Annotated in this window: 52 protein-coding genes and 1 riboswitch (1 of these 53 cut by a window edge); of the genes, 8 read left to right on the forward strand and 44 right to left on the reverse strand. The window is 40.1% G+C overall.

The annotated features are described in order from the left end of the window. The 6 genes from dltA to E2R31_RS03640 all read right to left on the reverse strand — a co-directional run. On the reverse strand, nucleotides 1-315 hold the beginning of the coding sequence (gene dltA / locus E2R31_RS03615; protein ID WP_132972879.1) for a D-alanine--poly(phosphoribitol) ligase subunit DltA. It extends 1,236 nt beyond the left edge of the window; only the first 315 of its 1,551 coding nucleotides appear in the window; its start codon is at nucleotides 313-315; the stop codon falls past the left edge of the window. Between the two features lie 20 nt (nucleotides 316-335). Then, complete coding sequence (locus E2R31_RS03620; protein ID WP_025168981.1) at nucleotides 336-467, reverse strand: teichoic acid D-Ala incorporation-associated protein DltX; 132 nt, start codon at nucleotides 465-467, stop codon at nucleotides 336-338. A 231-nt stretch (nucleotides 468-698) separates the two neighbouring features. Then, on the reverse strand, nucleotides 699-1,403 hold the full coding sequence (locus E2R31_RS03625) for an MIP/aquaporin family protein (RefSeq protein ID WP_084945051.1): 705 nt from the start codon (nucleotides 1,401-1,403) through the stop codon (nucleotides 699-701). A gap of 70 nt (nucleotides 1,404-1,473) precedes the next feature. Continuing rightward, nucleotides 1,474-3,300 carry a type 1 glycerol-3-phosphate oxidase gene (gene glpO, locus E2R31_RS03630; protein ID WP_061421528.1) on the reverse strand — a complete coding sequence of 609 codons (1,827 nt, stop codon included), beginning with the start codon at nucleotides 3,298-3,300 and terminating at the stop codon, nucleotides 1,474-1,476. Between the two features lie 41 nt (nucleotides 3,301-3,341). Beyond that, nucleotides 3,342-4,850: a glycerol kinase GlpK gene (glpK, locus tag E2R31_RS03635; protein ID WP_076984232.1), complete on the reverse strand. Its 1,509-nt coding sequence runs from the start codon at nucleotides 4,848-4,850 to the stop codon at nucleotides 3,342-3,344. A 156-nt stretch (nucleotides 4,851-5,006) separates the two neighbouring features. After that, entirely contained in the window at nucleotides 5,007-6,434 is a 1,428-nt protein-coding gene (locus tag E2R31_RS03640) for an AcpB/EbpR/MafR family transcriptional regulator (RefSeq protein WP_084945050.1), read from the reverse strand. Nucleotides 6,435-6,598: 164 nt separating this feature from the next. On the opposite strand from E2R31_RS03640, the gene hslO reads away from it, so the two are divergent. Both hslO and dusB read left to right on the forward strand, forming a co-directional pair. After that, nucleotides 6,599-7,471 (forward strand): Hsp33 family molecular chaperone HslO, encoded by an 873-nt coding sequence (gene hslO, locus E2R31_RS03645; protein ID WP_049518848.1) that lies wholly within the window; start codon nucleotides 6,599-6,601, stop codon nucleotides 7,469-7,471. Beyond that, on the forward strand, nucleotides 7,458-8,438 hold the full coding sequence (gene dusB / locus E2R31_RS03650) for a tRNA dihydrouridine synthase DusB (protein ID WP_000183322.1): 981 nt from the start codon (nucleotides 7,458-7,460) through the stop codon (nucleotides 8,436-8,438). Before hslO ends, dusB begins: the two co-directional genes overlap by 14 nt. Before the next feature lie 64 nt (nucleotides 8,439-8,502). On the opposite strand, the gene E2R31_RS03655 is transcribed toward dusB, so the two are convergent. The 23 genes from E2R31_RS03655 to E2R31_RS03770 form a co-directional block, all read right to left on the reverse strand. Beyond that, a complete protein-coding gene (locus E2R31_RS03655) occupies nucleotides 8,503-9,186 on the reverse strand; it encodes a hypothetical protein (RefSeq protein ID WP_132972883.1) in 684 nt (227 codons plus the stop codon). Between the two features lie 273 nt (nucleotides 9,187-9,459). Continuing rightward, nucleotides 9,460-10,233: an NUDIX domain-containing protein gene (locus E2R31_RS03660; protein ID WP_132972885.1), complete on the reverse strand. Its 774-nt coding sequence runs from the start codon at nucleotides 10,231-10,233 to the stop codon at nucleotides 9,460-9,462. Between the two features lies 1 nt (nucleotide 10,234). Next, nucleotides 10,235-11,014 carry a nicotinamide riboside transporter PnuC gene (gene pnuC, locus E2R31_RS03665; protein WP_132972887.1) on the reverse strand — a complete coding sequence of 260 codons (780 nt, stop codon included), beginning with the start codon at nucleotides 11,012-11,014 and terminating at the stop codon, nucleotides 10,235-10,237. Nucleotides 11,015-11,023: 9 nt separating this feature from the next. Then, on the reverse strand, nucleotides 11,024-12,082 hold the full coding sequence (locus E2R31_RS03670) for an AAA family ATPase (RefSeq protein WP_132972889.1): 1,059 nt from the start codon (nucleotides 12,080-12,082) through the stop codon (nucleotides 11,024-11,026). Nucleotides 12,083-12,227: 145 nt separating this feature from the next. Then, the gene (locus E2R31_RS03675; protein ID WP_132972891.1) at nucleotides 12,228-14,660 is read right to left on the reverse strand and encodes an ATP-dependent Clp protease ATP-binding subunit; all 2,433 of its coding nucleotides are present in this window, start codon (nucleotides 14,658-14,660) and stop codon (nucleotides 12,228-12,230) included. A gap of 1 nt (nucleotide 14,661) precedes the next feature. Next, complete coding sequence (locus E2R31_RS03680) at nucleotides 14,662-15,120, reverse strand: CtsR family transcriptional regulator (protein WP_132972893.1); 459 nt, start codon at nucleotides 15,118-15,120, stop codon at nucleotides 14,662-14,664. A gap of 477 nt (nucleotides 15,121-15,597) precedes the next feature. Beyond that, nucleotides 15,598-16,341: a Panacea domain-containing protein gene (locus E2R31_RS03685; RefSeq protein ID WP_084948228.1), complete on the reverse strand. Its 744-nt coding sequence runs from the start codon at nucleotides 16,339-16,341 to the stop codon at nucleotides 15,598-15,600. Between the two features lie 3 nt (nucleotides 16,342-16,344). After that, nucleotides 16,345-16,992 carry a nucleotidyltransferase family protein gene (locus E2R31_RS03690; protein WP_084948227.1) on the reverse strand — a complete coding sequence of 216 codons (648 nt, stop codon included), beginning with the start codon at nucleotides 16,990-16,992 and terminating at the stop codon, nucleotides 16,345-16,347. Nucleotides 16,993-17,674: 682 nt separating this feature from the next. Next, nucleotides 17,675-17,974 carry a hypothetical protein gene (locus E2R31_RS03700; RefSeq protein ID WP_243701286.1) on the reverse strand — a complete coding sequence of 100 codons (300 nt, stop codon included), beginning with the start codon at nucleotides 17,972-17,974 and terminating at the stop codon, nucleotides 17,675-17,677. A 34-nt stretch (nucleotides 17,975-18,008) separates the two neighbouring features. Beyond that, a complete protein-coding gene (locus tag E2R31_RS03705; RefSeq protein ID WP_132972895.1) occupies nucleotides 18,009-18,737 on the reverse strand; it encodes an ABC transporter ATP-binding protein in 729 nt (242 codons plus the stop codon). After that, nucleotides 18,737-19,744 (reverse strand): ABC transporter substrate-binding protein, encoded by a 1,008-nt coding sequence (locus E2R31_RS03710; RefSeq protein WP_132972897.1) that lies wholly within the window; start codon nucleotides 19,742-19,744, stop codon nucleotides 18,737-18,739. The genes E2R31_RS03705 and E2R31_RS03710 overlap by 1 nt, the downstream gene beginning before the upstream one ends. Before the next feature lie 36 nt (nucleotides 19,745-19,780). Then, entirely contained in the window at nucleotides 19,781-20,539 is a 759-nt protein-coding gene (locus tag E2R31_RS03715; protein ID WP_132972899.1) for an ABC transporter permease, read from the reverse strand. Then, nucleotides 20,502-20,792, reverse strand: coding sequence for a thiamine-binding protein (locus tag E2R31_RS03720; protein ID WP_132972901.1), 291 nt, complete (start codon nucleotides 20,790-20,792; stop codon nucleotides 20,502-20,504). The genes E2R31_RS03715 and E2R31_RS03720 overlap by 38 nt, the downstream gene beginning before the upstream one ends. Before the next feature lie 72 nt (nucleotides 20,793-20,864). Further along, a riboswitch (TPP riboswitch) is annotated at nucleotides 20,865-20,967 on the reverse strand. A gap of 103 nt (nucleotides 20,968-21,070) precedes the next feature. After that, entirely contained in the window at nucleotides 21,071-23,704 is a 2,634-nt protein-coding gene (gene polA / locus E2R31_RS03725; RefSeq protein ID WP_132972903.1) for a DNA polymerase I, read from the reverse strand. 84 nt (nucleotides 23,705-23,788) lie between these two features. Beyond that, nucleotides 23,789-24,898 (reverse strand): SH3 domain-containing protein, encoded by a 1,110-nt coding sequence (locus tag E2R31_RS03730; protein WP_084948219.1) that lies wholly within the window; start codon nucleotides 24,896-24,898, stop codon nucleotides 23,789-23,791. 99 nt (nucleotides 24,899-24,997) lie between these two features. Then, on the reverse strand, nucleotides 24,998-25,264 hold the full coding sequence (locus E2R31_RS03735; RefSeq protein WP_001278165.1) for a Veg family protein: 267 nt from the start codon (nucleotides 25,262-25,264) through the stop codon (nucleotides 24,998-25,000). A 1-nt stretch (nucleotide 25,265) separates the two neighbouring features. Continuing rightward, complete coding sequence (gene dnaB, locus E2R31_RS03740; RefSeq protein WP_132972905.1) at nucleotides 25,266-26,630, reverse strand: replicative DNA helicase; 1,365 nt, start codon at nucleotides 26,628-26,630, stop codon at nucleotides 25,266-25,268. A gap of 43 nt (nucleotides 26,631-26,673) precedes the next feature. Beyond that, nucleotides 26,674-27,126 carry a 50S ribosomal protein L9 gene (rplI, locus tag E2R31_RS03745; protein ID WP_000864208.1) on the reverse strand — a complete coding sequence of 151 codons (453 nt, stop codon included), beginning with the start codon at nucleotides 27,124-27,126 and terminating at the stop codon, nucleotides 26,674-26,676. After that, on the reverse strand, nucleotides 27,123-29,096 hold the full coding sequence (locus E2R31_RS03750) for a DHH family phosphoesterase (RefSeq protein WP_132972907.1): 1,974 nt from the start codon (nucleotides 29,094-29,096) through the stop codon (nucleotides 27,123-27,125). The genes rplI and E2R31_RS03750 overlap by 4 nt, the downstream gene beginning before the upstream one ends. A gap of 157 nt (nucleotides 29,097-29,253) precedes the next feature. Then, the gene (locus E2R31_RS03755) at nucleotides 29,254-30,432 is read right to left on the reverse strand and encodes an acetyl-CoA C-acetyltransferase (protein WP_132972958.1); all 1,179 of its coding nucleotides are present in this window, start codon (nucleotides 30,430-30,432) and stop codon (nucleotides 29,254-29,256) included. A gap of 87 nt (nucleotides 30,433-30,519) precedes the next feature. After that, complete coding sequence (hpf, locus tag E2R31_RS03760) at nucleotides 30,520-31,068, reverse strand: ribosome hibernation-promoting factor, HPF/YfiA family (RefSeq protein WP_000599119.1); 549 nt, start codon at nucleotides 31,066-31,068, stop codon at nucleotides 30,520-30,522. Between the two features lie 79 nt (nucleotides 31,069-31,147). Continuing rightward, nucleotides 31,148-31,810, reverse strand: a complete 663-nt coding sequence (locus tag E2R31_RS03765) for a ComF family protein (RefSeq protein WP_132972909.1) — start codon at nucleotides 31,808-31,810, stop codon at nucleotides 31,148-31,150. Then, the gene (locus E2R31_RS03770) at nucleotides 31,807-33,105 is read right to left on the reverse strand and encodes an ATP-dependent helicase ComFA (protein WP_132972911.1); all 1,299 of its coding nucleotides are present in this window, start codon (nucleotides 33,103-33,105) and stop codon (nucleotides 31,807-31,809) included. Before E2R31_RS03770 ends, E2R31_RS03765 begins: the two co-directional genes overlap by 4 nt. A gap of 56 nt (nucleotides 33,106-33,161) precedes the next feature. On the opposite strand from E2R31_RS03770, the gene E2R31_RS03775 reads away from it, so the two are divergent. Further along, complete coding sequence (locus E2R31_RS03775; RefSeq protein WP_132972913.1) at nucleotides 33,162-33,797, forward strand: YigZ family protein; 636 nt, start codon at nucleotides 33,162-33,164, stop codon at nucleotides 33,795-33,797. 155 nt (nucleotides 33,798-33,952) lie between these two features. Beyond that, the gene (cysK, locus tag E2R31_RS03780; protein WP_132972915.1) at nucleotides 33,953-34,879 is read left to right on the forward strand and encodes a cysteine synthase A; all 927 of its coding nucleotides are present in this window, start codon (nucleotides 33,953-33,955) and stop codon (nucleotides 34,877-34,879) included. 114 nt (nucleotides 34,880-34,993) lie between these two features. On the opposite strand, the gene tsf is transcribed toward cysK, so the two are convergent. The 12 genes from tsf to yfmF all read right to left on the reverse strand — a co-directional run bounded on the left by tsf (nucleotide 34,994) and on the right by yfmF (nucleotide 46,167). After that, on the reverse strand, nucleotides 34,994-36,034 hold the full coding sequence (gene tsf / locus E2R31_RS03785; RefSeq protein ID WP_132972917.1) for a translation elongation factor Ts: 1,041 nt from the start codon (nucleotides 36,032-36,034) through the stop codon (nucleotides 34,994-34,996). Nucleotides 36,035-36,112: 78 nt separating this feature from the next. Next, entirely contained in the window at nucleotides 36,113-36,892 is a 780-nt protein-coding gene (gene rpsB, locus E2R31_RS03790) for a 30S ribosomal protein S2 (RefSeq protein WP_000268475.1), read from the reverse strand. Between the two features lie 222 nt (nucleotides 36,893-37,114). Then, nucleotides 37,115-38,320 carry a peptidoglycan hydrolase PcsB gene (gene pcsB, locus E2R31_RS03800; RefSeq protein WP_084948205.1) on the reverse strand — a complete coding sequence of 402 codons (1,206 nt, stop codon included), beginning with the start codon at nucleotides 38,318-38,320 and terminating at the stop codon, nucleotides 37,115-37,117. 93 nt (nucleotides 38,321-38,413) lie between these two features. Next, complete coding sequence (gene mreD, locus E2R31_RS03805) at nucleotides 38,414-38,908, reverse strand: rod shape-determining protein MreD (RefSeq protein ID WP_132972919.1); 495 nt, start codon at nucleotides 38,906-38,908, stop codon at nucleotides 38,414-38,416. A gap of 2 nt (nucleotides 38,909-38,910) precedes the next feature. Then, nucleotides 38,911-39,726 carry a rod shape-determining protein MreC gene (mreC, locus tag E2R31_RS03810; RefSeq protein WP_132972921.1) on the reverse strand — a complete coding sequence of 272 codons (816 nt, stop codon included), beginning with the start codon at nucleotides 39,724-39,726 and terminating at the stop codon, nucleotides 38,911-38,913. A gap of 59 nt (nucleotides 39,727-39,785) precedes the next feature. Then, nucleotides 39,786-40,580: an energy-coupling factor transporter transmembrane component T family protein gene (locus E2R31_RS03815; RefSeq protein ID WP_084948201.1), complete on the reverse strand. Its 795-nt coding sequence runs from the start codon at nucleotides 40,578-40,580 to the stop codon at nucleotides 39,786-39,788. Next, complete coding sequence (locus tag E2R31_RS03820; protein WP_084948199.1) at nucleotides 40,573-41,412, reverse strand: energy-coupling factor transporter ATPase; 840 nt, start codon at nucleotides 41,410-41,412, stop codon at nucleotides 40,573-40,575. The genes E2R31_RS03815 and E2R31_RS03820 overlap by 8 nt, the downstream gene beginning before the upstream one ends. Further along, the gene (locus E2R31_RS03825; RefSeq protein ID WP_084948198.1) at nucleotides 41,397-42,224 is read right to left on the reverse strand and encodes an energy-coupling factor ABC transporter ATP-binding protein; all 828 of its coding nucleotides are present in this window, start codon (nucleotides 42,222-42,224) and stop codon (nucleotides 41,397-41,399) included. Before E2R31_RS03825 ends, E2R31_RS03820 begins: the two co-directional genes overlap by 16 nt. Then, a complete protein-coding gene (gene pgsA, locus E2R31_RS03830) occupies nucleotides 42,221-42,766 on the reverse strand; it encodes a CDP-diacylglycerol--glycerol-3-phosphate 3-phosphatidyltransferase (protein ID WP_132972923.1) in 546 nt (181 codons plus the stop codon). Before pgsA ends, E2R31_RS03825 begins: the two co-directional genes overlap by 4 nt. 10 nt (nucleotides 42,767-42,776) lie before the next feature. Beyond that, a complete protein-coding gene (gene rodZ, locus E2R31_RS03835) occupies nucleotides 42,777-43,601 on the reverse strand; it encodes a cytoskeleton protein RodZ (protein ID WP_162284873.1) in 825 nt (274 codons plus the stop codon). Between the two features lie 35 nt (nucleotides 43,602-43,636). Continuing rightward, complete coding sequence (gene yfmH, locus E2R31_RS03840) at nucleotides 43,637-44,920, reverse strand: EF-P 5-aminopentanol modification-associated protein YfmH (RefSeq protein WP_084948193.1); 1,284 nt, start codon at nucleotides 44,918-44,920, stop codon at nucleotides 43,637-43,639. After that, entirely contained in the window at nucleotides 44,917-46,167 is a 1,251-nt protein-coding gene (gene yfmF / locus E2R31_RS03845) for an EF-P 5-aminopentanol modification-associated protein YfmF (RefSeq protein WP_084948191.1), read from the reverse strand. Before yfmF ends, yfmH begins: the two co-directional genes overlap by 4 nt. Before the next feature lie 160 nt (nucleotides 46,168-46,327). On the opposite strand from yfmF, the gene yaaA reads away from it, so the two are divergent. Next, nucleotides 46,328-46,696, forward strand: coding sequence for a S4 domain-containing protein YaaA (gene yaaA, locus E2R31_RS03850; protein ID WP_084948189.1), 369 nt, complete (start codon nucleotides 46,328-46,330; stop codon nucleotides 46,694-46,696). A 2-nt stretch (nucleotides 46,697-46,698) separates the two neighbouring features. Further along, nucleotides 46,699-47,796: a DNA replication/repair protein RecF gene (recF, locus tag E2R31_RS03855; protein WP_132972925.1), complete on the forward strand. Its 1,098-nt coding sequence runs from the start codon at nucleotides 46,699-46,701 to the stop codon at nucleotides 47,794-47,796. 52 nt (nucleotides 47,797-47,848) lie between these two features. On the opposite strand, the gene guaB is transcribed toward recF, so the two are convergent. Continuing rightward, nucleotides 47,849-49,327, reverse strand: coding sequence for an IMP dehydrogenase (guaB, locus tag E2R31_RS03860; RefSeq protein ID WP_084948186.1), 1,479 nt, complete (start codon nucleotides 49,325-49,327; stop codon nucleotides 47,849-47,851). 162 nt (nucleotides 49,328-49,489) lie between these two features. Continuing rightward, nucleotides 49,490-50,515: a tryptophan--tRNA ligase gene (gene trpS / locus E2R31_RS03865; protein WP_084948184.1), complete on the reverse strand. Its 1,026-nt coding sequence runs from the start codon at nucleotides 50,513-50,515 to the stop codon at nucleotides 49,490-49,492. Nucleotides 50,516-50,710: 195 nt separating this feature from the next. On the opposite strand from trpS, the gene E2R31_RS03870 reads away from it, so the two are divergent. Both E2R31_RS03870 and E2R31_RS03875 read left to right on the forward strand, forming a co-directional pair. After that, nucleotides 50,711-52,333, forward strand: a complete 1,623-nt coding sequence (locus tag E2R31_RS03870) for an ATP-binding cassette domain-containing protein (protein ID WP_084945635.1) — start codon at nucleotides 50,711-50,713, stop codon at nucleotides 52,331-52,333. A 61-nt stretch (nucleotides 52,334-52,394) separates the two neighbouring features. Further along, complete coding sequence (locus tag E2R31_RS03875; protein WP_132972927.1) at nucleotides 52,395-54,947, forward strand: YfhO family protein; 2,553 nt, start codon at nucleotides 52,395-52,397, stop codon at nucleotides 54,945-54,947. 21 nt (nucleotides 54,948-54,968) lie between these two features. Here the strand turns inward: E2R31_RS03875 and E2R31_RS03880 are convergent, their stop codons facing one another. Then, entirely contained in the window at nucleotides 54,969-57,611 is a 2,643-nt protein-coding gene (locus E2R31_RS03880) for a YhgE/Pip domain-containing protein (RefSeq protein WP_132972929.1), read from the reverse strand. Nucleotides 57,612-57,671 lie beyond the last annotated feature (60 nt).

Genomic DNA, 57,671 nt, shown 5'->3' on the forward strand with positions numbered 1-57,671 from the left:
CGGCTCTGCTACTTCAACAATAGCAGCCACCCGTTCTAAGGCTGAATGGCTGTCAATGGGAATATAGGCATGCCCCGACTTAGTCAGCGCTACAAAAGTAGCCAACATCTCATATTCCTGACCACCAAAAACGACGACTGGTGATTTCTCAGGCAAGCCAAGTCTATCAATAGCTGTAGCCAAACTATCTGAATCAACTTTCAGATCACCATAAGTATGCTCTTGACCTAAAACATTGTAGACAGGATATGTTGGCTGTGTTTGAGCAAAGTGCTCAATCGTTTCAATCATATCTTTTATCGGTTTATTAGACACGGTTCATTTTCTCCTTCAAACTAGAACTCATTATAAATAAAGGTCCCTTGACTCTGACCAAGGTAACTGAAAAAATAAAGCAAACCAAGTAAGATTACAAAATATAGGACAGTCTGTCCCAAAAACATATACAATTTTCTGTGTTTTCCCATAGTTAGTGTGTTCAATTTTCTATGATTTTTCAAAAAAGCTATGCAACTATGCATTTACTATCTTATCTTCCTAACATTTTACCATTTTATCAACCTTTTTTTCAACTATTTACCATAATTCAAAAGTTTGTTTTAGCTTATTTTAAGATAAGTTAAAATATTAATGTTTTGGCCATCAAAAAAGAGCCTGAGATTTCCATCTCAAACTCTGTTGCCAATCACTCTTTTATCTTAGAAAAGTGAAAATACGAGAACTGCTAGGGCCGCTCCGAGGATAGGTCCTACAACAGGAATCCAAGCATAAGACCAGTCCCCATCTCCCTTGTTTGGAATTGGCAAGATGCTGTGCATGATACGAGGTCCAAGGTCACGAGCTGGGTTCAAGGCATAACCCGTTGTCCCACCTAGTGAAAGACCGATACCAACAATCAAGGTCCCCACTGCAAAGGTCCCTAATCCTGCCTGAAGGTCATAGAGCCCCAAGGCAAAGATTGTCAAGAGCAAAACAAAGGTTCCAAGGATTTCGCTAACCAAGTTGGATACTGTGTTCTTGATTGCTGGTCCAGTACTAAAGGTCGCTAGGATATTGCCTGCATTTTCTTCTGCCTCATAATGCGGTTTGAATTGCAACCAAACCAAAATCTGAGCCACCATCGCTCCTGCGAATTGGGCTAGGATATAAGGGAAAACAGAAGCCCAAGAGAGCGTTCCTTTTAAGGCCATCGCAAACGTCACAGCTGGATTTAGGTGGGCTGGACTGAGCGTGCCAGATACAAAGGCCGCAACGGCTACAGCAATTCCCCATCCCATAGTAATCACGATCCATCCTGAATTGTTGCTCTTGGTTTTGGGAAGAACCACACCTGCAACAACACCATTTCCTAGGAGGATCAGGATTAAGGTCCCCAAAAATTCTCCAAATAATTCTTTCATCATATCTTTGTCTCCATTTAAATGAAGGGGCTGGCGACAAGGAATGCTGCCCTCCCCTCTCTTCTAGTTTTTCTTAATTTTTTAGTTCTGCCAAATCGTTTTGAGCAAGAGCTGCTTCGACATCCGCACGGTAGGCTGCTTTTTCTTCTTCAGTCCAATCATAGAATCGTCCCATTTCATCCAGAACAGGCTCCACAATGCTATCCAAACTATCACGCATAAAGAGCATGTGGTTGGTACGACGAAGAAGAAAGTCAACTGGGCTAAGAGCCAACTCATTGCGCATTGCATAGTGAAGGGACAAGGTATCTGCCAAGCTGAGTCCTGGCGCTTGTTCCAAGCTGTGAGCAAGTGCAAAGACTTTCGGTGCATTTGAACCGTAAAGATTTGCGAGATACTGGGCTTCCTTGCTATCCAAGCCACGTGAAACTCCAAGTTGAGCAAAGGCTTCAATTTCTGAGTCCACATTTGCTGGGTTCAATTCTCCACCTGAAACAGGGTAAGTCTTCGAGTTGATGAGTTTAAAGCTACGGTCAAATTCGGCTTTGAGGATGTCAACCACACGCTCCATAGCTCCTTCAGCCATCTTACGGTAGTCTGTGATTTTACCACCAGCAAGAGTCAACAGGCCATTGTCATCACGGTCCAAGCTCGAACCACGAGAAACTGCAGATGGGTCCAAATGTTTCTCAGATGTGCTGCTTTCAAGCTTGCTGACAGCAGATTCAACATCTTCACGCGTTTTTTCTTTCGAGAGATAAGCTTCGACAGTCGCAATCAAGCTATTGAAGCTCTCATCACTAATGGTTCCATTATTCCCTCCATTGTAGTCAGAAGCGCTATTGCCTGCAATCAATGGACGAAGACCAGCCCAGCTGCTTTCGATATCATCAATGGTAATATTTGCTTCTGGGAAGCGGTTGTTGACAATGCCAAGTAGATAATCTACATCTTCCTGCGTCACTTTTGGATGTTCCAAATCGCCTGTGTAGTCTGTATCCGTTGTACCAAAGTAAGTCTTGTTTTCACGTGGGAGGACAAAGACCATCCGGCCGTCTCCCAAACCTGTATCAAAGTAAACTGGCTGTGAAACCTTGATCTTGCTTGAATCCACTACCAAGTGAACTCCCTTAGTTGGGCGCATTTGTGAGAATTGGGTTCCCTTATTGGACAAATTACGTACCTTATCGCTCCAAGGTCCAGTTGTGTTAATAACTAGGCGAGCCTTGATTTCAAAGACTTGGTCTGTCAACAAATCACGAGCTACAACACCTGTAATCTTGCCACTTTCATCAAAGAGGAAGCCTTCTGCCTTAACGTGGTTGGCAATGAGGGCACCGTCTTGGTTGGCACGTTTAATGTTTTCAATCACGAGACGCGCATCGTTGTTACGGAAGTCAAGATAAACTCCACCTCCTACCAAGCCTTCTTTCTTCAAGTTTGGCTGGCGTTCCAAGACTTCTTCCTTACTCAAGACCTTGTTAGCAGCTGGCGTGTTGCTAACACCTGCCAAAAGGTCGTACAAGTCCATGGCTACTTTGAGACGGAAAAGGCTAAAGGTCGCTCCATCTTCATCGTAAACTGGCAAGAGCATTGGATCTGGTTTTGGAATGTGTGGAGCGATTTGTTGAACCACCGCACGTTCAGAAACTGTATCTGAGACTACTTCCACGTCAAATTGTTTGAGGTAACGCAGACCTCCGTGGACCAATTTTGTTGAACGGCTAGATGTTCCTTCTGCGAAGTCCTGCATTTCAATCAATCCAGTGTCAAGTCCACTAGCTGCCGCTTGCAAGGCTACCCCAGCACCGGTAATCCCACCACCAATAATCAGGAGGTCCAGGGTGCGTTCCTGCATTTTTTTAATTGATAATTCTCGTGTTTTCTTTGAAAATTCCATATTTACACACTTTCTAACTGAGTCACTTTATTCTTTCAGTATTAGTCATCGATTTCCGCAAAGACTTGCGTTGCTTTCACAGCCTTCTTCCAGCCCTTGTAGAGTTGTTCCTTGCGAGATTCGTTCATCGATGGCTCAAAGAGTTCTCCAGTCTCATTCAAGAGCTTCAACTCATCCAAGTCCTTCCAGTAGCCTACTGACAAACCTGCTAGGAAGGCTGCTCCTAGAGCAGTTGTTTCCAAGTTTTTGGCGCGTGCGATGTCGATTCCCAAGATGTCAGCCTGGAACTGCATCAGGAAGTTGTTCATAGCTGCACCGCCATCTACCTTCAAGACTTGGATAGCTGTCTGAGCATCTACTTGCATGGTGTCGATGATGTCACGTACTTGATAAGCGATAGATTGCAAGGTTGCCTTGATAAAGTCTTCTTTGCTTGTTCCACGAGTTAAGCCAAAGACCGAACCACGAGCATTTTGGTTCCAATATGGAGCACCTAGACCTGTAAAGGCAGGTACTACATAAACTTCGTCATTGTTGTGAGAATTGAGAGCATATTTTTCAGACTCTGGTGAATTTTCAACCATGCGAAGTCCATCACGAAGCCACTGAATGGCACTTCCTGCGATGAAGATAGAACCTTCCAAGGCATAGTAAACCTTGCCGTTGATTCCATAACCAATCGTTGTCAAAAGGTTGTTTTCAGACAACTGCATCTCTTCACCAGTGTTCATAATGATGAAAGAACCTGTTCCATAAGTATTCTTGACCATACCTGGTTCAAAGGCCAACTGACCGAAGAGGGCTGCCTGTTGGTCCCCAGCCATACCTGAAATTGGTACTTCTCCACCGTAGAAATGGAATGGAGCAGTCTTGCCGTAGATTTCAGAGTTAGAACGAACTTCTGGAAGCATAGCCTTAGGAATGTTGAGGATTTCTAAAATCTCATCATCCCATTTGAGTTCTTTAATGTTATAGAGCATGGTACGAGCCGCATTTGAGTAGTCCGTCACATGAGCCGCACCGTCAGTCAATTTCCAAACCAACCAAGTATCAATGGTACCAAAGAGCAATTCTCCTTTTTCAGCTCGCTCTTGAGCACCTTCTACATGGTCCAGAATCCAGCGAACCTTAGTCGCTGAGAAGTAAGCATCGATGATCAAACCAGTCTTTTCATGGAATTTTTCCACATAACCTTGGCTTTTTAGTTGTTCAGCTAAAGGTGCTGTCTGGCGTGATTGCCAAACGATAGCATTGTAGATAGGGAGCCCTGTTTTCTTATCCCAGACGACAGTTGTTTCACGCTGGTTGGTAATCCCGATGGCTTCGATTTGACTTGGTTTCACACCACTTTCGATGAAAGCACCCGCGATAACTGACTGAACAGAGTTCCAAATTTCATTGGCATTGTGCTCAACCCAACCTGCTTGAGGGAAAATCTGAGTGAACTCTTTTTGACTAGAGCTGACCTTTTCTCCTTTTTTGTTAAAAATGATGGCACGAGAACTGGTCGTTCCCTGGTCAATAGCCATGATGTATTTTTCTTGTGACATGTGCTGTCCTCCTGATAAAATCTTGAGGGGGTTCCTCTTTACAGTAACTAGTATACAAAATAAAGCGCTTTCTTGTTTATCAATTTTTTTAAAATTTTAAAAAAATGTGAGGAGATTGTGCGAATTTCACAAAAAAGACCTGAAAATTCAGGCCTTTTAAGCAAAGAGCATCTGACGAATCTTCGCCAAATCCTCCATATCCAAATCATTTTTTAAATAATAGACCGGAGTCTGTTCTTTCTTATGAATGGGGTTGTTGGTAATTAACAAATCATAATGTCGACTGGGGTCATAGGCTTCAATAGTAATGAAACGATTGTATTCCAAATACCGTTTCAAAAGGGCAGCCATCCTAGAAAAGACAAGGAAACCAGATGTCAAATCCAGACCAATCCTCATATGTTGGCCACCATTTTCTGCCATATACTCTATCAACTGAAGCCATTCCCAGAGAATTTTCTTATCCAAATCCGTTCCCTGCTGAAAGGCAGGTATAGCATGAAAAATTCTCTCTGCAGTCCCTCTAAAATCATGTTCCATCAGCAAATAGGGATGGCGATTCTCTGTCTGGTATCTGTACTGATCTTGCAAGATATAGCCCTTGTATAGATAAACTTGACCACAGAGCTGACTGAGTTCATAGGTGACATGGTCCTCTGTGTAGTCCCCCAGCAACTCCTCTTTCTTCATCTCTTGAATCAATTGCGTAAGCAAATCGGCTAATTGCCCTCCAAAACCAAGAATATACTCCATAGTATGAAGAGGAAGAATACGATGGGAAAGGAGAAATGAAAAGAATACCATCATCTCACCATCCTCAGTTCCTAGAGGGATATGTTGCCCAGCAAAAAAGGACGGAGCCTTTCGAAGCAAACGAAGGTAGAAAATATTGTCAAAATACCCCCGCATTTTTTCTTCTATGACTTGAAACTGACAGGCATTGACCCGAAGACGCTGTTGACTGATGTGAGCCCAGAGAACCAAGTCCAATTTCTGACCTGAAGACAAGCTAGCACCGCAGATTTCTTCTAGGGTAGCAATCTCTTGTTTTCTCTCAGCTTTCTGCATGTGACCTTCCCACTCCTGACTGGACCAAATCTTGCGAAAAAGGCAGAAATAGAAATAGCGAATCTGATGCTCTGGACCTCGCCAACGGCCATTTTGGATGGATAAGTCAAACTCTGACAAAATCTGATTTAGACTAGCTAAGTGGCGACCAAGCGTGGCCTCGCTAATCATCAATTCTTGAGCCAGTTGATGGGCTAGGAACTGTTGGTGATAGAGAAGGTAAACCAAAATTTGGTACTTAATGGCATTGTCTAAAAACAAGCTCCGAATCTCTCTTCCCTTGGTATCTGCACTAATCGACAAACGCAGATTTTCATCTTCCAAGTGAATGGTCAGCTCTAGCCCTCTTTCCCAGGCATTTTCGTTAATCAGAGAAATGTACTTGGTTAAGGTCGCCTTTGAAAAACCTGTTTCTTCCATGGCTTTCTTGACTGTTGTCTGCGAATCTTGTAATAGAAAGGAAAGGACTAAAAATTGACCAGATTCTGCTTTTTCCATCAAATCGCCTAAATACATTTGTTACCCCTTTCATTCTCTCCTACAAGCATAGCATAAATCTTTCAAATGCTGAAATAATCTGTTTCTCATTTTATTTTAAGGTTGATTTCCTCGTCATTATTCCACAGAAACAGCAAACACACAACTCCCCCTTTGGGCATTTTTATGCTAAAATAGTAGCTATGGATAAAATTATTAAAACAATATCAGAAAGCGGAGCCTTTCGTGCTTTTGTCCTTGATAGCACTGAAACCGTCCGCACTGCTCAAGAAAAACATCAAACTCAAGCCAGTTCAACTGTCGCACTTGGTCGCACCCTTATCGCTAGCCAAATTCTCGCAGCCAATGAAAAAGGAAATACCAAACTAACAGTTAAAGTTCTTGGAACAAGCTCTCTCGGTGCCATCATCACGGTCGCAGATACCAAGGGAAACGTCAAAGGCTACGTTCAAAATCCAGGTGTTGACATCAAAAAGACTGCAACGGGTGAAGTCCTTGTTGGACCTTTTGTTGGAAACGGTCAATTCCTCGTTATCACAGACTATGGTACTGGAAATCCCTACAACTCCATGACTCCCCTCATCTCTGGGGAAATCGGTGAAGACTTAGCCTACTACCTGACTGAAAGTCAACAAACCCCTTCAGCAGTCGGCCTCAATGTTCTTTTGGATAAAGACGACAAGGTCAAAGTTGCCGGAGGTTTCCTTCTCCAAGTATTGCCAGGAGCCAAGGAAGAAGAGATTGCCCGCTTTGAAAAACGCATCCAAGAAATGCCAGCCATCTCAACCCTTCTAGAAAGCGATGACCATATCGAAGCCCTCCTCAAGGCCATCTATGGTGACGAATCCTACAAACGTCTATCTGAAGAAGAAATCCGTTTCCAATGTGACTGCAGCAAAGACCGTTTTATGAACGCTCTTGCCAGCCTTCCAAATTCAGACCTTGAGGAAATGAAAGAGGAAGACCACGGGGCAGAAATCACTTGTCAATTCTGCCAAACAACTTATAACTTTGATGAAAACGACCTGGAGGAACTCATTCGTGACAAATCTTAATACACCTTTTATGATTGGAAATGTTGAGATTCCCAATCGTACTGTTTTAGCACCCATGGCTGGTGTCACCAACTCAGCCTTTCGTACCATCGCAAAAGAGCTCGGAGCTGGACTCGTTGTGATGGAAATGGTCTCTGACAAGGGCATCCAGTACAACAACGAAAAAACACTGCACATGCTTCATATCGATGAAGGCGAAAATCCCGTTTCTATCCAACTCTTTGGTAGTGATGAAGACAGCCTCGCACGCGCAGCAGAATTCATCCAAAAAAACACCAAGACCGATATCGTCGATATCAACATGGGCTGCCCAGTTAACAAAATCGTGAAAAACGAAGCTGGCGCTATGTGGCTCAAGGACCCAGACAAGATCTACTCTATTATCAACAAGGTCCAATCTGTCCTTGACATCCCCCTCACCGTCAAAATGCGTACTGGATGGTCTGATCCATCCCTAGCCGTGGAGAATGCCCTCGCAGCTGAAGCTGCTGGTGTCTCTGCTCTCGCCATGCATGGCCGTACCCGCGAACAAATGTACACAGGCCACGCAGACCTCGAGACCTTGCACGATGTAGCCCAAGCACTGACTAAGATCCCATTTATCGCCAACGGTGACATCCGTACAGTTCAAGATGCTAAACAACGCATCGAAGAAGTTGGTGCTGACGCAGTTATGATTGGCCGAGCAGCCATGGGAAATCCCTACCTCTTCAATCAAATCAACCACTACTTTGAAACAGGAGAAATCCTTCCTGATTTGACCTTTGAAGATAAGATGAAAATCGCCTACGAACACTTAAAACGCTTAATTAGCCTCAAAGGAGAAAAAATTGCAGTCCGTGAATTCCGTGGTCTCGCTCCTCACTACCTTCGTGGTACATCTGGTGCAGCCAAGCTTCGTGGAGCTATTTCACAAGCTAGCACCCTAGCAGAGATTGAAGCCCTCTTGCAATTAGACAAAGCATAATAGAAAAAACCGTAACTCGCTTGGAGTTTACGGTTTTTTAGATACTAGGAAAACCTAGGTACTATTATTGAATCAAGGCAACACTCGAAACTTTACCATCCGCACCTGTTGTAATTTGGATGATTTTTCCTCCACCGATTTTGGCATTATACTTGCCATCATCAAGAGTGTAAGAGTAGCCTCTGATAGAATAGTTTTCTTTCTTTCCATCTGCAGTTTCTACTGTAAATTGGCCCCCTGATGAAACCGTAATAGTTTCGCCATTCGCTCCCTTCCAGTTGCCTGCAGCTGCTGAGAAATCACCATCGACCATGGTTAAAACACCCTTGTAGCGTTTGTTGTGTTCTGCTTGCTTGTCTTGAAGTTTGCGGTCAGTTGTTGGATCATAGCTTGACTGGTTAGACTGGGCTTGAGAGCCTTGCTGAGTTGATGGAGTCTGAGAAGGGGCTTGTTGACTAGGAGCTGCTTGTTCTTGTCTTGATTCAGGTGCCGGTTTCGCTTGTGACTGATCTGGCGTTGTAGAAGACTGACCAGAAGATGCCTGAGCCTTTTCAGATGAAGCGGAGCTTGAAGATTTTTGAGTCTTGCTTTCTTTGCTAGAAGAAGCCGCTTTAGAACTTGATGATTGACTTGTTTTTGCAGAGCTACTAGTTTGAGTGGTTTCGTTTTTATTTCCACAAGCTCCCAGTAGCAAGGTAGAAGCCAACACAGTCGCTGCCATCAATTTGATATAGATTTTCTTTTTCATTTTTCTACTCCTTTGTAACATTTTTGAAATATTAAGAAATATTTTTGTAATATAATTGTAGCATTAGGCCTTAAATCTGTCAACTTTTTAGAGAAACTATTTTAAAAATTGTTCCTTCTACTATTTCTATTCGTAATCGAAACGAAAAAATAGAAAATTTCTTAGATTAGAGTCCTATTTTTTGCATCGCTCTTGTGTAATTCTAAGAAAGATAGCCATTCATAAAAAATGATAATAAATAAAGAGGTCGGGAACTTTGTCCCGGCCTCATTTTTATTTCAATCGATAGGTTTTTCTTGGTTTCTTTTTAGGTACTCGTTTGAGTCCGACTTCTTCTACATATTCGCCGTATTTTACGAGAAAGTTATTGCTGACGATTGGGCGACCGGGGTTGATGAGATTGACCAGTTCAGTCCCTTCATAGACAGTAAACTCTTCCTCCAGCAGATAAAGGAAGGTCGGGTTCCAGTCGAGACGGCCTTGGATTCGTTTGATGGACTCTTGGATAATGGCATAATGGTCAAAGGCGAAGGCTTGCTCGTCCAGCTCCACTCCCTCTAGGAAACATTTGCCTGTCTGAAAATCGACATCTACGAAAACGACATCCTTGGCATCGTCACCTGCCTGAACGAGATCTAAGGCACGACTAGGTAGGTACACTAAATGGGCAATGGTCACTGTCCAGCCCCGTGGATCACGACCAGGGGTCGATACGGTCATCAATTGCTCGATTTTCTCCAAAGGTAGATCGAGATTGATTTCTTCTCTCACTTCGCGCTGACAGGCATGTGCAGCATCTTCTCCCTTGTCCATAAAGCCTCCAACCAAAGCCAAACAGTTTTGATAAGGGTGAGCCTTACGACGAATCAGCAAGAGCTTGATCTTTCCTTCGACAAAGCAGTAGGCCACCATATCCACTGTCACACTTGGTTTTTCATATTGAGGGAGTTCCTGCTTGTAGTACCAGTCTAAAAACTCCTCCTGACTGGCATGGATTTCATAATATTCTTTTTCCGTCATCCCGGCTGGAATCATCGTATCTGCCATCTTATGCCTCCTTTCGAACTGCCTTAGTCCATTGGTACCAACCCACTAGACTGTTCAGTGTGTAAACCCAGTACATCCCTTGGATGTGGATATTTTCACCCCACCAGAGATAAATACTAAAGAGATTGGTTGCAATCCAGAAAATCCATTGCTCACGGTAGAGACGTGTCATCAAGAGTTGACCAACACCATTGGTCGCATCGGTAACACTATCACGGAAAGGGCGAGCGCTATTGATACTTTGGTAAGCCAAGCCCATACCAATCCAGATAATGGCAGTCAAGGCCAAGTACTTGAGCCAGTCAATCACAGATAATTTCTTAGCTTCAAAGTGGGATTCTTCTGGTTTTCCTTGGTCATTGATACGATTAGACAGCCAAGCATAGAGACCAATCGGCTGCATGACAAAGAAGTAAACGGTCGTCAAGACTTCGCCATAAAAAGTCGCATTCATGGCCAAAATCAAATAGATAGCCGAGTTAATAGCCCCAAAGAGATAATTGCTTGCACGCCCTTCTGCTACCAAAATAACACAGATAATCCCCGTCCAGGATGCAAACAAGCTCAGCAAGTCATGACTTTCTGTATTTTGCGTGAACTCTAAGATCAAGGGAACACTTGACAAGGCGATGAGGTACAACCACTGGAAAAGACTACGGCCGACAAAGAGATCTTTCCAGAGTAAGCGCATGGTTCCTGCAAAACCAATCTTGCGGGCTTCGGCATGGACATTTTTAAAATTTTCGATAAATTGTGTGATTTTTTCAGTTAGCTTTTTCATCATTTTCTCCTAATCTGCTTGGTAAATGGCATCAATAGCCACTTTTGCTGCTTCATAATTGCCTAGATAATCCTCCGCTAGATAAACTAGTGGAATCGTGGTTAAATATCGCTCTCTCATCTGATCCAAATGCTGGGAAAAACTGTAGCGAATGTGGTCTTCTGCCATGGTCATATCTCTAAACCCGTCATTGACATAGGACCCAACAGGTTGCACAAAGAGAATCAAGTCCCATTTTTCCTTGGCCAAGATCGAAACAAAGAGATTGTCAAAGGTTTCTCCTGATAAGTCCCCTTGGTCCTCAGTCTCCATGTAATAATCATAGTAACCCTTGGTTACCAAGGAGTTTGTATCGGCTATCACTAGGCCTCGATTGGCATTACTATCGATTAACTTGGAGGTCTGGTCATACTGTCCCAAAAGGAGATAATAATAATCCTTTGGAGTCAATTCATCGTCACGGACATTGTTTTTGATCTGGTACTCACGTGCGTATTCCAGGCTAACGGGCGCATCGTAATACCTTGCCAAATCCTTGGCCAGAGTGGTCTTCCCATTGCTGGCACTTCCCATAATCAACACTTTCTTAGTAAACTGACGACGGAAGGGTTGAGCGATGTATTTCCAATATTTGCTTGGATTTTCTCGAATCATAGTTGCTGAGATACCAAACTTTCTTTCTTGCAAGACGGTTCCAAATCCACGTCTAGATAGCTCTTGCTGGTATTCTTCTTCTCCCACAAAAAAAGTCAGTTCTTGCTGGTTTTCATCATAGGAAATCTCCGCTAACATCTGGTCCAACCACTCCTGCCAGCCCATAGGGGAACGGGGAAGGTTGGTCTCATCCAGCTTACAGACAGAGGTCAATTCGTCATCACGAAAAGCCTCTCGGATATAGCGAAATCGTTTTTGAAGACTTAAACCTACCTGATCACCTCGGTCTCCCTCGTAGCCTGAAACGACTACCCAGACCTGATCACACTGACGCTTCGCTCGCTGGATCAGATCGATATGCCCCTGATGGAGAGGGGCAAAGGTCCCAAATACCACTGCTGTTTTCTTTTTCATACTCGTTTGCCTTTTTATAATTTTTGATATTTTTGTTTTCTATGTTTTTATTATATACTATATTTTTGTTTTGTCAATAGTTTTTTATCATTTTTTATAAAAAAGTAGCAAAAAAAGAATCAGGACTACTCCTGATTCTCCATTTTTAAGCAATATCAAATTTTAATTGACCAGCTTTGACACCAATCTTGAGGGTCTTGCCTGCTACCAGTTCTCCCTTAAGAAGGAATTCTGCCAACTTGTCTTCCACTTCTGTTTGCAGGGTTCTGCGAAGTGGGCGAGCTCCCATTTCTGGATTGTAACCTTTGCTTGCCAGTAACTTCAACGCTGAAGCTTGCAGTTTCAAGTCGATACCCTTCTCTGCCAGGCTAGCAATTAATGGTTTAACCATGATCTTAACGATTTCCTGCATGTGTTCGCTATCCAAGCTATGGAAGACCACCTTTTCATCAATACGGTTGATAAACTCTGGTCGATAAGCTTTTTTCAACTCTTCAAAGATTCGTTTTTCCATATTTTTCTGGTCAAAACGAATGTCTTTGGCCCCAAAACCGACCGTTTTGTCGTCACGAAGAGCCGTCGCACCAAGATTTGACGTCATGATGATAATGGTATTTGAAAAATCAACCTTGCGCCCCTTGCTATCTGTCAAGACACCGTCGTCCAGAACCTGCAAGAGGACATTAAAGATGTCTGGGTGGGCCTTTTCTATCTCGTCAAAGAGGAGCACAGAGTAAGGTTTGTTGCGAACCTTCTCGGTCAACTCCCCACCTTCTTCGTAGCCTACATAGCCCGGAGGAGCTCCATTGAGACGGCTAGCTGCGAATTTCTCCATATACTCACTCATATCAAAGCGGATAAGGGCTGATTCGTCATCAAAGAGGACTTCTGCCAGAGCCTTGGCTAATTCGGTCTTACCAACACCCGTTGGTCCTAGGAACATAAAAGAGCCAATCGGACGCTTGTGACTGCGAATCCCTGACTGGTTGCGGCGAATAGCACGGCTAATACTTGAAACAGCTTGATCTTGGCCGATGACACGTTTGTGTAGTTCAGCTTCCAAGTTCAGATATTTCTTGGCATCAGTCTGAGTCAGTTTTTGGACTGGAATCCCTGACAATCGACTCAAGGTGGTCAAAATTTCAGATTCTGTTACCAAGTCTTTATAGACAGGCACTTCTTGTTCTTTTGCGATTAGCTGGGCCGCTTGTTTCCACTTGCCATCCATCAGAGCCTTGTCAGCTGGACTCAAGTCGGATTCGTCTGCTTTCACATGCTTGGATTTGTTTTGCACTGTTGCTGCCGCTTCATCCAAAAGGTCGATAGCAGAGTCTGGTAAGTGACGACTGGTCAAGTAACGATGCGCCATCTTGACAGCTGTTTCAACGGCTTCATCTGTGATTTGCACACGATGGTGTTTCTCATAGGTCGCTTTCAAACCTTGCAAAATAGTCATGCTGTCAGCTAGACTTGGCTCTTCAATCGTAACTTTGGCAAAACGACGAGAAAGGGCAGCATCTTTTTCGATGTGTTTTTGGTATTCTTCCTGAGTGGTTGCACCAACCGTTCTCAAAGTTCCACGCGCCAAGGCTGGTTTCAAGATATTGGCCGCATCCAGAGTCGAGTCAATACCGCTTCCAGAACCCATAATGGTGTGGAGTTCATCGATAAAGAGAATCACTTTGCCATCTTCCTCTATATCCTTGATGATGTTGTTCATACGTTCTTCAAAGTCACCACGGAAACGTGTTCCCGCGACAACATTCATCAAATCAAGCTCTAACACGCGCATCTTTGCCATTTCCGCAGGTACATCCCCACTGGCAATACGCTGAGCAAGTCCAAGTGCCAGAGCTGTTTTCCCGACACCCGCATCTCCAACCAAGACAGGATTATTCTTGGTCTTCCGACTCAAAATCTGAATCATACGTGCGATTTCCTTGTCACGACCAATAACTGGTTCTAACTTGCCAGAGCGCGCTTGCTCCGTCAGGTCATGCGTGTAGTCCTCTAGACCACCACTTTGAGCTTGAGGCATACCCATCATATTGGCCATGGAACTTTGCTTGTCAGCTACTGTGCGATGACGTTGACGCAAAGCCTTGAGATCTTCTCTAGTCCAGCCAGCACGTTCTTCTAGATTGCGACGAAGAGCAGCAATTCTGACCTGATCTTTCTGGTCTTCATAAGAAAAGCCTGCTCTCTCCAAGATGCGAGTTGCCAAGGCATTGCCGTCATGCAAAATCGCATAGAGGACATGCTCTGTCCCTAGCACCTTAGCATGGACCACTGAGGCCACATACTCTGCTTCTGCAAAGAGAACCTCCAAACGATGGGAAAAGGGCAATTCCGTAAAGGTTTCGTCCTGGCTATAGTCCGTTTCAGTCAGTTCCAACGCAACCTCTTCTAAACGGTCCATTTCATAAGGATAATCATTTAGAGTCGCCCCTGCTACACTGTAACTGTGATTGGACATGGCAATCAATAAATGCCAAGACTCTAGATATCGAGCTCCAAAATGGCTTGCAACCATGTAGGCACTTTCGATACATTCATTCAATGCTTTTGAATAGTTCATCTTACTTCTCTTTTCTATCTACCTCTTGTAATAGCTGTCGGAGCATATTGGCACGGACAACTGAAGATTCTTCCCCTAGGACACGATCCGTTGCTACTGAAGTCAGCAAGGTCATCTCCTGCTTGGTCATCAAGTCCTGCTCCACCAAAAGTTGGAGAATATCCTCATAAATCTCCTGACTAACTCTCTCACCAATCGAGTAAAGCAAATCGCAGAGCATCTCGTGATGACTGGAAAACTCAATTCGCCCTATGCGAATGTAGCCTCCACCACCACGCTTGCTCTCAACCAAGTAACCTCTGCTTTCAGTAAAACGTGTCTTGATGACATAGTTGATCTGACTTGGCACAACCTGAAAGGTATCTGCCAACTGGCTCCGCTGCAATTCCACGATACCAGATTGGTCTAATATCGCCTTGATATAAGCTTCGATATGATCTGATGTATTTTTAAATCTCATAGTAAATCAAACTCCTTCTTTGAACCTTGACTATCTTTGACTATACTATCATTTAACACTCTATAAGTCAAATTTTTAAGGCTCAACCATTGGAAATACTGACTTTCTTTAAAAACAATTATGCATTAAATCGCCTTAGTTTTTCTTGAAAGTTCCTAAAAAGTCCACAAAAAAGAGCCCTAAAAAGGGCGTAATATTGACAAGTTCAGCAGGCAAGAAACTATCACGGTCAAACGTGCTTTTTACTTTATGGACGATAATTCTACTAAATCATTTAATAATTCATGTTTAAATAACTTTTTGCACTCTTTTTGAAGACCTAAATTGTATCACCTTACATTTCTACTACTCTAATTAGGTATAAGATATAATAACTCTCCTAACTAATTATTTATATTGAGTTTTCAAAACAAGTTGTATTTATTGTTGCACTTATAATAGAACCAAGAATGAGCTAGTCAAAACTAGCTCATTCTATTACCTTTCATATTTTGCATGTGAAATAATTATTTCATCTGTTATCTCACAATTTTGATATCTTTTATATACAGAGTGCCAAGGTCCGTTTTTTGAGTGAGTTAAACCGACTAATTCACTTGCTGTTAAATCACCATATTCTTCAAAAGTTTCTAAAAGAATAGGAACTACTTTTTCAAATTCTTTTACGAGGAGCATTCTGCCAAGAGCTTGGGAAAGATGAATATCCTTTAAAATATACTTTGGAGCACTATCTGTTTCTATAGTGTCTGCACCATACTTTTTAAATTTTTGATAAACCTCTTGTACGACTGGTCCATAATCATAAGCGACTATTTTTTCAGGAAATAGCCGTTCCTCATATTTTAATAGATATTTTTTATATGCTAGATAAATTAATTTTTGTAATTTTAAATGCGAGGTAGCTTGAATTGCCAAGAAGAACTTCGCAATATCAATCGCAGAAAGTTTTAAGTCTGATTTTACAATCTCTTCAAATTCTTCAAAATCCTCACAAATCATTACATCTTCAAAGAATGAATCAAACTTAAGTACGCTTTCCCACGTACTATCATCAGATGTAAATGAATGTATTCCGACATCGTCCCGCTTAATTTCTTTGAGCCGATCTAAAATACTTCTAATTTCATCGTTATCTAACTTTCCTTCTGGAGCAGTCATATGAAAACCAACTCTTTTACCTTCAGTATATGAACTGGCAACTATAATAAAATGTTGAAACATCTCTCACTCCTCCTTTTCTAAATCTGCTTGATGATAGTCTTTTGGTATTAAAGTATATTTCCGTTTTTGTTTATGTATTTTGTGAGATTCTTCGTTTGATTCAGAATCACTCACACACCAAATCTGTAATTCCCATGGAAAAAATTTATTATTGCCGTTCTTAAAATATATATGTAAACCAACATAATTACCCTCGTTTCTCATATACATTCTGTCGATAATATCTACTATGCTTTTATCCTGGTTTAAATTATTGTAAATCAACACTACATTATCTACAAGTATTCTAAAGCCTAAAAAATCATTAAGAGATTTGTTTATAGGTACTTTTCCATTCTCATGTTGAGGACCTAAATAATATTTTATTTTTTCACGAATTGACTCTGATTGCTTAATTCTATATCTAATTCCAGAATACTCTACTTGTAAGAGCAATAATTTTATAGTAAATTGATTTAACTCCGCCTTATACAGATCAATCAGTCTTTGAAATTTAGGATTTACGCCTCTCTCATCTGCTACTTTATCGATTGTTTTCTTTAAGTTGTAATTTAAAGATGGCTCCAAGCTCTTTGAGAAGTCACCATGTAATTTATTGATTCTCTTAATAATTTCAACAACACTTTCATAATCATAAGATTCTATAACCACCTTAGATAATCTCCTACCTATCTACAAATAAAATAAACACAAACGTCACATCTATCCCCTGTGTTTACCTCGATTCTTTATGATTATATTATACACTTTCTCTTAATGTACCTTTTTTTGTACATTTTGTCAATCATTTTAGTTATGTTTTTTCCTCATTTTATTATAAAAAGTATGAATGATATTTTAATGCTATTTATAATACCTGATAGATAAAAATTCTAACATACTAGAAGAATTTAAAAGTAATTGCTTAAGGTAATTAACTCAAATTTATATTTTTCCAGCTCATACATACCTACCAAATATTAGCCACAAATCACGATACCTCTAAGTTGTTCGATGTCACTTCTACCGTTCCCCCTAAAAACAATTGAAGTATGAGATTAGGTAGATTATTGACTATAGTACTACAAAATCAGGAAAATAAAAATGGAACTTAGAAAGTTTAACAATAAAATTGTAACGATTACAGACGTTGATAACCAGACCTTTGAGGGAATTGTCTTTTTGAAGATAAGGGTACTTTTGATGAAGAGTATAATGCTTTATCTGTTAAAACAGGTTTACGATGGATGAGATTGTTTGAAAATGAAATTTTTAAAGTTGAAATTGCTGATAAAATCGGCCAGTCAAAAAGCCCTTAGATTTATTTCTAAGGGCTTTTATTCTACCAGTAGTTTTAATCGTGATATGTCAATAATGCTCCTTCTCGATAACTACGAGCAAAATCTAGTAAGATTTCACTTTTGAGACGATCATACTCTGTTTTATCAATATCCAGTAATCTATAGAGTTCTTTTAAAGTATGCTTTTGTTTTTGGGAAACAATAAATAAATTATAAAATATACCACGTTTCTTTTCGTCTAGGTCACTACTATAAGAGTCTATCATTTTGACCATCTCGATAGCTTTGGTTTCAAATGCGCCTAGAGTATCTCTAAGTTTGACTAACTTCTTCAGCGACTTGTAACTTTTCAAAAAAAAGAATAATCTTCACCAACTCCCTATTTTTCTACTTATCTAATCCCAATTCAGCCAAGATTTGACGTTTATAGGCAATTTTTTGGACTTCCTTGTCTTCGGTCTGGGACCAGTCTAGTTTGATTTCAGAGACGATCTGTCCAGGTCGATTTTTTAGGATGTAGATGCGATCACTGAGATTGAGGGCCTCTTCGATGCTATGTGTAATGATTAAGGTCGTCAGCTGCAGCTGTTTGTGAATCTCCAGATACCAAGCGTGGAGTTCCATCTTGGTCATCTCGTCCAAAGCGCTAAAAGCTTCATCCAAAAGAAAGAGCTTGTGTCCGAAAAGGTAGGTACGGAGCAAGGCCACACGTTGCCGCATTCCACCACTCAATTCATGAGGATACTTGTCCCTTACGGCTGTCAACTGGAAGGTCGCAAGGATTTCATCCGCTCGAGCAATGGCTTCTGCCTTATCAACCTTTTGAATCAAGAGTGGCAGGATGATATTGCCAAGCACCGTCTTGTGTTCCAAGAGTAAATCCTTTTGCAACATATAACTCACGCGTCCCTTGGGATTTTCCTCGCCATCAAGGACAATTCGCCCAGACTGGACTTCTAAAATCCCAGCGATTAGGTTAAAGAGAGTGGTCTTTCCAACACCACTTGGACCTAGGATAGAAACCACTTCACCCGAAGTCACCTGCAGGTTGATGTCCTCTAAAATCTTTTCATCGCCATAGGCATAGCTTACGTGTTCTAGTCTAATTTCTGTCATTATTTTACAAATTCGTTAGTGAAGCCTTTGTCTGTCAAGTCTTCTTTAAGGATACCATTTTCTTTGTCCCATTTGTAGAAGGCATTCCAGCGATCAGCGTCAAATTGTCCCCATTTTTCCTTGTCACTTGCGTATTCTTTCGACAAGTATTTTTGCGATTCGATGACAAAGTCACGTTTTTCCTTGAGTTCAGGTGCATTCTTTATGAGGATATCTGCAGCTTCTTCTGGATGTTCCATGGCATATTGGTAGCCTTTTTTGATAGCTTGGATAACTTTACGAGCTTCTTCCTTGTTGTCTTTTAGATAGTCGTTGTTTGCGATGATAACGGGTGAGTAGTAGTCAAACTCCTTGACATAGTCTTTCAAGTACATAAAGTTAGCCTCTACGCCTTGAGATTTGGCAAGGATACCATCCCAACCGTAGTAGATCCAAGCAGTGTCAAAGACACCATTGGCAATTGGTGTAATCGAGTTTGAGTCGTTGTTTGGTACTTTTTCGACCTTCTCAAAGTCTCCACCTTGTGATTCTACCAAGGTTTTCAACATAGCAAGCTCAGTCGGGTCATTCCAAGTACCGTATTTCTTACCAACCAAGTCCTTTGGACTGGTCACATTGTCCGATTTACGTGAGATGATTCCTGATGTATTGTGCTCTACGATAGCGGCAACGGCAGTGATTCCTGCTCCTTTTTCCAATTTCTTAGCCATGTAGTCTTGGAAATAGATAGCAAATGGCGTCTTGCCATTAATCACCAAATCAGACGAACTTTCTTCTGGTGGCAATTTCAAATCAACATCCACTCCAGCTTCTTTAAAATAGCCTTTTTCCTTGGCTACATAAAGCCCTGTGTGGTTGGTATTTGGTGTCCAGTCTAGGATAAAGTCAATCTTTTTGAGTTCTGCTTCTTTGTTGTCCTTAGAAGCAGTTCCTTGGCCACAAGCCACTAACACGACAGCTACAAGAGCTGTTACAATCGTTAAAAACACTTTCCATGTTTTCTTCATTTTCATTTCCTCTTTTCTTTTTCTAAAACGCTCTATTTAAGTACGTTTCCATTTAATCACATATTTTTCGCTAATATCGACCAATTTCATACCCAGAAGGCTAATAATCGACACCAGAATAATAATGGCAAACATGGTATCATACTGAAACAGTTTCTTGGACTGAATCATGTAGACACCTAGTCCTTCAAAGCCTCCCAACCACTCAGATACCACTGTTGTGATAAAGGCGTAGGAGACACTGACCCTCAGACCTGCATAAAAGTAAGGCAGGCTGACTGGGATTTTAAAATGCCACAGGATTTGCCAAGGCTTGGCCCGCATCAGACTAAACAAGGTCAGCATATCCTTGTCACAGTGCCTAAAACCGTCCAAGATACTAACGATAATAGGGAAGGTTGTCGTCAAGATAATCAAGACAATCTTGGGCAAAATCCCATAACCTAGCCACAAGACCAAGATTGGGGCTATGGCAATGGTCGGAATGGTCTGGACAACCACCATCATAGGGTAGATAAGGTCATTGAGCCAAGCCAGACTATCCATGAGCACAGCCATGATACAAGCAATCAAGACTCCTAAAACTAGACCTAGCAAAGCCACTCTCAAGGTCGCCCAGCTATGGTGCCAGAGAAATTCTCTGTCACGAACAAAGGCCTGGAGAATTTCAAAGGGAGTTGGTAGGATAAACTTGGGTAAAAGTTTGAATATTCCCGCTAACTGCCAGACCGACAAGACTCCAAGAAAGCCCAAAAGACTAATGTGTCGTCTCAGTATACTTTTCAAGTTTCTCATCGATGCTTAAAATCTCTCCTATATTTATTTTGACATTGGCAAAGACATTATCCGCTTCCTGCCCTGCCACTTCTAGCGCTTCTTTGAGAATGCGCATAAGCTCATCAAACTCCCCTTCCAAGACCGTTTCAAAGGGTGTCACCACCATGGTCACGGACTGAGCTTGCAGATAGGTAATAACCTGATCAATAATAGCAATTCGATCAATCCCCTGCGATAGGGGCAAGACTTGCAAGGCAATGCTTGCTTTCATAAAAACCTCCTTTTCTCAGGCTTCCTTTTGACAAAAAGAAAACCTTTCCCATATATACGGAAAAGGTGCAGAATTCGACTAAGTATCCTTCCCTACGCTGGCATTACCCAGATCAGGTGCGGTCGAAGTTTAACACTTCCTCTCAGACTGTACACAGACTCCCGTATATTATATGAACATATGATAACGTAAATAAATGGATAAGTCAAGGAAACTGCTTACAGAAAACTATGAAAAAGAGTTTGAAGGCAAATGCTTCAAACTCTATCCTAGCTTTCTTATTTAGCCTCGTACCAAGTTGCTCCTTCATTTTCATCTGCAATGAGGGGAACACTGAGCTGGATGGCTTCTTCCATGGTTTGTTTCACTAGAGCTTTAACGGCTGCTAGTTCTGATTTCGGAACCTCAAGGACGATTTCATCGTGCACTTGCAAGAGCATCTTAGTCTGATAGCCACCTTCAACTAGAGCTTTGTCTAGCTGGATCATAGCAATCTTGAGAATATCTGCTGCTGAGCCTTGGATAGGAGAGTTGATGGCAGTTCGCTCTGCAAAACCACGAATGTTAAAGTTGCGTGAATTGATATCTGGCAACTCACGACGACGTTTGAAGAGGGTCTCTACATAGCCCTTATCACGCGCCTCACGAACAACTTCATCCATGTAGTTTTTAATACCTGGGAAGCGTTCAAAGTAGGTATCGATGTAGGCTTTAGCTTCCTTACGGCTGATACCTAGATTGTTTGCCAAGCCAAAATCTGAAATCCCGTAAACCACTCCGAAGTTAACCGCCTTGGCATTGCGACGGTCGTTTGGAGTCACATCCTCAGGACGTTCAATTCCAAAGACACGCATGGCTGTTGAAGTATGGATATCTGCTCCATCTTGGAAGGCCTTGATTAAGTGCTCATCCTTAGAGATATGCGCCAAAACGCGCAACTCAATCTGTGAATAGTCCGAACTGAGTAGTACACTATCCTCCCACTCTGGCACAAAAGCCTTACGAATGAGACGGCCTTGCTCCAAACGCACAGGAATATTTTGCAAGTTTGGATCCACACTAGACAGACGCCCTGTCTGAGTCAAATCCTGCACATAGCGTGTGTGAATCTTGTCATCATCCAAAATCCAATCCTGCAAACCAACCACGTAAGTCGATTGAATCTTAGCAATCTGACGGTAGTCTAGAATTTTCTTAACAATTGGCGCAATAGGGGCTAGACGCTCTAGCACATCCACGGCTGTCGAGTAACCTGTTTTGGTTTTCTTGGTGTATTCTAGAGGAAGGCCGAGCTTTTCAAAGAGAAGCACGCCCAACTGCTTGGGTGAGTTGATATTAAACTCCTCACCAGCCAGTTCATAAATCTCCTGAGTTAGCTTTTCAATGACAAGCTCATTTTCAGCCTGCATCTCAAGAAGGGTTTCTTTTTTGACCTTGATTCCAACAATTTCCATCTTGGCAAGGACAAAAGCCAGAGGCTGCTCCATGTCATAGAGGAGATCTAACTGTCCATGGTCACTGAGTTTTTCAAGCAAAACAGGCTCAGTCTCAACCAAAACAGCAACCTTGCGAGCTAGGTGTTCCAAGAATTTTTCCCGTTCAGGAATTGCCTTCTTGACCCCCTTGCCGTAAAAGATCTCATCATCGACTATGTAAGTCTGGCCATAAAGACTCGCAATGGTTGAGATTTCATTGTTCTCGACTGTTGAGAGTAAGTATTTTGCCAAACGACTGTCAAAAGCAGGAGCCTGGAGATTCAAGCCCAAGCGATTTAAAAGAACCTTAGCTTTCTTAAAGTCATACACTTTCAGAGGTGTTTTTTCTAAAAATTCCTTGAGAATCGGCTCCTGCAAGAGCTCAAGTTTATCTGTAGCGTAAAGTTTATCCCCACAGGACCAGGCAAAACCAACTAAGTCATCTGTATGGTAATTCTCACCAAAGAGTTCCAAGTGGAAGATAGAGTCTGCGCTCAGCATGTCTTGACTGACTTGGTCAACGATGGCGAAATCCAACCTCTCAGCCACATCCGTCGACGAAACATTTAAAGCTTGCTTGAGCTGTTTGAAGCCCATCTCATCGTAGAATTTCCCGAGATTTTCCACATCTGGGCCATTATATACCAAGTCATCAAGGCCAATCTCAATCGGTGCCTGAGTCTCAATGGTCGCCAAGGTTTTAGACAGGAAAGCTTGTTCCTTGTCATTGATGAGATTTTCCTTCATCTTAGAAGCCTTCATCCCATCGATATTTTCATAAATACCCTCAAGCGATCCGTGTTCTAGCAAGAGCTTGATACCCGTCTTTTCACCAATCTTAGTGACACCAGGGATATTATCAGACTTATCCCCCATAAGAGCCTTAAGATCAATAAACTGAGCCGGTGTGAGGCCCATTTTTTCCATAAGATAGTCTGGCGTAAAGGCCTCAAACTCAGCCACACCTTTCTTAGAAATCTCGACCACCGTATGCTCATCCGTCAACTGGATCAAATCCTTATCTCCGCTAACGATTGTCACATCAAAAGAATCCTTCTCAGCCAAACGACCTAGGGTCCCGATGATATCATCGGCTTCATACTGGGGCAGTTCATAATGGCGAATCCCAAGATGATCTAACAACTCACGAATGAAGGGAAATTGCTCACGAAACTCATCTGGAGTTTTAGCGCGACCACCTTTGTAGTCTGCATACATCTCTGTTCGGAAAGTCGTCTTACCTGCATCAAAGGCTACCAAAACATGGCTGGGCTCAACCCGCTCTAAGACATGATTCAACATGAGTTGAAAACCGTAGATTGCATTGGTATGAAGGCCATTAGCATTTTTAAACCGATCCAACTGCTGATAGAGCGCAAAAAAAGCTCGAAAAGCAACAGAAGATCCATCAATTAATAATAATTTTTTCTTGTCCATACACCCATTATAAAGGAAAGAGGGGAAAAATACCATCGGAAAGAATAGGCAAATGGTAGCGAAGTCCACTTTTTTATATTCTTTCTAGATTCTAGCTCCGTTACTGTCCACTCGATAGCCATCCACAGTGGTATTCACTGCTAAAGCCCCTGAAGCATTAACGTAGTAATACTTTCCTCCTACTTGGAACCACTGGCTAGACTTCATAGCCCCTGAACTCTCCAAATAATACCATGTTCCATTTTCCTTGAGCCAACCTGTCTGCATCTCCCCTGATGCCTTTAGATAGTACCAATGCGAGCCATCCTTCACCCAACCTGTTGACATGGTTCCATTTTCTTTGAAGTGATACCAACTGCCATTTATTTTCTTCCAACCAGTTGCGAGATTTCCGTTCTCACGGTAATTCCAAATACCGTTTTGCTTCTTCCAACCATTCTCCACCGATTCTGTTTCCATATACTGGACGTATCTCCTCATTCCACTATAGGACAGGTAACTAAGCCACTTATAACCATCCTGCTCTACGATTTGATCGTAGCTAACATTTTCACCAGGATAGTAGTAGTCGATAACTTGCGCTGTACTTGACGGCTGGTTTCGAATGGCAGACTTTTGAGTAAACGTGTGAGTCCCACTAGATGCCAGCCCTGACCTGATAGGATTTACAGTTCTACCACCATTCCCTACCAAGTCCTTAAAATGAATAAACCCTGTCATGGTGCTAGCTTTAACTATTCGACGGTTATACCTCTCTCGAACTCCATAGTTATACTCTTCAATCTCAATCGTATCCCCTAATACATTAGATACCCAGGCCACGTGCCCATAATAACCTTCTGTCGACCAAGCAATAGCCCCAACTTCTGGCTTAGTATCCACACGATAGCCTTCTCGCCTTGCACGATGTCCCCATTCATTCGCATTTCCATAGGCAGGAGGAATCTCAAAGCCATTTACACTACTCAAACGAAAGGCCGCAAAAGAGGTACACTGGCGAGAATACATCCGCCACTGATCGATTTCAACACTACCATTTTTGTAGTGAAGCGGATAATCATCTCCACGCGCTACACTGTCGGCTTGAACCGATTCCCCACCAAACAAAAAGGTACTCGTAACGAACAAAGTAGCCAGCCCTACACTCAACTGAGTACATCTACTCTTCTTAACTCCTGATTTAAAAAACGTCATTCATTCTCCTTAATAATATAAATTTCCGAGGTTACCCTCGTTTATACTATTCGGGAGAAAAAGAAAAAAGTGAGCAAAGCTCACTTCATTTTAGGATTCTTAGTCTAGATAGCGAATCAAGTTCTTTTCTGTCAAGATATCTGAGTAGGTGAAGGATTCAACGTAGACATTGGCTTGTTTGTCTCCTTCAACATCCCCAAATTCAACGATAAATAGAGATGGATACACCTCAATTAGCTTACCCAATCTATTTTTTTGGCGCTTACGGCCATTCTCCAAAGTCATTTCAACGACTTGTCCCTCATGCGCCTTGATCTCTTCTTTGATTTTTTTCATCTTGGCTACATCTGTAAATGCATCTGACATTTTATGCCTCCCTCTTTGAGATACTTGAAAATTTATTGTATTCTTTTTGGAAAATCAATTCCACCGTTCCACGAGCTCCACTACGATTTTTCTCAATGATAACCTCAACCTTGTTATTTGGAATTCCTTCCTCTTCTTCACCCGCACGTTCACCCGCACGATCGTAGTAGTCGTCACGGTATAGAAAAGCTACGATATCCGCATCCTGCTCGATAGAACCCGATTCACGAATATCAGACAAGACTGGTCTCTTATCTTGACGCTGTTCCACTCCACGAGATAGCTGACTAAGAGCAATGACTGGAACCTTTAATTCCTTGGCTAGAATTTTCAACTGACGAGAAATTTCAGAGACTTCTTGTTGGCGGTTCTCACGACCAGTACCTGTGATAAGCTGTAGGTAGTCGATCAAAATTAAGCCTAGATTGCCTGTTTCTTGAGCCAGTTTACGTGAGCGAGAGCGAATTTCCGTGATCCGAATCCCTGGCGTATCATCAATATAGATACTCGCGTTGGCTAGATTCCCTTGAGCAATGGTATATTTTTGCCACTCCTCATCAGTCAATTGACCAGTACGGATAGAATGAGACTCCACCAAACCTTCTGCTGCCAGCATACGGTCTACTAGGCTTTCTGCACCCATTTCTAGCGAAAAGATAGCAACCGTCTTGTCCAACTTAGTCCCGATGTTCTGAGCAATGTTCAAGGCAAAGGCCGTCTTACCAACCGCTGGTCGCGCCGCTAGGATAATTAACTCCTCCTCATGAAGACCTGTCGTCATATGGTCCAAATCACGGTAGCCCGTTGCAATACCTGTGATATCCGTTGTTTGTTGTGACCGAACTTCTAGGTTCCCAAAGTTGATATTTAGAATATCACGGATGTTCTTGAACCCACTACGATTGGCATTTTCGCTAACATCAATGAGCCCCTTTTCAGCCTGAGCAATGATTTCATCTGCAGGCTTAGAAGCCTCATAAGCTTGGTTGACAGACTCTGTCAACTTGGAAATCAAGCGACGTAGCATAGCCTTTTCAGCTACGATTTTAGCATAATATTCTGCATTAGCTGAAGTTGGTACAGAGTTGACAATTTCAACAAGGTAAGACAAGCCACCAATATTTTGGAGATCCCCTTGACTATCCAAAATCGTCCGAACCGTCGTCGCATCAATCGCTTCCCCACGATCCGACAAATCTACCATCGCTTGGAAAATCAACCGATGAGCATACTTAAAGAAGTCACGAGAATCAATGTATTCTCGGACAAAAACGAGCTTACTCTCATCTATAAAAATAGCTCCCAGAACAGATTGTTCTGCTAAAATATCCTGAGGTTGAACTCGCAGTTCCTCTACTTCTGCCATCCGACTTTCCTTCCTTTTACAATCTTGTCAAGAAGTTGTAAACTTAACCTTCTTTTACACGAAGATTGATGATACTTGTAACATCTTGGTAGATCTTCACTGGTACATCAATCAAACCTACTGCTCGAATTGGTGCTTGCACTTGAATATTGCGTTTGTCAATCTTGATACCAAATTGCTTAAGCAATTCTTCTGCAATCTTCTTGTTGGTGATGGATCCAAATGTACGACCATCTGGTCCAACCTTTTCAACAAACTCTACAACCGTTTCTTCTGCTTCTAGCTTAGCCTTGATGGCTTTTGCTTCAGCAATCATTTCAGCATGAGCCTTTTCTTCTGATTTTTGTTTTCCACGCAACTCACCCACTGCTTGAGCAGTCGCTTCCTTGGCCAAATTCTTTTTAATCAGGAAGTTTTGAGCGTAGCCAGTTGGCACTTCCTTAATTTCGCCTTTTTTTCCTTTTCCTTTAACATCTGCTAAAAAGATTACTTTCATTCTTCTTTCTCCTTTTCCTTTGCTTCTTCCAAGATTAGTTGAGTCAATTTTTCTCCTGCTTCTGTTAGACTCATATTCTCGATTTGTGCGGCAGCTAGATTAAAGTGACCTCCACCACCCAACTCTTCCATAATGCGTTGCACATTGATTTTACTACGACTTCGAGCCGAGATAGAGATAAATCCTTGTGTATTTTTTGCCAGAACGAAACTAGCCTCAATACCAGACATAGCCAGCATAGCATCGGCAGCCTTACTGATAACAACTGTGTCATAAGAAATTGAGTCCTTAGCTTGGGCAATCAAGATATCTGAACCTAACTTACGACCTTGTAAAATGAGTTCATTTACCTCACGGTACTCTTCAAAATCTGTCGCAGCAATCTCCTGGATAGCAATACTGTCACTTCCCCGTGTTCTTAGATAGCTAGCCACATCAAAGGTTCGGCTCGTCACGCGAGATGTGAAATTCTTGGTATCCAGCATCATACCAGCCATCAAAACACTGGCCTGCATACGACTCAAACGATTCTTCTTAGAATTTTGGAACTGAATCAATTCTGTGACCAACTCACTGGCACTACTTGCCCCACTTTCAATATAGGTGATGACTGCATTCTCAGGGAAATCCTGATCACGTCTATGATGGTCAATAACAATAGTTTGAGTGAACAAATCATAAAAATCTTTTGACAAGGTCAAAGCCGTCTTGGAATGATCCACCAGAATCAATAATGAACGGTTTGTAACTAGCTTCATCGCATCTGTAAGAGATAAGAGTTTCGTGACATCTTCCTTCTTCAAGAACTGGATAGCGCGTTCGATATCTGCTGGCATCCGATCTACATCATAGACAGCATAACTGTTTTCAATAATATTACTTGCAAACAACTGCATACCGACAGCAGAGCCCAAGGCATCCATATCTAGATTTTTATGACCGACTACAAAAACCTGGTCAACACTTCGAATCTTATCAGAAATGGCTGTCATCATGGCTCTGGTACGTGTACGAGTACGTTTGATAGATGCAGCAGTCCCTCCACCAAAGTAGACAGGATTCTTGGTTTCGTTATTTTCCTTGACCACCACCTGGTCACCACCGCGAACTTCTGCTAAGTTCAAGTTGAGCAAGGCAATTTTCCCTATCTCTTCATGGTTTCCATCACCATAAGAAAATCCCATACTTAAAGTTAGGGCCAGTTGCCTCTGTTTTGACTCTTCTCGGAAAGTATCAATAACAGAGAATTTATCATTCATCAATTCCTCGAGTACTGTGTAATCTGTGAATACATAAAAACGATCCATCCCCACACGGCGAGAGAACATAGCATACTTACTTGCAAATTCTGAAATAAAATTGGCTACAAAACTATTAATATGGCTGATATCAGAGTCAGATGTCGCATCCTCCAAATCATCATAGTTATCTACCGAGATGACTCCAATGACTGGACGGCTAGTTACCAATTCGACAGTTGCTTCGTACTCCCCAGAAACATCAAAGAAATACAAAACACCCGAAGCCTTGTCCATATGAACGGCATAGCGTGTTTCGCCCAAGGTAGCATACGAACCAGGATTCCCAACAGAAGCCTTGATGATGGTTTGAATTAACTCAACATCAATTTCGCCTTCTTCAGTAGTCAAAATTAGCTCAGCATAGGGATTAAACCATTCTACTTCTCCGCTTGATAAGTCTAATTTCAGGACTCCCACCGGCATTTGATCAAGCAAAGTACTCAAGCTATTTTCGGCTTGGTGATTTACATATTGGATTTGTTCAATTTCGCTCTTTTCATACTGTTTTTTTTGCCATACAAACAAAAGCAGATAAAACAGTACAAATAAAAACAAAACAGTGATTGTTACAGCAAGATTATGTGAAAAAATAATCAGCAAAGTTAAGATTCCGAAAGTTGCAAGTCCTAGCAAGACTGCAGAAAACGGGATTAAATTATTTTTTTTCATTCTAAACCTCTTGCGCATTATTATATCACAAAAACCCTTAAAAAGCGACCTTTTAAAAGATGCAAGCCTTTCTTTCATGATTGATTTCTTTTAATCTCAGACACAAAAGTAGGAGGGATCCATCACCCTCCTACCCACGTGTTCAGATTACTATCATCTAACGTTCCACGATAAGAGCTGTTCCCATTCCTCCTCCGATACAGAGAGTTGCTAGACCAGTTTTAGCATCACGTTTCATCATCTCATGTACCAGAGTCACTAGGATACGGCAGCCTGAAGCTCCAATTGGGTGACCAAGAGCAATAGCACCACCATTGACATTGACAATATCTGTGTTAAATCCAAGTGTTTTCCCAACCGCACAAGCCTGGGCAGCAAAAGCTTCATTTGACTCGATCAAGTCGAGATCATCAACTGTCAAATTACCTTTTTCAAGAGCCTTGCGAGTTGCATAAATCGGCCCACATCCCATCATCTTAGGATCCAAACCTGCACTTGCATACGAACGAATGCGGACAATCACTGGCAATCCTAATTCTTCAGCTTTTTCAGCACTCATGATTAGGACTGCTGCCGCCCCATCATTGATGCCTGAGGCATTTCCCGCTGTAACAGAACCGTCTTTTTTGAAAACAGGACCTAGCTTAGACAAGCTCTCCAAGCTGGCATCTTTTCTAGGAAATTCATCTGTATCAAAGACAATAGGATCACCTTTGCGTTGAGGAATGACCACTGGAACAATCTCTTTCTTAAAGCGTCCAGATTCTATAGCCGCCACTGCTCGTTTTTGTGATTCCAAAGCAAGAGCATCTTGTTCATCCCGGCTAATACCATATTCTTCAGCCACATTCTCAGCTGTGATCCCCATATGGTATTCGCTAAAAGCATCAGACAAACCGTCCTTAATCATGGTATCTACCACTTTTGAATCTCCCATACGGCCACCCCAACGGAAACTTGGCAAAACGTATGGCGCCTGACTCATGTTTTCTGCACCACCAGCCACGACAATATCTGCATCGCCGCACTGAATCGCTTGAGCAGCTAACTGAACTGCCTTCAACCCAGAACCACAAACCTTATTAATGGTAAAGGCTGGTGTAGATTCCGGAAGCTCCGCATGAATGCTCATTTGGCGAGCCACATTTTGTCCTAAACCAGCGCCAAGGACATTCCCCATAATCACTTCATCTACCTGCTCTGGTTTAATATTCGCTTTTTCCAAAGCACTCTTAATGACCAAAGATCCCAAATCAACAGCTGAAACATTCTTCAAGCTTCCTCCAAAGGAGCCTATAGGAGTCCGCACTGCCGAAACAATCACCACGTCTTTCATAACTACCTCCATTTATACCTCTTATAATGATGCAATACAAAAGTGGTTTACAATTGTGTAAACCACTTTTACATAGTTGTCAAGATTTTATGATTCCTTAACTTCTAGCAAACCAACTTCACCATCTTCGCGGCGATACAAAACATTTGTTGTTTGATCTTCTACATCTACATAGATAAAGAAATCATGTCCCAACAAGTCCATTTGAAGAAGAGCTTCTTCCAAATCCATTGGTTTTAAATCAATTTGTTTTGAACGAACCACTTTTGGCTGCACAACATTTGCATCTTCAACTAGAGCATCTGTAAAGAGTTGGCTTGTTGCAACCTTATTTTTATTCTTGCGTTCGATTTTTGTTTTATTTTTTCGAATCTGGCGTTCAATTTTATCTGTTACAAGATCGATAGAACCATACATATCTTGAGAAATATCTTCTGCACGAAGGGTAATTGATCCAAGTGGAATTGTTACTTCAACTTTTGCTGTTTTTTCACGGTAAACTTTCAAGTTGACACGTGCATCCAACTCTTGTTCAGGTTGAAAATATTTTTCGATCTTTTCGAGTTTAGAAACTACATAATTGCGAATTGCTTCTGTTACTTCTAGGTTTTCACCACGGATACTATATTTAATCATATAAGTACCTTCTTTCTAAACATTTTTATTTTTCTAACTATATTATAACGCTTTCATTTTCATTTTGCAAATTTTTTCCCTATCTTACAAGGGAAAAAGTTTTGACTCCCAAAACACCTGCCTCTTCAAACAGTCGCTTCACACGATTGATAGTCGCCCCTGTCGTATAGATGTCATCAATAACCAAAATCTTCTTAGGAAGAGGGGCTTCCGTTTTAATATAAAAGGGAATTTCAGTAGCTAATCGTTCTGAGCGATTCTTAGAAGAACTAGCCTTCTCTTCTCTTTTCCCTAGTAAATCTTGAAAGGAAAATCCTGCTGCCTCAACCAAACCTTCAACCTGATTAAATCCCCTCTCAAGCAATCTTTCAGGACTTAGGGGAATTACCACAAATTCATAGTCTCTATATTTTTTCAACTCATCCGCAAGTACAGGAGCAAAAACCTTTCTAAGCAGAAAATCCCCATCAAACTTATATCGACTAAAGAAGTCTTTCATCGCTTGATTATAGGTGAAGATTGCTTTATGATCAACTTGAATTCCTTCTTTACACCAAAGTTTACAATCTTTACACTTTGTTGACAGCCCTCTTTTCATGCAGCTCGGACAATGATACTCACCTATCTTCTCAAAAGTAGAATCACAAGCTGAACAAAGATAGTTGCGCTCATTCTTAAACAGTAAGAGGTGACTAAATGTCAAGTCACTCTTTGTTGACTGGCCACATAATAAACAATTCATAATCCCGCCTCCTTGTTCATCTGCTTGATTTCCTTGATTGCCTTTTTGATGGAAGTATTTAATCCATCATGAAAGAAGAGCAACTCACCAGTTGGTCTGTCCATACTACGCCCAACTCGCCCACCAATCTGAATCAAGCTAGACTTGGTAAAGAGACAATGATTAGCTTCTACTACGAAAACATCCACACAAGGGAAGGTAACTCCACGTTCCAAGATTGTCGTACTGATCAGTATTGTTAGCTTTCCATCTCGAAAAGCTTGCACCTGCTCTAATCGGTCTTCTGTCACAGAAGACACAAAGCCGATATTTTCTTTTGGAAACTGTTCCTGCAATATTTCTTTTAGTTTCTCGCCTTTTTTAATTTCTGATGCAAAGATTAACAATGGATAACCTGTTCTTCTCTGCTTCTCAATGGAGCTCTTTAACTTGGATGACAACTGACTTTTCTCTAAACAGTAATTAAAATCCGATAACCAGACTGGTTTAGGAATAATCAAAGGATTTCCATGAAACCGTCTCGGCAAGCTTAATCGTTTTAATTCTCCTGTGCGAACCTTCCTATCTAACTCATCTGTAGAAGTTGCTGTAAGGAATATCCTTAATCCATCCTCCTTTACACTATTCTTTACAGCATAGTAAAGCATAGAGTTGTCAACATAAGGAAAGGCATCTACCTCATCCACTATCAACAAATCAAAAGCATGATAAAATTTTAATAACTGATGAGTTGTTGCAATTACTAAGGGAGTTCGAAAATAGGGCTCTGATTCGCCATGGAGTAGCGCTATATCGCAAGCAAAGTCATTCTGCAGTCGCTTATACAGTTCCAAACATACATCAATTCGAGGACTGGCCAAACAAACTGCACCACCATCATCAATCACTTTAGCTACAACTTGATAGATCATCTCTGTCTTTCCAGCACCTGTCACAGCATGAACCAAGGTTGGCTCTTGCTTGTCTACCGCTTGAAGAAGTCCCTCTGACACCTTCTCCTGAAAAGGGGTTAACTGACCACGCCATTTAAGAACATCTTGTTTCGGAAAATCCTCCTGTGGAAAATAGTATAAAGCTTGATCACTCCTAACTCGCTTCATCAGCAAGCACTCCCTACAATAGTAAGCGTCAATAGGCAAATACCATTCTTCTAGAATGCTACTATTACACCGTTGACAGAAAAGTTTTCCCTTCTCTTTTCTCATTGCTGGCAGTTTCACGGCCATCTGACGTTCTTCTTTAGTTAATTCTTTCTCAGTAAACAAGCGACCGAGATAATTTGGATTTACTTTCATACTTCTTTATTCGTAAAAATCTAGCGCTTTAGGTTTTTTTTTAGTACAATTAAATCATGGAATTTAGAACAATTAAAGGGGACGGGCAAGTCCAAGAAGAAATCAAAAAATCCCGCTTTATCTGTCATGCAAAGCGTGTCCATAGCGAAGAAGAGGCGCGTGATTTCATCACTGCCACTAAAAAAGAACACTACAAAGCTACCCATAACTGCTCAGCTTTTATTATAGGGGAACGCAGTGAAATCAAGCGTACAAGTGATGATGGGGAGCCTAGTGGTACTGCCGGAGTCCCTATGCTGGGTGTCTTAGAAAATCATAATCTTACCAATGTCTGTGTAGTAGTTACCCGCTACTTTGGAGGAATTAAGTTAGGCGCTGGCGGTTTGATTCGCGCTTATGCAGGTAGTGTGGCCTTGGCTGTCAAAGAAATTGGCATTATTGAAATCAAAGAGCAAGCTGGTATAGCCATTCAAATGTCTTATGCTCAGTATCAAGAATATGGCAATTTTCTTAGAGACCATCATCTCATGGAGCTGGATACAAACTTTACAGATCAAGTTGATACAATGATTTATATTGATAAGGAAGAGAAAGAAAATATCAAGGCTGCTCTTGTGGAGTTTTTTAATGGAAAGGTTGCTTTAACAGATCAAGGTTTACGAGAAGTTGAAGTTCCTGTAAACTTATTGTAAACAAAAATATAGATAGCACCTACTAAATTTATTCGCAGATTTACAGCTCAGACCTTTGATATAAAAAAATCCTATCGCTTTGATAGGATTTCTATATTTTACAAATAGCCTTAAGCGCGTTATACTAGTATCATCTTATACAAAGAGGTATATCTATGGCTATTTATAATAATATTACTGAACTAATCGGACAAACACCGATTGTTAAACTTAACAACATTGTTCCAGAGGGGGCTGCAGATGTTTATGTAAAACTTGAAGCTTTTAACCCTGGATCGTCAGTAAAAGACCGCATTGCCCTTAGCATGATTGAAAAGGCTGAGCAGGATGGCATTCTAAAGCCTGGTGCTACTATTGTTGAAGCAACGAGTGGAAATACAGGTATCGGACTTTCTTGGGTAGGTGCTACTAAGGGATATAAAGTTGTTATCGTCATGCCTGAAACGATGAGTGTGGAACGACGTAAGATTATCCAAGCCTATGGTGCTGAACTCGTCCTTACTCCTGGTAGCGAAGGAATGAAAGGCGCGATTGCCAAGGCTCAGGAGATCGCAGCTGAACGTGACGGCTTCCTTCCACTCCAATTTAACAATCCAGCTAATCCTGAAGTACACGAAAGAACAACAGGAGCTGAAATACTGGCTGCTTTCGGTTCTGATGGACTAGATGCTTTTGTGGGTGGTGTTGGTACTGGTGGAACGATTTCAGGTGTTTCTCACGCTCTTAAAGCAGCAAATCCAGACATTCAAGTTTATGCAGTTGAGGCAGACGAGTCAGCTATCTTGTCTGGTGAAAAACCAGGACCTCACAAAATTCAAGGTATCTCAGCTGGATTTATTCCTGATACACTTGATACAAAAGCCTATGACGGTATCGTCCGTGTAACGTCAGATGATGCCCTTGCGCTTGGCCGTGAAATCGGCGGAAAAGAAGGGTTCCTTGTTGGGATTTCTTCAGCCGCAGCGATTTACGGGGCAATTGAAGTTGCCCAAAAATTAGGTACAGGTAAGAAAGTCCTTGCTTTAGCACCAGATAACGGCGAACGTTATTTGTCTACAGCACTCTATGAATTTGAAGTGTAGTCTCCTAAATGCACTTAGCCCTTATTAAAGGGCTTTTTATTTTATCAATTTAAAGAAACCCCTAAGTCCTCGACAACAACAGAAAAAGGAAGCAAATTGCTTCCTCTTTTATCATTAGTTATTCAAGGCTGCTGCCATTGTAGCTGCAACTTCTGCTTCAAAGTCGTTTGCAGCTTTCTCGATACCTTCACCAACTTCAAAGCGAGCGAACTCAACTACTGAAGCATTAACTGAATCAAGGTATGCTTCAACTGTCTTGCTGTCATCCATGATGTATACTTGTGCAAGAAGTGTGTATGCTTGGTCAACTTTGGTGTTGTCAAGCATGAAACGGTCCATTTTACCTGGAATGATTTTGTCCCAGATTTTTTCTGGTTTGCCTTCTGCAGCCAACTCAGCTTTGATGTCTTCTTCAGCTTGAGCAATCACTTCATCAGTCAATTGTGCTTTTGATCCATACTTCAAGTGTGGAAGAGCTGGTTTACCAACCATTGCACGGCTTTCGTTATCTTGGTCGATTACGTGGTTCAATTGTGCCAACTCGTCTTTAACGAATTGCTCATCCAATTCTTTGTAAGAAAGAACTGTTGGTTTCATCGCAGCGATGTGCATTGAGATTTGTTTAGCAAGTGCTTCGTCTCCACCTTCAATAACAGAGATAACACCGATACGGCCACCATTGTGTTGGTAGGCTCCGAAGTGTTGTGCATCTGTTTTTTCAAGCAAAGCAAAACGACGGAATGAGATTTTTTCTCCGATAGTTGCTGTTGCAGATACATATGCAGCTTCAAGAGTTTCACCTGAAGGCATTGTCAAAGCGAGGGCCTCTTCGTTGTTCGCTGGTTTTCCTTCAGCAATTACTTTAGCCGTTGCGTTTACCAGGTCAACGAATTGAGCGTTTTTCGCAACGAAGTCAGTTTCGGCATTTACTTCAACTACTGCTGCAACGTTACCATTAACAAATACACCAGTCAAGCCTTCTGCAGCAACACGGTCAGCTTTCTTAGCTGCCTTCGCCATACCTTTTTCGCGAAGCAATTCAATCGCTTTTTCGATATCGCCGTCTGTTTCTACAAGCGCTTTTTTAGCGTCCATAACACCGGCACCAGATTTTTCACGCAACTCTTTTACAAGTTTAGCTGTAATTTCTGCCATTTTGATTCTCCTATATTTTTTAAAAATAGGAGAGCCGGGCTACGCCCCGCCCTCCTAGGTAATTACTATTTATATGAATTAAGCGTTATCGCCTTCTACAACTTCAACGATTTCTTCGATTGAGTCTGCTTGAGCTTCTGAAGCTGCAAATTCTGCTTCAACTGCTGCTGCATCTTCTCCTTGGCGTCCTTCGATGATAGCATCAGCCAATTTAGCTGTGATCAATTTAACAGCGCGGATAGCGTCATCGTTAGCTGGGATGATTACATCGATATCGTCTGGATCAGTGTTTGTGTCAACCATCGCTACAACTGGGATTCCCAATTTTTTAGCTTCTTTAACAGCGATTTGCTCTTTATGTGGGTCAACTACATACATTACATCTGGGATACGAGGCATGTCTTCGATACCACCCAAGAATTTTTCAAGACGTGCACGTTGCTTGTTAAGAAGTGCAACTTCTTTCTTAGGAAGAACGTCGAAGATTCCTTCTTCTTCCATACGTTTGATTTCTTTCAAACGAGCAATACGTTTTTGGATAGTTCCCCAGTTAGTAAGAGTTCCACCCAACCAACGGTGGTTGATGTAGTATTGACCTGAACGTTCTGCTTCTTCTTTAACAGCGTCAGCAGCTTGTTTTTTAGTACCAACAAACAATACAACTGCATCGTTAGCTGCCGCATCACGCATAAAGTCGTATGCTTGGTCAGCGTACTTTACAGTTTGTTGCAAGTCGATAACGTGGATTCCGTTACGCTCAGTGAAGATGTACTTAGCCATCTTAGGGTTCCAGCGACGAGTTTGGTGACCAAAGTGTACACCAGCCTCAAGAAGTTGTTTCATTGAAATTACTGCCATGAGTATTTCTCCTTTTTGTTTTTTCCTCTTCTCGATTTCAACTTGCAAAACGACCCAAGGGCAACAGTTTCACAATTCATCAAGAATGAGTATTATCGTTTACACGACAGGTTTTATTTTATCATATTTCAACAGTATTTTCAAGCTATTTAGTAGAATTTTAGTAGGACTTTCGGATAAAAACATTAAAAGAGACTCGATTGAGTCTCTTCGTTTTATACATTAGTTTGGATAGATATATGTTACGTAACCTTCAGAAGTTGTAGTTGGGTTGAACCATCCACGTTTGTTTCCGATTGTACGATCTCCACCGTAGTTTGATTCTGATACTTGAATACGAGTTGATGATGAAACTGCTGTAACAACCGCTACGTGTCCATAACCACCATCATTCCAACATGCAATCGCACCAACTTGTGGAGTTGAACCTGTACGGAATCCTGCTGCAGCTGCACTTGTTGCCCACTGAGCTCCGTTGCCCCAGTAATCTCCAGCCCAAGGTGCCAATGTTTTAGCTCCCCAAGTACACTCACCAGTTGGATAACTTGAAGCATTTGAGCTGTAAGTTGGACGTTGTCTAGCAGGCGCTGGCGCAGGTGCCGGAGTGTAGCTTGAATCCTCCTCGTCAGTTGTTGATGTTGCTTGTACTTGAGCTGAGAAACTTGTGTTTCCAGAAGCAACAACTGATTGCTGTTGGCTTGTTTGACGTGCTCTGTAAGCTGCTTCTGCTTCTGCAGCAGCACGTGCTTCTGCCTCTGCTGCCGCTTTCTGCTCTAGCAAACTAGCTTTCTCACCTTCTGCAGTAGCTTTCTCAGCAGCAAGATTCAACTCTGCAACCTTCAACTCAGCTTGCTTAGTTGTCAATGCCTGCGCATCATCAGCCAGTTTTTGTTGGTTCGCAATAACTGTATTAATTGCTTCATTATTGGCTACTTGTTTATCAGAAATTGCTTTTTTATCAGCCTTTTGTTGCTCCAACATTTTGTTGTTAGCCGATACAATCTCGCTCATTGCAGCAACACGCGAAATGGCTTCTGTGATTGATTTTGAGTTTACAATTGTATTAATGTAGCTAGTCGCAGCTCCATTTGTCTGTGCGCTACGTGCTTGTTTTTCTAAAGAAGCATTACGAGCCACGATATTTTTAGAAAGCTCTGTAATTTCTCCTTCAAGTTTTTTAGATTCAGCTTGTAATTTTTCGTTTTCGGCTTGCAAGCTTGCTTGCTCTGCTTGAATTGTTGAAACTTGACCTTGGATTTGATCCACTTGCTTTTGAGCTTCTTGTTGTTGCGCTGTTAAACTGCTAATTTTATTATCTTGAGCAGCAATTTTTTCATCAGTTGTTTCTGCACGAACAGTTGTCAATACTGCTGTTTGTGAGACCAATACTGTACTTAACAAAAGTGACGCTAAGATTTTTTTCTTCATATTCTGTCGATACTCCTTCTATTTGAGACATTACTAGTATACCAAAAAAAGACATAATAAATATTACGCCTTTGTTACATTTATATTTCTTTCTTATAGATAAATTTTTTCAAAAATAAATTGAAAAATGACAATCCATAAGAAGTTCAGAATCATTGATGGGACAAGGCTATAGACGATGAATATCGGCATGGAATCTACAGTCAGTCCCACGGCAAGAGCCAAAAGATAGCTCCCCATATCAAACAGAAAACTGATCACAATAATGGTCAACATCCTTGTCCAACGATTTGTCAAAATCACGCTATTGAACTTGTGGAGCGAAGCACCTATCAAGATAAACAAAAGCGTGGCAATTCCAATCAAGTGGAAAAAATAGATATCGTAAACCAAACCCACTATAAAACAATAGGCTAGGTAGAGATATTCTGACACTTCGATTGTTTCAAATAAGAGAAATAAAAATAGAAAATGACTGGCTAAATGAAAGTGGGGGAAAAAGGATCCCACCAATTGTCCAATATGAGCATCAATTAGCACAACAAAAGGGAGTAAAAAGAAAATACCAATTTGTTTTAACAATCTCATTGCTAATTCCCCACTAACTCTACCACATGAAGATCTTTGATATCAGCACTTAACTTTACAGTTACCTCTCGTGTTAGATAGTCACTGCTGTGCGTTGTACCAACAATCTCTCCAACAGGAATATCTTTGACATTAAAGTTTCCTAGCCCACCTGTAGTCACCTTGTCTCCAGCACTGATGTCACTATTACTATTTAATTGGCTAATTTTAAGCAGTTCAGATTCCTTGTCATAACCAACGATAATTCCGTAAATTTCAGTAGAACCATGTTGGATTTTAACAGAGATCTTATCCGTGTTTTCAGCGTTGGTTAAAAGATTGACAGTTGTTGAATGATCTTCCACCTTTGAAACACTACCAACCAAGCCACCGTTTGCAATGACCAACATATTTTCAGAAGCTCCTTTTGAACTTCCTACATCAATTGTTAACTCTTGCTTCCAAGATACTGGAGCACGCATAATCACATCTGCTGCTAGGGTTTTTGTAGCCTGTAATTTTGACTCCATCTCTAGCAACTGACGTAGTTGTTCATTTTCTGTTTTTAAACGTTCTGATTGATTAGACTCCACCTCTAATTGATAGAGTTGTTTTTTTAGACTCTCGTTTTCATTGTAAGTCTGCGTCAAATGTCCCAAATCCGATTTGAAAGCATCAAACCATTGAAAGGGTTTTTGAACAATTCTATCTACTAAGGAAATGCCATCTCCTAGTTTTGTCACAATAGCACTTGAATAGGTTGTCACTAATAGAACAGAAACTGCCAGAACTGTGACAAAAACGATGATTAGATATTTTGATTTTTTAAAACGGTTCATATTCCTACCTTTTTACTAAAGATCTACTACTGTGATTTTTTATCAATCTTACAAATCCACTAAGATTTTAAGAAAAATAAGAGACATCCCAGCACCAAAATCACAAGAATTGCTAGTGTATCCTTTTGACTCCATCTCAACTGTCTATACTGACTTCTACCCTTTCCTCCCTGATAACCACGTGCTTCCATGGCTATTGCCAATGAATCTGCACGCTTTAAGCTCGTAGCAAAAAGAGGAATTAAAATCGGAATCATAGCCTTTACTTTTTGAACGATGCTACCTTCGCCAAAGTCAACTCCACGAGCTTTCTGAGCATTCATAATTCTCGTCGTGTCATCCATCAAGGTTGGAACAAAACGTAAACTCATTGATAACATAAGACCAATTTCATGAACGGGAACTTTCACGCGTTTCAGCGGTGCTAAAAGAGCTTCAACTGCAGCTGCTAAACTCAAGGGCATTGTCGTTAATGTCAGCAAGGTTGAAAAGAAAATAATCAACACAAAACGACAGAAAATGATTCCTGCTTGTTGCAAAGCATAATCCGTTATTCTTATAAAAGAAAACTCAAATAGGACATTTCCATTTGAAATGAAAAAGAGTTGAAATAGAGTCGTAAAAGCAATCAAGAAAAACATGGATTTTAATCCCTGGACAAAAAACGAGAGGGAAACGCCCGACAAAGCGATAAATATACCTGTTGCTATAAACAAAATGAGATTGGTGAGAGGATTATTGGCCCAAAATACAATCAAAATCAGCAGAATCATGGCAAGCAATTTACTACGTGGATCCAAACGATGAATGATGGAATCCCCCGGTATATAACGCCCTAAAATCATACTATCCATTTAGCGACTCCTTAAACTCCTCTATCTTGATTGGCAGTTTTTTAAAAGCTACACCTCTATCTGCCAAACGCTTACAAAAGGCTGTGATTTTAGGCACACCTAACTGCACTTTTTCCATAGAGGCTACATCTTGGAAAACTTCGATCGGTTTACCACTTTTGACTAAACGCCCCTTTTCCATAACATAGACCTGATCAGCATATGTAGCTACGTCATCCATTAAATGCGTTACCAGAACGATTGTCATTCCAGAAAGGTGAAGTTTTTTAAACAGGGTCATCAATTCTTTTCTGCCCAGAGGATCTAGCCCTGCTGTTGGCTCATCCAAAACCAAGACAGTTGGCTCCATGGCTAGCATACCTGCTATAGCCACACGTCTCATTTGGCCACCCGAAAGTTCAAAAGGACTGCGCTCAAAAAGTGACTCATCAATGCCTACCAAGGCTAATTTTTCACGCGCAATCTTCTTGGACTCTTCCTCAGAAACTCCAAAATTTTGCGGTCCAAATGCAACATCTTTCAAAACAGTCTCTTCAAAAATCTGATTTTCAGCAAATTGAAACACTAGACCAACCTGCTTTCGAATCTGACGAATTTCTTTATTGGTTGATGTAGGGGTAATGACGGTATCAAAAACTCGAACAGAACCCTTACTTGGTACCAATAGGCCATTTAAAAGCTGTAAAATCGTTGATTTCCCACTACCTGTGTGCCCTACTAAAGCTGTATAGGAACCATCCTCAATCATCAAAGAAACATCAGTCAAGGCTGATGAAGATAGGGGGGTCCCCTCTTGATAGGTAAAGCTCACATTTTCTAGAGTAATTCCCATAGCTTGTCCTCTAGCTCTCCTTCTGTCAAATAGCTATCCGGCAACTGATATCCAGTTTCTCTCAAAGATTCTCTCAATTGATTAGTAAAAGGCTCATCTAACCCTATCTGGTCAAGGTCATCCCGAGAAAAAAGTTCTCTTGGGCTGCTGGTTGACTCCACTTGGCCTTTTTTCATGACCAAGACACGATCACTCATCGCAACTTCTTCCAAGTCATGTGTAATGGAGACGACTGTCATCTGGTGGTCTTTTCGAATCTCTTGAACTGTCTGAATCAGTTCTCTACGTCCCTCAGGATCCAACATACTTGTAGCCTCGTCCAAAATCAAAATAGCTGGCCTCAAGGCAACAACTCCTGCAATAGCCACCCGTTGTTTTTGTCCACCAGACAAACGAGCTGGTTCTCTCTTCTTAAAGTCCAGCATACCTACCAACTCCAAAGATTCAGCCACTCTCTTCTTCATTTCTTCACGAGGAAGTCCCTGATTTTCTAGGCCAAAGGCAACATCATCTTCAACAGTTGCCCCCACAAATTGGTTATCTGGATTTTGAAAAACCATGCCAATTTGACGACGCAAGTCCCAAACGTTCTCAGAAGACAGCAATTGCCCATCTATCCAGATTTCTCCAGACTCTGCTTCAAGCAAGCCATCAATCAAACGGATAGTTGTTGATTTTCCACTCCCATTATGACCTACGATTGAGAGCCACTCCCCACGTTTCACGTGAAACGTAACTCTATTAACATCATAATACTCTTGATCTTCTTTATATCGAAAAGACAGATCTTTTACTTCAATAATCGATTTCATTTCGAACCAAATGTCCCTTTAAATACATGAGCGCTACCCTTGAAATAATCATATCCAGAGTAGATAGTGAAAAACAAAGCTATATAAAGCAACAGTTGACCAATTAAATTCCAATGTAAGAGCAAAAAGATAATGGCAAACATCTGACTAAAGGTCTTGATTTTCCCTAGCATCGCTGCCGCCAGAACCGTTCCTCCCGTCTCAACGAGCAACAGACGGAGGCCTGTCACAGCGAGTTCACGACAGATGATAATAGCAACAACCCAAGCTGGAGCCATACCTAACTCAATCAACATGATAAAAGCTGACATAACCAGCAGCTTATCCGCCATTGGATCTGCAAACTTTCCAAAGTTGCTGACCACATTCCATTTGCGAGCAAGATAACCATCAATATAATCCGTTATACTAGCAACTGCAAAGATGATTGCTGCCAGCAGGTGACTGCCTTGTGAATGGCCCAAAGTCAAAATAAGAATAAAGAGAGGTATAAAGAGAATTCTACCAATTGTTAATACATTAGGGATTTGTTCTTTTTTCATTGGTTCTTCCTTAGTCTGTAGTGAATGTAAGTGTTACAGTTCCAGTCTGAGTCGTCAACTTGGAAGTATCAACTGTTTGATTGTCCACAGTCACAGTAACTCCCTTCACTACACCTAAGGTGATAGCAACGGGATTCTTAGTTGAAACTGTTGTTTTTTCATTTTTATTGTCTGCGGATAGTGTCACACCACCCTCTAGCTCGCTTCCTGAAACACTAACCCAGCTAGTTACATCCGAAACTGCCAGCTGAACCGTAGCTGTTTCCTTACTCGTTTTATAGCGAGCTTCAATGCGGTTTCCTTCGCCTGACACTGTAATAGTTGATTCCGTAGTAGAAGACGAGCTAGACGTCTGACTACTAGAAGATGAACTAGTTGAAGTTGTTGAACTAGTTGAGCTCACAATACTATAATTAGGCGAAGAAGGACGCGTTGGTTGAGTCTGGATATAATTCCAAACATAATAAGTCACAAAAATTAAAATCGACAAAGCAAATAGAACGAAATAAAACAAGGGGAGATAAGACGTTTTTTTCTTATTTGATCGTCTGCGACCAGACAAGTCTTCTTCATCAACATCAACCTCTTCATAGGTGATCATGCTGCCTGAATCATAGGCATCCAAAATGATTCGCTCGTCCAATTCAACCGCCCAGGCATATTTTCTCAAAAAAGAACGAGCGTAGAAGGTACTAGGGAGTTGATCAAAATCATCTGCCTCCATAGCTTCTAATAAATTCATCTGAATATCCGTTTTTGCCTGCAGTTCTTCTATACTCAATCCCTGGTTAATTCTGGCTAGACGCAGAACCTCACCAATTGTTTTTTTTCTCATACTTAGCATTCCTTCTTTCTAGGGTCACTCATCTTTTAGGTTGGAAAGATTGTAAAATCAACTAGATCGCCATCATCAATCAAGCGATGACCAGCTTTTAAAACATCTTCCAAAGTAATTTCTTGTAAAATTTTTGGCAAATCAAAAATGGTTTCTCCTCTGTCGACTGGCTCATACTGTGTCGCAATAAACTCCAAGGAGTTCATACTACTGAAAAATTCCCCAAACATCTCACTCTTGACAAGATCGAGATGTTCCTCTGTAAGATCTGAATCTTTCGTAAAGTTGCGAATAGCCTTACGAAATTGATGTGATAGAGAAACGGGTTCCTTCGTATCCATAGTCAACATCACAAAATGAAAACGACTAGTCACCTCAACTTCTAATGACAGTGAAGCATCTAACTTCCCCGCCTCATATAAGTTTTGAAAACGATTTGAAGTCCAACCAAACAGCATCGTAAACAACAATTTCAACAAAACACTATAACGGTAGCAATCTGCTTCTACCACCTCACCTATTCCCCTAATTCCAACAGCAAGCTTTGGAGAAGAAACCTCCATCCGGAGACTGTCTGTTTCTTTAACAGGCTGTAAAGCTAGCTTCTCCTTGTTTACTACCATGTCTTCCAAATTTCTAAATTTCTTTTGTGAAAAATACTTTCCAATCGCATCTACATCAAAATTCCCAACTAAAAACAAAGACATATTGACAGGTTTGTAAAAGACTGTAAAGTTATATTTCAAGTCATTTAGCTGAATGTTGTTAATTGATTTTTCACTTCCAACAATGTCTGCTGCCAGAGGAGTATTGGGATAAAGATTTGCTAATGTTGCAAAAAACAGACGCGAATCTGGATCATCTTGGTACATCTCACGTTCCTGTTGGATAATTTCCCTCTCTCTCTCAACTGACTCTTCTGTAAAATGAGCAACTGTTACCAATTCCTTAAGCAAATCCAAATTTTCTGATAAATGATCTATTGTTGAAAACAAATAACTCGTCTTTGTAAAACTTGTAAAAGCATTGCTATCAGCTCCCAAGCGTGTAAAAGACTCCATAATATCTTCAGCATTTTCTCTCTCAAATAGTTTATGTTCAAGAAAATGTGCAATTCCAGCTGGATAACACTGTAAACCTTTTTTAGATAGTGTAAAGCTTGTGTCTACTGATCCAAATCGAACTGTTACAACTCCGTAAACTTCATTAAATTGTTTCTTAGGAAGGAGAGACACTGTCAATCCATTTGATAGACGAGTCTGATAAACCGTCTCCTTTACGGCAGGATAGTATTTTTCTTCAAAGGTAACTGGTATCATTCTATTCCTTCCATAAAGTATATCGCTTGTAACCGAACACTATTTGCTGCTTTGCAGATAGCTTCTTTATCAACTTGATTTAATTTTTCAATCCAATTGTCAAAATCTGATGTAGATTTCCCTAACAAACTATTCAAGTAAACTCGCTCGATTAGTGAGCTCTGACTATCTTGCGCAAGCAATAAGGTTCTGCGAATCATCTCCTTGGTCTGTTCAATCTCCAAATCTGTAAAATTACCTTTCTTTAGTTCAAGTAATTGATGATTCATCAATTTTCTGGCTTGATTGCGCTTTTCCCGATCAATGCCAGCATACATCCTCAATTGACCACTAAATAAATCTAATTGACTGGAGATAGTGTAGGCTAGACCAGCATTTTCCCGAACATTCGTAAAAAGCTTAGAGTGAGCAAAACCACCTAACAGACCATTCATTACTACCATGGCCAAATGATGCTTGTCTCCATAGCTCGTAGAACAATGGTAAGCCAATTCCAAAACAGATTGGCCCACATTCTTACGAACCATTCCTTCCCGAAGGACATTTGAATATGGTTGTTTGTACTGAGGCTTGACATCGATTTGACGCCCAGTAAAGGAAAATGACCTCAACCACTCCTTCACTTCTACTTCATTAAAATCACCCAAGAAAAAGAAATCAATTCGATCATTTTTCAGAGCATCTTGAAAGCAAGTGTAGCTACTTTCCGGAGACTCATTTGAAATGCGATTTCGTAAATCGCTATATCTCAATTGAAGACGTTCATCATGAAAGAACAAGTTATCCAATTCCTTATGAGCAAAATAAAATGAATCATCCATATCTGTAGCTAAGCTGGCCAGTAATTGTTTTTTTTCAATTTCAAATAAGGCTGGCTCAAAGGCTCCATCTACAACTAAGGGGGCAAATAAAGTCTGTCTCACCAGTTCAAAAATTTGAGAAGTCAAGACATTTTTTTTACTCAAAAACTCGTCCCGCACATAGGTAAATGTTAGGTCAAGAATATGTGCCTGTCCCCTACGATAAGCACTCGTAGAAATATCTGTTCCATACAAACTTGCCAAATATCTGCGAAAAGCTTGAGATGTTGGGTAAGCTTTATTGGCAGTTTCCAACATACTTGCACTTAACATGCGTCCCGCTATTGTCTCAAGAGATAAGGGAGCAGTAAAACGAATAGTGATTTTATTTGTTTTAAACTTTTTGGATTGAATAAAATGTGCTGAAATTCCAGACACCAACTCCATACCTTACCTCCTTACATATAGAGTTCTATTATATCACGAAAATCAAAATTTTTCTTGTTCTCTTTATAGCTTTCAAAAGTAAAATCGTTTTCATTTTGAGTGACTTTCCTTCAGTTATTTCAGGGAAAATATGGTATAATACCTTAGATTGAGGTGAATTATGGAATACAAATTATTTGAAGAATTTATTACGCTCCAAGCTCTCCTAAAAGAGCTTGGAATTATACAAAGCGGCGGTGCTATCAAATCCTTTTTAATGGAGCATCAAGTTTACTTTAATGGTGAATTAGAAAGTAGACGTGGGAAAAAAATCCGTATTGGAGATACGATTGACATCCCTAATTTAAAAATTGACATCACCTTGACACAACCAAGTTTAAAAGAGCAAGAAGAATACCAAACAGATAAGATTGAAAAAGAGCGGATTGCTAAACTTGTCAAAGAGATGAATAAAGGTGTCAAGAAAGAAAAACAAAAAACTTCTTCATCACCTAAAGCCAAACAAGCTCCACGTTTTCCAGGAAGATAACTATGTGGCTTCAACATTTAACAATTAAGACCTTTCGAAATTACAAAGAGGCAAAAATTGATTTCAATCCAAAATTAAACATCTTTTTAGGCCAAAATGCTCAAGGAAAAACCAATATTCTAGAAGCAATCTATTTCTTAGCCTTGACACGTAGTCATCGGACTCGTACAGATAAAAATCTCATTCATTTTGATGACGAGCAACTTCATCTTTCTGGCTTGCTACAGAAAAAAACAGGTTCTATACCTCTAGAAATTGATTTAACACCAAAAGGGCGTGTGACTAAAGTCAATCACTTAAAACAAGCTCGCCTATCAGACTATATCGGACATATGAATGTGGTTCTCTTCGCACCTGAAGATCTCCAGTTAATTAAAGGAGCGCCATCCGTTCGTCGAAAATTTATAGACATCGAACTGGGACAAATTAAACCAATTTACTTGTCAGACCTGTCAAACTACAACCATATACTCAAGCAGAGAAATACTTACCTAAAATCCAGTCAAAAGATTGACGAAACATTTCTGTCGGTCTTAGATGATCAGTTAGTAGAATACGGTTGTCGTGTCATAAAGCATCGAATAAAATTCATTAAAGATTTAGAGAAATTTGGTCAAAAAACACACTTAGAAATCTCAAATAAATTAGAAGAGTTGTCAATATCTTATCAATCATCTGTCAACTTTACTGGTGAAGATCAGTTGACAAATTCTTTTAAAATAGCTTTAGAAAAAAGTAGATCAAGAGATTTGTTTAAAAAGAATACTGGTGTCGGCCCTCATCGAGATGACATTGCTTTTTATATCAATGGAATGGACGCTAGTTTTGGGAGTCAAGGTCAACATCGCAGCCTTGTTCTTTCTATCAAATTGGCAGAAATTGAGCTAATGGAAAGTATTACCAATGAGTCTCCTATACTCTTACTTGACGATGTTATGAGCGAACTTGACAACACACGGCAACTAAAATTACTAGAAACCATTTCTCAATCTATCCAAACCTTTATCACAACAACAAGTTTAGACCACTTACAAAACTTGCCTGAAAATCTTAGTATTTTCAGGATCCAAAACGGTAAAATATCTGTAAATCAACATTGACAACTTTGTAAACAAAAAGAACTCCTGAAATTTAGGAGTTCTTTTTTACTACTTACATAGAATAGTTTGGTGCTTCATTAGTAATTTGTACATCATGAGGATGGCTTTCTTTCAAACCTGCACCAGACATTTCAATAAATTGGGCGTTGTCGTGCAATTCTTTAAGGTTAGCTGCACCACAGTAACCCATACCAGAGCGAATACCACCAATCATTTGGAAGACGATATCAGCTGCTGCACCTTTATAGGCAACACGACCTTCAATTCCTTCTGGAACGAGTTTGTTTGCTTCATTGACAGAACCTTGGAAGTAACGGTCGCTTGAACCTTTTTTCATAGCAGCAATTGATCCCATACCACGGTAAGTCTTGAACTTACGTCCTTGGAAGATTTCAGTTTCACCTGGAGCTTCATCAGTTCCAGCAAACATTGATCCAAGCATAACTGCATTTCCACCTGCAGCAAGGGCTTTTACAATATCTCCTGAGTACTTGATTCCACCATCAGCAATGATTGTTTTTCCATATTCACGCGCAACAGCTGCCGCATCATAGATTGCTGTTATTTGTGGTACACCGACACCTGCAATGACACGAGTTGTACAGATAGAACCTGGTCCGATACCGACTTTGACAACATCTACGCCTGCATCATAAAGAGCACGCGCACCCTCTGCAGTGGCAATATTACCCGCAATCAAAGTGCGGTCTGGGAAATGAGCACGAATTTCAGCAATTTTACGTAGAACACCAGCAGAGTGACCATGGGCAGTATCAATAACAATTGCGTCAGCTCCTGCTTCAAAAAGGGCTTCGGCACGTTCGAATGTATCTGAAGTGACACCCACCGCTCCAGCAACTAGAAGACGACCAAACTCATCTTTAGCAGCATTTGGAAACTCAATCACTTTTTCAATATCTTTGATAGTAATCAAACCAGAAAGACGACCTTCTTCATCAACCAAAGGAAGTTTTTCAATACGGTGTTCTTGAAGAATGCTTTCAGCTGTTGCAAGATCTGTACCAACAGGAGCAGTAACAAGATTTTCACTGGTCATATGGTTTGAGATTGGCTGATTGTAATCTGAAATAAAGCGAAGATCTCGATTTGTTAGAATACCAACCAGTTTACGATTTTCAAGTGTCTCCACAACTGGCACACCACTGATACGGTAACGTCCCATCAGCTCATCTGCTTCAGCAATCGTGTGTTCTGGAGTCAAGAAGAATGGATCAATAATAACACCATTTTCAGAACGTTTTACCTTACGAACTTCATCTGCCTGTTGCGCAATAGACATATTTTTATGGATTACTCCAAGACCACCTGCACGAGCAATGGCAATAGCCATTTGACTTTCTGTGACTGTATCCATGGCGGCTGTTATAATTGGGATATTTAAAGTCAGATTATCTGCCAATTTTGTTGTTAAATCTGCATCATTAGGCAACACATGACTTTCTGCTGGAATGAGCAATACATCATCAAAGGTAAAACCTTTTTTTAAAAATTTAGTATCCCAATTAGACATTGAAGTTTCCTCTTTTCTTTCTTTTTGAGCTTGACTCTTTTTGTATTGTATCTATCATACCATTCTATGAAAATTTGTCAATTATATTTATGGTAGAAGTCATAAAAAAACTATCCCTGTGATCCTATGGAAGAGATAGTTTTACGATTCATATTTTACCTATTATTTAAAATAATTTAGTCCCATTGCTCCCTTAACTTCAGATAGAGTTTGACCTGCAACCTCACGCGCTTTTTCACTCCCTTTTTGAAGCATATTGTACACTTCTCCCATATCCTTAGCAAATTCGATACGGCGCTCACGAATAGGACCAAGTTCGCGTTCTAATATTTCAAGTAGATAACGTTTCGTCTTTACATCACCAAGGCCACCACGTTGATAATGTTCTTTCATATCCGCAATTTTTTGAGCATCTTCTGGACGACCAAACACATCTAGATAATGGAAAACCATATTTCCTTCAATCTTACCTGGATCCTCAACCCGAATATGGTCTGGATCAGTATACATGCTCATGACCTTTTTACGCAACGTATCCGCATCATCTGCTAGATAAATACCATTATTAAGGGATTTAGACATTTTAGCATTTCCATCTAAACCTGGCAAACGCCCTGCTCTCTCATTTTCTGGATAAATACCTTCTGGTTCCACTAAGACATCACAGTTATATGCGTTGTTAAAAGAACGAACAATTTCACGAGTCTGTTCAATCATTGGTTTTTGGTCTGTTCCTACAGGAACATAATTGGCCTTGAAAGCTGTGATATCAGCTGCTTGCGCAATTGGATAAACCAAAAATCCTGTTGGAATACTTTCTCCAAACCCTTTTTGAGCAATCTCTGTTTTTACTGTCGGATTGCGTTCCAAACGAGCTAGTGACACCAAATTCATATAGTACATAGATAGTTCAGCCAACTCTGGAATTTGACTTTGAATAAAGATAGTTGATTTACTTGGATCCAATCCAACTGCTAAATAATCCAAGGCAACATTCCCGATCGATTCTACAATCGTTTGAGGATCTTTGGCGTGATCTGTCAATGCTTGTTGGTCCGCCAAAAAAACAAACATGTCATACTTATCTTCTTCCTGCAGCAATACTCTATTTTTAAGACTCCCAACATAATGTCCAATATGCAATTTTCCTGTTGGGCGATCTCCTGTTAAAATAATGGGTTTCGTCATTTTTTTCTCCTTCGAAATGGTCTCTTCAATTATAGCATTTTTTTGTTAAAATAACAGAAAATTTTTTAAATCAAACGACTAACTCATTGTAAATAAAACTGTAAACTTAATTGACACAAAATTGACAGATAAAAATTTGAATATTTCTCTCTTTTCTAGTAGAATAAATGTATTACATATTATAGGAGAAAAACATTGCTTACAGTATCTGATGTTTCACTACGTTTTAGTGATCGCAAACTTTTTGATGATGTCAACATCAAATTTACAGAAGGAAATACATACGGATTAATTGGTGCTAATGGTGCTGGGAAGTCTACATTCTTAAAAATTCTAGCTGGTGATATCGAACCTACAACTGGTCACATCTCTCTTGGTCCAGATGAACGTCTCTCTGTCCTCCGTCAAAATCATTTTGACTATGAAGATGAACGTGTCATTGATGTCGTTATCATGGGAAATGAAAAACTATATAGCATCATGAAAGAAAAAGATGCTATTTACATGAAGGAAGATTTTTCCGATGAAGATGGTGTTCGTGCAGCTGAACTTGAAGGTGAATTTGCCGAACTTGGAGGTTGGGAGGCAGAGAGCGAAGCATCTCAATTACTTCAAAATCTTAACATTCCAGAAGAATTGCACTATCAAAACATGAGCGAATTGGCCAATGGTGAAAAAGTGAAGGTTCTCCTTGCCAAAGCACTTTTTGGCAAACCAGATGTTCTTCTCTTGGACGAGCCAACCAACGGTCTGGATATTCAATCCATTACTTGGCTAGAAGACTTCTTGATTGACTTTGATAACACCGTTATCGTTGTATCCCATGACCGCCACTTCTTAAACAAAGTATGTACTCATATGGCCGACCTTGACTTTGGAAAAATCAAACTCTATGTCGGAAACTACGACTTCTGGAAGGAATCTTCTGAGCTTGCTGCTAAATTGCTAGCAGACCGTAATGCCAAGGCAGAAGAAAAAATTAAGCAATTGCAAGAATTCGTTGCTCGATTCTCTGCCAATGCTTCTAAGTCAAGACAGGCAACGTCTCGTAAAAAAATGCTTGACAAGATTGAATTAGAAGAGATTGTGCCATCTAGTCGTAAATACCCATTTATCAACTTTAAAGCAGAACGTGAGATTGGTAATGATCTCTTGACAGTAGAAAATCTAACTGTAAAGATTGATGGTGAAACTATCCTAGACAATATTAGTTTCATTTTGCGTCCAGGTGATAAAACAGCTCTTATCGGACAAAATGACATCCAAACGACTGCATTAATTCGCGCAATTATGGGTGACATCGACTATGAAGGAACTGTCAAGTGGGGAGTTACTACTAGCCGTTCTTACTTGCCAAAAGACAACTCGGCTGATTTTGCAGGAGGAGAGTCAATCCTTGACTGGTTGCGTCAATTTGCAAGTAAAGAAGAAGATGACAATACCTTCCTACGTGGTTTTCTTGGTCGTATGCTCTTTTCTGGAGATGAGGTTAACAAACCTGTAAACGTCTTGTCAGGGGGAGAAAAAGTACGTGTCATGCTTTCAAAACTTATGCTCTTGAAATCAAATGTCCTTGTACTTGATGATCCAACAAATCACTTGGATTTGGAATCTATTTCAAGCTTGAACGATGGATTGAAAAACTTTAAAGAATCAATCATCTTTGCCAGCCATGACCACGAGTTTATCCAAACTTTGGCAAACCATATCATTGTTTTGTCTAAGAATGGCGTCATTGATCGTATCGATGAAACCTATGACGAATTCCTAGAAAATGCAGAAGTACAAGCAAAAGTTAAAGAACTTTGGAAAGATTAAATAAGACTTCAAAACTCAGTTGGGGTAACCAACTGAGTTTTCTATCATTCTACGAGGTAACATGAAATCATTTTTTAAAACATATTGGACCTATTTTGTTTCTTTCATCATTCCTTTAGTAATTATGACTGGAGTATACCTAACTCAAGGTATCTACTGGAATAGCGATACATCTCCACTATTAGGAGATGGTTTCCATCAATACGTTATTTTTGATGTGGCTTTACGAAATATTTTACATGGAAATGGTAGTTTGTTTTACACCTTTACAAGTGGCCTCGGACTGAATTTCTATGCTCTATCTAGTTATTACTTGGGTAGTTTTCTCTCACCCCTGGTTTACTTTTTTAATCTGACGAATATGCCAGATGCTGTTTATCTGACCACTCTATTAAAATTTGGATTGATTGGTCTGTCAACCTTCTTTAGTTTGACTAGATTATTTAAAGATATCCCAAAATTTTTAAAACTTGCCTTATCTACTTCCTATGCTCTAATGAGCTTCACTGTCAGTCAGTTAGAGATAAAAACCTGGCTAGATGTTTTTATCTTGATTCCTTTAATTATAACTGGTTTATACCTACTTATAACACAAAAGAAACGCCTACTATACTTTACAAGTTTGTCAATCTTATTTATTCAAAATTATTATTTTGGGTATATGACAGTATTGTTTCTTATTTTCTGGTATCTCTGCCAAATTTCTTGGGACTTTAAAACTCGAAAATCATCTTTTCTTGATTTTGTTGTTACCTCCTTTTTAGCTGGAATGGCTAGTTTGATTATGACTCTTCCTACACTGTTTGATTTACAAACTCATGGAGAGAAGTTGACTGCCATCACAAAATTAAAGACAGACAGTAGCTGGTATCTGGATATTTTCGCAAAACAATTCATTGGATCTTTTGATACAACTAAGTATGGATCTATACCAATGATTTTTGTTGGATTGCTTCCCTTTATTTTAACCATTCTATTTTTCACAATAAAATCCATAAGGTTTCACGTGAAACTTATCTATGCAATTTTCTTTACTTTTTTAATAACAAGCTTTTACATAGAAGCACTTGATTTATTTTGGCAGGGGATGCATACCCCAAATATGTTTTTGCATCGCTATGCTTGGATTTTTTCCACTCTGTTAATTTATACTGCAGCAGAAGTCTTAAATCGTCTGAAAGAACTGAAGCTATGGAATCTATTTGGTTCACTTTTTCTTGTACTAACAGGATTTTTGGCTACTGTATACTTTAAATCACATTATTCTTTTTTAACAGATTTGAATATCCTACTCACCCTTGAATTTCTCCTGGTTTATGCTCTTTTACTTCTTGCAGTCATTAGAAAATTTATCTCTGTAAATCTATTTGCAATCCTTTTATCTCTATTTATAACATTTGAGATAAGCTTAAATGCTTCATCTCAAATAGAAGGAATAGCTAAAGAATGGGCCTTTGCTTCTCGTAGCGCCTATAATAGAGATATCACCGCTATGGAATCCATTCTAAACCAAATTGACAATCCATTTACACGTACTGAAAAACTGCAAATTCAGACAGGAAATGATAGTATGAAATTTAACTACAATGGAATCTCTCAATTTTCGTCTGTACGAAATCGTTCAGCTAGCACTAGTTTGGACAAACTTGGATTCAAATCCTCTGGAACTAACCTCAATCTCCGTTATGCAAATAACAGTCTTTTAGCAGATAGTTTATTTGGAATCCAGTACAATATTTCAGAAACTCCCCTTGATAAATATGGATTTCAAGAGATTTATCAAAAGGATCATTTAACCTTATATAAAAATCAACTCTCTTTACCCATTGCTTTTGCCACTCAATCTATTTACACCGATGTAAACTTTAACAATCACACTCTGGATAATCAGGCCTTATTTATAAACAAGCTTGCTAATCTCAACTTAGATTACTTCTCCCAAATAACATATGATAAAACAGATACTTCAGATGGTTTAACAAGTATCACAGGTTCTGCGAATGAAGATGCAAAGATTGATTATCAAATTGAGGTTCCTCAAAATAGTCAAGTCTATCTCTCTTTTTCAAATCTTCATTTTACAAACGATAAGCAAAAGAAAGTTGACATCATTGTCAACGGTGAAAAAAAGACTTTTACAACTGATAATGCTTTTAATTTCTTTAATTTGGGTTATACTCAAGAACAAAAAACTTTCAATATCAGTGTTAGCTTTCCTGGAAATTCTCAAGTGTCATTTGAATCTCCAACCTTCTATCGTTTAGATACTCAGGCCCTAACTGAGGCAATTCAAAAAATTAAAGAACAACCTGTAGAAGTATCCACCTCTAAAAATAAAGTCTTTGCTACATATGAAGTAAAACAAGATACCTCTATTTTCTTCACTATCCCTTATGACAAAGGTTGGTCTGCATACCAAGATGGGAAAAAACTTGAAATCAAGCAGGCTCAGACTGGTTTTATGAAAGTTGATGTTCCAAAGGGAAAAGGCACCATTACACTTTCCTTTATCCCCAATGGTTTTGTTATTGGAGCAGCCTGCTCAGTAACTGCCCTTCTTCTTTTTGGGATCTATAATCACAGACAAAATTTATCTAAGACAGAAAAAGATTGACCAATTCCTTGGCCAATCTTTTTAATCTTCTTCCATTTTCTTAGGTTGATAAGCTAGCATACCTAAAGCAGTAAAGAAAGCTAGTATTATAATAAGGAAAATGACTTGTTGATGAATATTTCCTGTCATAGAAATTGTTTGTCGTAATCCAGAAACCGAATAACTCATTGGTAACCAAGGATTAATAGCTCTAAAGAAATTATTTGTCAAAGCAAGTGGATAGGTACCTGCACTTGATGCTAACTGTAATAAAAGCAAAATAAGAGAAAAGAAAGCTCCTATACGGCTATTCCATGTTGTTAATGCAGTTACCATAGACATAAATGTTAAGCTTGCGATAATAATTAAGAACAAGGTTCTCATTTCATTATTTGCTGTTAGACCAATAAGATGAACGCCACCATAGACTAAGACAGCGGCTAAAACAGCTATAACTCCATTTATCTCAAAGCGAGATTTGAAGCAAGCCCAGCGAGTTTCAGGATGACGACCTGAAGGTAATTTAGCAAAAATCATATTTGTTGATAACGCAGCGACAAAGAGAGCGACTGATATCATATAAGGAGCCATAGCAATCCCATTTACAGGAACTTGATCATTGTCTATTTTTGAAAGATTGAGTGGATTTGACAAAATCTCTGCATTTTTAGATTCTGTTGATGCTGATTTGAGTTGATCACTAGCATTACCTAGTCCTTGTCCTAAAGAAGCAACTCCTGCCTGTAAATCTTCCAATCCAGAAGTTAACTTTGTTCCACCTTCTGCAAGTTTCCCAGATCCATCTGCCAATTTATTAGCTCCATTCTCTAATTGAGAAGCACCTGAAAGTAACTGACTGGATTTGTCTGCTAATCGACCAGATCCTGATTGTAATTTATCAGCTCCTGCCATTAATTCTTGACTCTTTTGATTCAATTGGTTAGAGCCAGTTGATAATTTTTCAATACCAGATACTAATTCTGGAGTTTTTTCAACTAATTGACCAACTCCTGCTGTCAAGCTAGAAGATTTTTGTGTCAAGGTGTTTGAGCCTGAAACTAGTTGATCCAAACTACCTGTCAAGGTGGAATTCTTTTCACTTAGTTGACTTGCGCCCTGAGAAACTTTATCAACACCTGCAGTATATGCATTTACACCTGATGCAATCGACTGACTAGCAGGAACTAATTTACTCGTCACTGCTCCCTGTATTTCTGTTAATCCACTTGACAATCCTGTCAAAGAAGTAGAAGCAATAGGTAATACTTGATTAGCTTGATTTTTTAACGTCGAAAGATTTGAAGATTGATTTTGTAAGTTTTCTAAATTTCCCTGTAAACCTTGTACTAAAGTTATAATTGACTGAGCCGATTGAATACTATCAGTCGAATTTTGAGATACAGAAGCACTTATCTCAGCTTGTTGCTCACTTGTCAAGGATTGATAAGCTACTGTCGATTGAATATTTGCTAATGTAGTTGCTTTATCAGACTGAGCACTTGCTAACATTTGATTAGAAAGAGATACTATACTTGATAAAACAGAATCTAATTGTTTTGTATCTCCAACATCAATATTTTGAATAGCTTGATTTAACTGATTCAGACCAGAAGATAATTGATTAATTTGATCTTTTTTCCCAGACGAAGCATCTAACTTGCTAGAAAGTTGTTGAATCCCTTCACTTAATTGCTCCACCCCCATTCGAAGTGTAGCTGATTGATTAGATAACTGATTAGCACCTGTTGCAAGACTTCCCACTCCATTGGTGTAGGCACTAACACCAGATGAAAATTGATTAAGACCAGCATTAAGCTGAGAAACACCGCCAGTATAGGATTCTACACCAGTATATAACTGATTGATTCGTCTTACTAATTCAGGACTTTTAGAAGATAATTGACCTAATCCCCTATCTAATTGACTCACTGCACCAGTATATGTAACTAAACCACTATTAAAATTCCCTAAGCCAAGATGAAGTTGTTCAACACCAGAGACATAAGAGGATAATCTTTTAGTAAACTGCTCCGTTCCATTTGAAAATGTTAAACTTGAATCTGCTAAAGAGTGTAGGTTAGTAGTCAATGTTTGACTTCCTGTCACTAACTGATTCGCTCCATCAGTTAATTTTTCACTACCAGAAGCCGCTTGACTCATACCATCCTTTAATTCGACCATCTTATCAAATAAAGCTTTAGTATAGGTCTCGGTTACATTGGTAGAAACATTCTGCTTCAATTGTGTCATCGCAGAATCGCTCATCTTGCTAGCAATAAAACTATGACCACTTGAAGTCTGATAATCGATTTGCATTTGCTCTGGATGATTCGTTAAAATAGAAGCTGCTTTTTCAGATAAATCACTTGGTAAAGTCACTACCATATAGTAATTGCCATCTTCCAATCCCTTCTTTCCTTCATCTTCATCTACGAAATGAAAATCTAAGCTTTTATTTTCTTTTAAATTTGACACCATGTCTTTTCCTATAGCCATGGTATTACCGTTATAGGAAGCTTCTTTATCATTATTGACAACTGCCACAGGTAAGTCAGACAATTGCCCATATGGATCCCACATTGATGACAAAAATATGATATTGTACAGAGCTGGAATAAGAGAAATCCCTATCATTACAATGATAAAGGTCGGTTTTTTAAATATTGCTTTCCATTCTTTAAACATATTTTCTCCTTTTTTAAACATATTGTCTAAATTTTTGATATAATAGATTATACATCAAAA

Origin of the sequence: Streptococcus downii (assembly GCF_004353325.1) — a bacterium.
GTDB lineage: Bacteria > Bacillota > Bacilli > Lactobacillales > Streptococcaceae > Streptococcus > Streptococcus downii.

Bases quoted from the DNA above. Each gene is read 5' to 3' on its own strand.
- E2R31_RS03620 (WP_025168981.1), bottom strand. From the start codon at position 467: ATGGGAAAACACAGAAAATTGTATATGTTTTTGGGACAGACTGTCCTA.
- E2R31_RS03625 (WP_084945051.1), bottom strand. From the start codon at position 1,403: ATGATGAAAGAATTATTTGGAGAATTTTTGGGGACCTTAATCCTGATC.
- glpO (WP_061421528.1), bottom strand. From the start codon at position 3,300: ATGGAATTTTCAAAGAAAACACGAGAATTATCAATTAAAAAAATGCAG.
- glpK (WP_076984232.1), bottom strand. From the start codon at position 4,850: ATGTCACAAGAAAAATACATCATGGCTATTGACCAGGGAACGACCAGT.
- E2R31_RS03640 (WP_084945050.1), bottom strand. From the start codon at position 6,434: ATGTATTTAGGCGATTTGATGGAAAAAGCAGAATCTGGTCAATTTTTA.
- hslO (WP_049518848.1), top strand. From the start codon at position 6,599: ATGGATAAAATTATTAAAACAATATCAGAAAGCGGAGCCTTTCGTGCT.
- E2R31_RS03655 (WP_132972883.1), bottom strand. From the start codon at position 9,186: ATGAAAAAGAAAATCTATATCAAATTGATGGCAGCGACTGTGTTGGCT.
- E2R31_RS03660 (WP_132972885.1), bottom strand. From the start codon at position 10,233: ATGGCAGATACGATGATTCCAGCCGGGATGACGGAAAAAGAATATTAT.
- pnuC (WP_132972887.1), bottom strand. From the start codon at position 11,014: ATGAAAAAGCTAACTGAAAAAATCACACAATTTATCGAAAATTTTAAA.
- E2R31_RS03670 (WP_132972889.1), bottom strand. From the start codon at position 12,082: ATGAAAAAGAAAACAGCAGTGGTATTTGGGACCTTTGCCCCTCTCCAT.
- E2R31_RS03675 (WP_132972891.1), bottom strand. From the start codon at position 14,660: ATGAACTATTCAAAAGCATTGAATGAATGTATCGAAAGTGCCTACATG.
- E2R31_RS03680 (WP_132972893.1), bottom strand. From the start codon at position 15,120: ATGAGATTTAAAAATACATCAGATCATATCGAAGCTTATATCAAGGCG.
- E2R31_RS03685 (WP_084948228.1), bottom strand. From the start codon at position 16,341: ATGTTTCAACATTTTATTATAGTTGCCAGTTCATATACTGAAGGTAAA.
- E2R31_RS03705 (WP_132972895.1), bottom strand. From the start codon at position 18,737: ATGACAGAAATTAGACTAGAACACGTAAGCTATGCCTATGGCGATGAA.
- E2R31_RS03710 (WP_132972897.1), bottom strand. From the start codon at position 19,744: ATGAAGAAAACATGGAAAGTGTTTTTAACGATTGTAACAGCTCTTGTA.
- E2R31_RS03715 (WP_132972899.1), bottom strand. From the start codon at position 20,539: ATGAGAAACTTGAAAAGTATACTGAGACGACACATTAGTCTTTTGGGC.
- E2R31_RS03720 (WP_132972901.1), bottom strand. From the start codon at position 20,792: ATGAAAGCAAGCATTGCCTTGCAAGTCTTGCCCCTATCGCAGGGGATT.
- polA (WP_132972903.1), bottom strand. From the start codon at position 23,704: ATGGACAAGAAAAAATTATTATTAATTGATGGATCTTCTGTTGCTTTT.
- E2R31_RS03730 (WP_084948219.1), bottom strand. From the start codon at position 24,898: ATGACGTTTTTTAAATCAGGAGTTAAGAAGAGTAGATGTACTCAGTTG.
- E2R31_RS03735 (WP_001278165.1), bottom strand. From the start codon at position 25,264: ATGTCAGATGCATTTACAGATGTAGCCAAGATGAAAAAAATCAAAGAA.
- dnaB (WP_132972905.1), bottom strand. From the start codon at position 26,630: ATGGCAGAAGTAGAGGAACTGCGAGTTCAACCTCAGGATATTTTAGCA.
- rplI (WP_000864208.1), bottom strand. From the start codon at position 27,126: ATGAAAGTAATCTTTTTAGCAGATGTTAAAGGAAAAGGAAAAAAAGGC.
- E2R31_RS03750 (WP_132972907.1), bottom strand. From the start codon at position 29,096: ATGAAAAAAAATAATTTAATCCCGTTTTCTGCAGTCTTGCTAGGACTT.
- E2R31_RS03755 (WP_132972958.1), bottom strand. From the start codon at position 30,432: ATGAAAGACGTGGTGATTGTTTCGGCAGTGCGGACTCCTATAGGCTCC.
- hpf (WP_000599119.1), bottom strand. From the start codon at position 31,068: ATGATTAAATATAGTATCCGTGGTGAAAACCTAGAAGTAACAGAAGCA.
- E2R31_RS03765 (WP_132972909.1), bottom strand. From the start codon at position 31,810: ATGAATTGTTTATTATGTGGCCAGTCAACAAAGAGTGACTTGACATTT.
- E2R31_RS03770 (WP_132972911.1), bottom strand. From the start codon at position 33,105: ATGAAAGTAAATCCAAATTATCTCGGTCGCTTGTTTACTGAGAAAGAA.
- E2R31_RS03775 (WP_132972913.1), top strand. From the start codon at position 33,162: ATGGAATTTAGAACAATTAAAGGGGACGGGCAAGTCCAAGAAGAAATC.
- cysK (WP_132972915.1), top strand. From the start codon at position 33,953: ATGGCTATTTATAATAATATTACTGAACTAATCGGACAAACACCGATT.
- tsf (WP_132972917.1), bottom strand. From the start codon at position 36,034: ATGGCAGAAATTACAGCTAAACTTGTAAAAGAGTTGCGTGAAAAATCT.
- rpsB (WP_000268475.1), bottom strand. From the start codon at position 36,892: ATGGCAGTAATTTCAATGAAACAACTTCTTGAGGCTGGTGTACACTTT.
- pcsB (WP_084948205.1), bottom strand. From the start codon at position 38,320: ATGAAGAAAAAAATCTTAGCGTCACTTTTGTTAAGTACAGTATTGGTC.
- mreD (WP_132972919.1), bottom strand. From the start codon at position 38,908: ATGAGATTGTTAAAACAAATTGGTATTTTCTTTTTACTCCCTTTTGTT.
- mreC (WP_132972921.1), bottom strand. From the start codon at position 39,726: ATGAACCGTTTTAAAAAATCAAAATATCTAATCATCGTTTTTGTCACA.
- E2R31_RS03815 (WP_084948201.1), bottom strand. From the start codon at position 40,580: ATGGATAGTATGATTTTAGGGCGTTATATACCGGGGGATTCCATCATT.
- E2R31_RS03820 (WP_084948199.1), bottom strand. From the start codon at position 41,412: ATGGGAATTACTCTAGAAAATGTGAGCTTTACCTATCAAGAGGGGACC.
- E2R31_RS03825 (WP_084948198.1), bottom strand. From the start codon at position 42,224: ATGAAATCGATTATTGAAGTAAAAGATCTGTCTTTTCGATATAAAGAA.
- pgsA (WP_132972923.1), bottom strand. From the start codon at position 42,766: ATGAAAAAAGAACAAATCCCTAATGTATTAACAATTGGTAGAATTCTC.
- rodZ (WP_162284873.1), bottom strand. From the start codon at position 43,601: ATGAGAAAAAAAACAATTGGTGAGGTTCTGCGTCTAGCCAGAATTAAC.
- yfmH (WP_084948193.1), bottom strand. From the start codon at position 44,920: ATGATACCAGTTACCTTTGAAGAAAAATACTATCCTGCCGTAAAGGAG.
- yfmF (WP_084948191.1), bottom strand. From the start codon at position 46,167: ATGGAGTTGGTGTCTGGAATTTCAGCACATTTTATTCAATCCAAAAAG.
- yaaA (WP_084948189.1), top strand. From the start codon at position 46,328: ATGGAATACAAATTATTTGAAGAATTTATTACGCTCCAAGCTCTCCTA.
- recF (WP_132972925.1), top strand. From the start codon at position 46,699: ATGTGGCTTCAACATTTAACAATTAAGACCTTTCGAAATTACAAAGAG.
- guaB (WP_084948186.1), bottom strand. From the start codon at position 49,327: ATGTCTAATTGGGATACTAAATTTTTAAAAAAAGGTTTTACCTTTGAT.
- trpS (WP_084948184.1), bottom strand. From the start codon at position 50,515: ATGACGAAACCCATTATTTTAACAGGAGATCGCCCAACAGGAAAATTG.
- E2R31_RS03875 (WP_132972927.1), top strand. From the start codon at position 52,395: ATGAAATCATTTTTTAAAACATATTGGACCTATTTTGTTTCTTTCATC.
- E2R31_RS03880 (WP_132972929.1), bottom strand. From the start codon at position 57,611: ATGTTTAAAGAATGGAAAGCAATATTTAAAAAACCGACCTTTATCATT.